Origin of the sequence: Shewanella sp. ENK2, from assembly GCF_043568515.1 — a bacterium.
Lineage (GTDB): Bacteria > Pseudomonadota > Gammaproteobacteria > Enterobacterales > Shewanellaceae > Shewanella > Shewanella japonica.
The window spans coordinates 3,106,514-3,164,184 of sequence record NZ_CP171406.1; the positions used below are offsets into that span (position 1 = coordinate 3,106,514).

General features: G+C 41.8%; 47 protein-coding genes, 7 tRNA genes and 5 pseudogenes (2 of these 59 running past the window's edge). 27 read left to right on the forward strand and 32 right to left on the reverse strand.

Features of this window, described 5'->3' with window-relative positions; translation table 11 throughout:
- From holA to leuS, 3 genes are all read right to left on the reverse strand, one after another.
- Positions 1 to 681: the 5' portion of a DNA polymerase III subunit delta gene (gene holA, locus ACGEDC_RS13560; protein ID WP_394493873.1), read on the reverse strand. The gene continues 351 nt to the left of window position 1, outside the view; 681 of the gene's 1,032 nt are visible here — the first part of the coding sequence; its start codon is at positions 679 to 681; its stop codon lies off the left edge, out of view.
- The gene (lptE, locus tag ACGEDC_RS13565) at positions 681 to 1,175 is read right to left on the reverse strand and encodes an LPS assembly lipoprotein LptE (RefSeq protein ID WP_394498352.1); all 495 of its coding nucleotides are present in this window, start codon (positions 1,173 to 1,175) and stop codon (positions 681 to 683) included. Before lptE ends, holA begins: the two co-directional genes overlap by 1 nt.
- A gap of 163 nt (positions 1,176 to 1,338) precedes the next feature.
- Positions 1,339 to 3,918: a leucine--tRNA ligase gene (gene leuS / locus ACGEDC_RS13570; RefSeq protein ID WP_055025762.1), complete on the reverse strand. Its 2,580-nt coding sequence runs from the start codon at positions 3,916 to 3,918 to the stop codon at positions 1,339 to 1,341.
- Between the two features lie 120 nt (positions 3,919 to 4,038).
- On the opposite strand from leuS, the gene ACGEDC_RS13575 reads away from it, so the two are divergent.
- Positions 4,039 to 4,539 carry a zinc ribbon-containing protein gene (locus tag ACGEDC_RS13575; protein WP_055025761.1) on the forward strand — a complete coding sequence of 167 codons (501 nt, stop codon included), beginning with the start codon at positions 4,039 to 4,041 and terminating at the stop codon, positions 4,537 to 4,539.
- A 44-nt stretch (positions 4,540 to 4,583) separates the two neighbouring features.
- Here the strand turns inward: ACGEDC_RS13575 and ACGEDC_RS13580 are convergent, their stop codons facing one another.
- The 8 genes and pseudogenes from ACGEDC_RS13580 to ACGEDC_RS13615 form a co-directional block, all read right to left on the reverse strand.
- Entirely contained in the window at positions 4,584 to 5,078 is a 495-nt protein-coding gene (locus ACGEDC_RS13580; RefSeq protein WP_192022246.1) for a prepilin-type N-terminal cleavage/methylation domain-containing protein, read from the reverse strand.
- A pseudogene (gene lnt / locus ACGEDC_RS13585) lies at positions 5,075 to 6,602 on the reverse strand (apolipoprotein N-acyltransferase). Before lnt ends, ACGEDC_RS13580 begins: the two are co-directional and overlap by 4 nt.
- Positions 6,603 to 6,647: 45 nt before the next feature.
- On the reverse strand, positions 6,648 to 7,526 hold the full coding sequence (gene corC / locus ACGEDC_RS13590; protein ID WP_055025759.1) for a CNNM family magnesium/cobalt transport protein CorC: 879 nt from the start codon (positions 7,524 to 7,526) through the stop codon (positions 6,648 to 6,650).
- Between the two features lie 51 nt (positions 7,527 to 7,577).
- Positions 7,578 to 8,060 (reverse strand): rRNA maturation RNase YbeY, encoded by a 483-nt coding sequence (gene ybeY, locus ACGEDC_RS13595; protein WP_394493877.1) that lies wholly within the window; start codon positions 8,058 to 8,060, stop codon positions 7,578 to 7,580.
- Complete coding sequence (locus ACGEDC_RS13600) at positions 8,050 to 9,138, reverse strand: PhoH family protein (RefSeq protein ID WP_394493879.1); 1,089 nt, start codon at positions 9,136 to 9,138, stop codon at positions 8,050 to 8,052. The genes ybeY and ACGEDC_RS13600 overlap by 11 nt, the downstream gene beginning before the upstream one ends.
- Before the next feature lie 137 nt (positions 9,139 to 9,275).
- A pseudogene (gene miaB / locus ACGEDC_RS13605) lies at positions 9,276 to 10,702 on the reverse strand (tRNA (N6-isopentenyl adenosine(37)-C2)-methylthiotransferase MiaB).
- A gap of 92 nt (positions 10,703 to 10,794) precedes the next feature.
- The gene (locus ACGEDC_RS13610) at positions 10,795 to 10,923 is read right to left on the reverse strand and encodes a hypothetical protein (protein ID WP_394493881.1); all 129 of its coding nucleotides are present in this window, start codon (positions 10,921 to 10,923) and stop codon (positions 10,795 to 10,797) included.
- A gap of 53 nt (positions 10,924 to 10,976) precedes the next feature.
- Entirely contained in the window at positions 10,977 to 11,228 is a 252-nt protein-coding gene (locus ACGEDC_RS13615) for a hypothetical protein (protein WP_394493883.1), read from the reverse strand.
- Between the two features lie 315 nt (positions 11,229 to 11,543).
- On the opposite strand from ACGEDC_RS13615, the gene ACGEDC_RS13620 reads away from it, so the two are divergent.
- From ACGEDC_RS13620 to ACGEDC_RS13670, 11 genes are all read left to right on the forward strand, one after another.
- Positions 11,544 to 12,779 (forward strand): FAD-dependent monooxygenase, encoded by a 1,236-nt coding sequence (locus ACGEDC_RS13620; protein ID WP_394493885.1) that lies wholly within the window; start codon positions 11,544 to 11,546, stop codon positions 12,777 to 12,779.
- 382 nt (positions 12,780 to 13,161) lie between these two features.
- Entirely contained in the window at positions 13,162 to 13,749 is a 588-nt protein-coding gene (gene pth, locus ACGEDC_RS13625; RefSeq protein ID WP_119969061.1) for an aminoacyl-tRNA hydrolase, read from the forward strand.
- Between the two features lie 104 nt (positions 13,750 to 13,853).
- Entirely contained in the window at positions 13,854 to 14,945 is a 1,092-nt protein-coding gene (gene ychF / locus ACGEDC_RS13630) for a redox-regulated ATPase YchF (RefSeq protein ID WP_394493888.1), read from the forward strand.
- A 214-nt stretch (positions 14,946 to 15,159) separates the two neighbouring features.
- Positions 15,160 to 15,236 (forward strand) — tRNA-Met (locus tag ACGEDC_RS13635).
- Between the two features lie 119 nt (positions 15,237 to 15,355).
- A tRNA-Leu gene (locus ACGEDC_RS13640) sits at positions 15,356 to 15,440 on the forward strand.
- A gap of 46 nt (positions 15,441 to 15,486) precedes the next feature.
- Positions 15,487 to 15,561: transfer RNA gene (locus tag ACGEDC_RS13645), tRNA-Gln, on the forward strand.
- A 25-nt stretch (positions 15,562 to 15,586) separates the two neighbouring features.
- Positions 15,587 to 15,661, forward strand: a tRNA-Gln gene (locus ACGEDC_RS13650).
- 5 nt (positions 15,662 to 15,666) lie between these two features.
- A tRNA-Met gene (locus ACGEDC_RS13655) sits at positions 15,667 to 15,743 on the forward strand.
- A gap of 107 nt (positions 15,744 to 15,850) precedes the next feature.
- Positions 15,851 to 15,935 (forward strand) — tRNA-Leu (locus tag ACGEDC_RS13660).
- A gap of 57 nt (positions 15,936 to 15,992) precedes the next feature.
- Positions 15,993 to 16,067, forward strand: a tRNA-Gln gene (locus ACGEDC_RS13665).
- Positions 16,068 to 16,235: 168 nt separating this feature from the next.
- Entirely contained in the window at positions 16,236 to 16,718 is a 483-nt protein-coding gene (locus ACGEDC_RS13670) for a GNAT family N-acetyltransferase (RefSeq protein ID WP_394493890.1), read from the forward strand.
- Between the two features lie 48 nt (positions 16,719 to 16,766).
- Here ACGEDC_RS13670 and ACGEDC_RS13675 read toward each other — a convergent pair whose 3' ends face one another.
- The 16 genes from ACGEDC_RS13675 to ACGEDC_RS13750 all read right to left on the reverse strand — a co-directional run bounded on the left by ACGEDC_RS13675 (position 16,767) and on the right by ACGEDC_RS13750 (position 33,189).
- A complete protein-coding gene (locus tag ACGEDC_RS13675; RefSeq protein WP_394493892.1) occupies positions 16,767 to 17,729 on the reverse strand; it encodes an AgmX/PglI C-terminal domain-containing protein in 963 nt (320 codons plus the stop codon).
- 1 nt (position 17,730) lies between these two features.
- Positions 17,731 to 18,261 (reverse strand): ExbD/TolR family protein, encoded by a 531-nt coding sequence (locus tag ACGEDC_RS13680; RefSeq protein ID WP_394493894.1) that lies wholly within the window; start codon positions 18,259 to 18,261, stop codon positions 17,731 to 17,733.
- A complete protein-coding gene (locus ACGEDC_RS13685; RefSeq protein WP_394493896.1) occupies positions 18,258 to 18,806 on the reverse strand; it encodes a biopolymer transporter ExbD in 549 nt (182 codons plus the stop codon). Before ACGEDC_RS13685 ends, ACGEDC_RS13680 begins: the two co-directional genes overlap by 4 nt.
- Positions 18,807 to 18,810: 4 nt before the next feature.
- A complete protein-coding gene (locus tag ACGEDC_RS13690) occupies positions 18,811 to 19,464 on the reverse strand; it encodes a MotA/TolQ/ExbB proton channel family protein (protein ID WP_055025747.1) in 654 nt (217 codons plus the stop codon).
- Between the two features lie 102 nt (positions 19,465 to 19,566).
- A complete protein-coding gene (locus ACGEDC_RS13695) occupies positions 19,567 to 19,755 on the reverse strand; it encodes a hypothetical protein (protein ID WP_394493899.1) in 189 nt (62 codons plus the stop codon).
- A gap of 156 nt (positions 19,756 to 19,911) precedes the next feature.
- Positions 19,912 to 20,697, reverse strand: coding sequence for a tetratricopeptide repeat protein (locus ACGEDC_RS13700; protein WP_282167945.1), 786 nt, complete (start codon positions 20,695 to 20,697; stop codon positions 19,912 to 19,914).
- A complete protein-coding gene (locus tag ACGEDC_RS13705; protein ID WP_394493902.1) occupies positions 20,672 to 24,001 on the reverse strand; it encodes a tetratricopeptide repeat protein in 3,330 nt (1,109 codons plus the stop codon). Before ACGEDC_RS13705 ends, ACGEDC_RS13700 begins: the two co-directional genes overlap by 26 nt.
- Entirely contained in the window at positions 23,988 to 24,602 is a 615-nt protein-coding gene (locus ACGEDC_RS13710; RefSeq protein ID WP_394493904.1) for a hypothetical protein, read from the reverse strand. Before ACGEDC_RS13710 ends, ACGEDC_RS13705 begins: the two co-directional genes overlap by 14 nt.
- A 119-nt stretch (positions 24,603 to 24,721) precedes the next feature.
- A complete protein-coding gene (locus ACGEDC_RS13715) occupies positions 24,722 to 26,308 on the reverse strand; it encodes a tol-pal system YbgF family protein (RefSeq protein ID WP_394493906.1) in 1,587 nt (528 codons plus the stop codon).
- 3 nt (positions 26,309 to 26,311) lie between these two features.
- On the reverse strand, positions 26,312 to 26,872 hold the full coding sequence (locus tag ACGEDC_RS13720; RefSeq protein WP_394493908.1) for an AraC family transcriptional regulator: 561 nt from the start codon (positions 26,870 to 26,872) through the stop codon (positions 26,312 to 26,314).
- Positions 26,873 to 26,908: 36 nt separating this feature from the next.
- Positions 26,909 to 28,066, reverse strand: a complete 1,158-nt coding sequence (locus ACGEDC_RS13725) for a DUF3570 domain-containing protein (RefSeq protein WP_231919061.1) — start codon at positions 28,064 to 28,066, stop codon at positions 26,909 to 26,911.
- Positions 28,053 to 28,289: a DUF4266 domain-containing protein gene (locus tag ACGEDC_RS13730; protein ID WP_197495523.1), complete on the reverse strand. Its 237-nt coding sequence runs from the start codon at positions 28,287 to 28,289 to the stop codon at positions 28,053 to 28,055. The genes ACGEDC_RS13725 and ACGEDC_RS13730 overlap by 14 nt, the downstream gene beginning before the upstream one ends.
- A 16-nt stretch (positions 28,290 to 28,305) precedes the next feature.
- Entirely contained in the window at positions 28,306 to 28,809 is a 504-nt protein-coding gene (locus tag ACGEDC_RS13735) for a TlpA family protein disulfide reductase (RefSeq protein ID WP_055025740.1), read from the reverse strand.
- Between the two features lie 93 nt (positions 28,810 to 28,902).
- Entirely contained in the window at positions 28,903 to 29,574 is a 672-nt protein-coding gene (locus ACGEDC_RS13740; protein WP_192022254.1) for an outer membrane beta-barrel domain-containing protein, read from the reverse strand.
- A 38-nt stretch (positions 29,575 to 29,612) separates the two neighbouring features.
- A complete protein-coding gene (locus ACGEDC_RS13745) occupies positions 29,613 to 30,425 on the reverse strand; it encodes an SH3 domain-containing protein (RefSeq protein ID WP_394493912.1) in 813 nt (270 codons plus the stop codon).
- Positions 30,426 to 30,477: 52 nt separating this feature from the next.
- The gene (locus ACGEDC_RS13750; RefSeq protein WP_394493914.1) at positions 30,478 to 33,189 is read right to left on the reverse strand and encodes a hypothetical protein; all 2,712 of its coding nucleotides are present in this window, start codon (positions 33,187 to 33,189) and stop codon (positions 30,478 to 30,480) included.
- Between the two features lie 253 nt (positions 33,190 to 33,442).
- Between ACGEDC_RS13750 and ACGEDC_RS13755 the strand changes: the two genes are divergently transcribed.
- From ACGEDC_RS13755 to ACGEDC_RS13770, 4 genes are all read left to right on the forward strand, one after another.
- Positions 33,443 to 34,714: a hypothetical protein gene (locus ACGEDC_RS13755; RefSeq protein ID WP_394493916.1), complete on the forward strand. Its 1,272-nt coding sequence runs from the start codon at positions 33,443 to 33,445 to the stop codon at positions 34,712 to 34,714.
- A gap of 2 nt (positions 34,715 to 34,716) precedes the next feature.
- On the forward strand, positions 34,717 to 37,161 hold the full coding sequence (locus tag ACGEDC_RS13760) for a LamG domain-containing protein (RefSeq protein ID WP_394493918.1): 2,445 nt from the start codon (positions 34,717 to 34,719) through the stop codon (positions 37,159 to 37,161).
- 101 nt (positions 37,162 to 37,262) lie between these two features.
- The gene (locus ACGEDC_RS13765) at positions 37,263 to 38,840 is read left to right on the forward strand and encodes a general secretion pathway protein GspF (protein WP_282167938.1); all 1,578 of its coding nucleotides are present in this window, start codon (positions 37,263 to 37,265) and stop codon (positions 38,838 to 38,840) included.
- 976 nt (positions 38,841 to 39,816) lie between these two features.
- Positions 39,817 to 40,173 (forward strand): hypothetical protein, encoded by a 357-nt coding sequence (locus ACGEDC_RS13770; RefSeq protein ID WP_394493921.1) that lies wholly within the window; start codon positions 39,817 to 39,819, stop codon positions 40,171 to 40,173.
- A 169-nt stretch (positions 40,174 to 40,342) separates the two neighbouring features.
- Here the strand turns inward: ACGEDC_RS13770 and ACGEDC_RS13775 are convergent, their stop codons facing one another.
- From ACGEDC_RS13775 to lolB, 4 genes are all read right to left on the reverse strand, one after another.
- Positions 40,343 to 41,341 (reverse strand): FAD:protein FMN transferase, encoded by a 999-nt coding sequence (locus ACGEDC_RS13775; RefSeq protein WP_394493923.1) that lies wholly within the window; start codon positions 41,339 to 41,341, stop codon positions 40,343 to 40,345.
- Positions 41,342 to 41,519: 178 nt separating this feature from the next.
- Complete coding sequence (locus ACGEDC_RS13780) at positions 41,520 to 42,467, reverse strand: ribose-phosphate pyrophosphokinase (RefSeq protein ID WP_055026471.1); 948 nt, start codon at positions 42,465 to 42,467, stop codon at positions 41,520 to 41,522.
- Positions 42,468 to 42,572: 105 nt separating this feature from the next.
- Positions 42,573 to 43,442 carry a 4-(cytidine 5'-diphospho)-2-C-methyl-D-erythritol kinase gene (gene ispE / locus ACGEDC_RS13785; protein ID WP_055026470.1) on the reverse strand — a complete coding sequence of 290 codons (870 nt, stop codon included), beginning with the start codon at positions 43,440 to 43,442 and terminating at the stop codon, positions 42,573 to 42,575.
- 22 nt (positions 43,443 to 43,464) lie between these two features.
- Positions 43,465 to 44,094 carry a lipoprotein insertase outer membrane protein LolB gene (gene lolB, locus ACGEDC_RS13790; RefSeq protein ID WP_394493926.1) on the reverse strand — a complete coding sequence of 210 codons (630 nt, stop codon included), beginning with the start codon at positions 44,092 to 44,094 and terminating at the stop codon, positions 43,465 to 43,467.
- A gap of 318 nt (positions 44,095 to 44,412) precedes the next feature.
- Between lolB and hemA the strand changes: the two are divergent.
- From hemA to ACGEDC_RS13830, 8 genes and pseudogenes are all read left to right on the forward strand, one after another.
- Positions 44,413 to 45,662: pseudogene (gene hemA, locus ACGEDC_RS13795) on the forward strand (glutamyl-tRNA reductase).
- Positions 45,663 to 45,677: 15 nt separating this feature from the next.
- A complete protein-coding gene (gene prfA, locus ACGEDC_RS13800; RefSeq protein ID WP_055026467.1) occupies positions 45,678 to 46,763 on the forward strand; it encodes a peptide chain release factor 1 in 1,086 nt (361 codons plus the stop codon).
- Positions 46,764 to 46,798: 35 nt separating this feature from the next.
- Positions 46,799 to 47,656, forward strand: a complete 858-nt coding sequence (gene prmC / locus ACGEDC_RS13805; protein WP_394493929.1) for a peptide chain release factor N(5)-glutamine methyltransferase — start codon at positions 46,799 to 46,801, stop codon at positions 47,654 to 47,656.
- 155 nt (positions 47,657 to 47,811) lie between these two features.
- Positions 47,812 to 48,207, forward strand: a complete 396-nt coding sequence (locus ACGEDC_RS13810; RefSeq protein WP_055026465.1) for a SirB2 family protein — start codon at positions 47,812 to 47,814, stop codon at positions 48,205 to 48,207.
- A gap of 9 nt (positions 48,208 to 48,216) precedes the next feature.
- Positions 48,217 to 49,004 (forward strand): annotated as a pseudogene (locus ACGEDC_RS13815) (SirB1 family protein).
- Between the two features lie 292 nt (positions 49,005 to 49,296).
- The gene (locus tag ACGEDC_RS13820) at positions 49,297 to 50,550 is read left to right on the forward strand and encodes a DUF819 domain-containing protein (protein WP_055026463.1); all 1,254 of its coding nucleotides are present in this window, start codon (positions 49,297 to 49,299) and stop codon (positions 50,548 to 50,550) included.
- 57 nt (positions 50,551 to 50,607) lie between these two features.
- Positions 50,608 to 51,456: a 3-deoxy-8-phosphooctulonate synthase gene (gene kdsA / locus ACGEDC_RS13825; RefSeq protein ID WP_055026462.1), complete on the forward strand. Its 849-nt coding sequence runs from the start codon at positions 50,608 to 50,610 to the stop codon at positions 51,454 to 51,456.
- Positions 51,457 to 52,743: 1,287 nt separating this feature from the next.
- The gene (locus ACGEDC_RS13830) at positions 52,744 to 53,070 is read left to right on the forward strand and encodes a hypothetical protein (RefSeq protein WP_394493932.1); all 327 of its coding nucleotides are present in this window, start codon (positions 52,744 to 52,746) and stop codon (positions 53,068 to 53,070) included.
- A gap of 381 nt (positions 53,071 to 53,451) precedes the next feature.
- Here the strand turns inward: ACGEDC_RS13830 and ACGEDC_RS13835 are convergent.
- Positions 53,452 to 54,503, reverse strand: a pseudogene (locus ACGEDC_RS13835) (IS110 family transposase).
- A gap of 101 nt (positions 54,504 to 54,604) precedes the next feature.
- Between ACGEDC_RS13835 and ACGEDC_RS13840 the strand changes: the two are divergent.
- The 3 genes from ACGEDC_RS13840 to ACGEDC_RS13850 form a co-directional block, all read left to right on the forward strand.
- The gene (locus ACGEDC_RS13840; protein ID WP_394493934.1) at positions 54,605 to 55,303 is read left to right on the forward strand and encodes a hypothetical protein; all 699 of its coding nucleotides are present in this window, start codon (positions 54,605 to 54,607) and stop codon (positions 55,301 to 55,303) included.
- Positions 55,304 to 55,756: 453 nt separating this feature from the next.
- On the forward strand, positions 55,757 to 56,653 hold the full coding sequence (locus tag ACGEDC_RS13845; RefSeq protein ID WP_394493936.1) for a multidrug transporter: 897 nt from the start codon (positions 55,757 to 55,759) through the stop codon (positions 56,651 to 56,653).
- 126 nt (positions 56,654 to 56,779) lie between these two features.
- Positions 56,780 to 57,671, forward strand: the 5' portion of a protein-coding gene (locus ACGEDC_RS13850; RefSeq protein ID WP_055024357.1) for a DUF481 domain-containing protein. Its footprint extends 251 nt past the window's final position; 892 of the gene's 1,143 nt are visible here — the first part of the coding sequence; it begins with the start codon at positions 56,780 to 56,782; its stop codon lies off the right edge, out of view.

Consider the following 57,671-nt stretch of genomic DNA (forward strand, 5'->3'; position numbering starts at 1 on the left):
CTGTGCGTGCTTTTGATGGTTACCTAATAGGGCATCCGTAAGCTGAAATACGGTAAAGCGAGATTGATCTTCAAAATAATCAGTTAAATGATCACTATGAATCGGTTGTTCCGGACTGAGTAATTGCAGTAGCTGTAGTGCTTGCTCTGCTGCTAATAAGTTGCCTTCAAACAAGTTAAACAGCATGGCTTTGGCATCCATTTGCACTTGCAAATGATAATGATGGATTCGGTTATCTAGCCAGCGCTGAAATTGCTTCCCTTCTGGGGTTGTACAAGGTAAATAAATGCCAGATGCATCGAGGGTCTTAAACCATTTACTTTTAGTTTCAGCGGACAGCTTTGGTCCGTGAATAAGTAAAATAATATCTGGATTAGGGCTTTGCATCATTGAAATTAATGCAGCAGAGCCTTCTGTGCCGGGTTTAGCTTGTGGCAGGGTTAATTCAATGATCCGTCGACTGGCAAATAAACTCATAGATTGCCATTCCTGAATCAAATCATTCCAGCTGAAACCTGTTTCTTGAGTTAAGTGAACACGTTCATCAAAGCCATGCTTTTTCGCTGCTGCTAAAATCTGTCCTTTGCAATTTTCGATGAGCCATGGGTCATCGCCAAATAACAGGTAGCAACCGTGAGGATTTTTTAAATGCTGGCTTATTTGATCTGGGTAAACCCGCATCAATTCACCTCGATTGAGGCCAACGTTTGAATAATGTTGTCAGCTGCTTGAATACGCATTTCTTTGACCAACATATCCATCTCGCGACTTTTAGCGAGAGCTGTACGAGGATCGTCTTGGTAATCGCGACGTACTTCAGCATGGAAAATTTGTGGTTCAGATTGTGGCAAAGTGACGGAATAATTCACTAAATAAATCAATTCGTATTCGGCAACGTTACCTGTTGGGTATAACGATAATGTCGCTCGCTCTAATGAGTCGTTAATTAACCTTAGTGTTGGCGTTGTATCTGATGCAGGCACTGTTGAGACTGCATGAATACGTAATCTGTCGCTTACCAGTCTTGATAGCTCACTGTATTTATCGCTGGTACTTAAATGTAATTCTTCAAGCTCAGCTGGAATAGAATAACTGCGTTGTAATTTAAAGCCGCAACCTGCAGTGGTTAAGATAACCAGTGCGATTATTGCCAAGCTAATGCGTTGTATTAGCATCACTGTTATTGGCATCCTTTTAAACGTTGGAGTGGATATTTTGCTAAAGCAAAGTTGAATAATAGATTACAGGGAAATAAGTAAGGTTGCTAATCAATAGCAACCTTACTGTCAGAAAATGCATTATTTCACTGTAGTGAACAGCGTTAATTGTTGAAAATGATTATTTTGCAACAATGTTCAGCAGTTTACCTGGTACGTAAATCACTTTACGCACGGTGACACCGTCAGTGAACTTTTGTACGTTTTCATCCGCTAAGCCTAACGCTTCAACTTCTTCTTTTGATGCATCTGCAGCAACGGTGATTTTAGCGCGCAGTTTACCATTCACTTGAACGATAATAAGTTTGCTGTCTTCAACCAGTGCTGACTCATCAACTGTTGGCCATAAGCTATCTTCAATATCAGTTTGGTTACCTAAAGCAGTCCATAAGCTAAAGCTTGTATGTGGAATGATAGGGTAAAGCAAACGCGTTACTGCAGTTAATGCTTCTTGCATAAGTGCACGGTCTTGCTCGTTAGCAGACGGTGCTTTTTGCAATTTGTTCATTAGCTCCATGATAGCGGCAATAGCAGTGTTGAACATTTGACGACGCTCGATGTCATCACTGACTTTGGCGATGGTCTTATGCAGTTCACGACGAAGTGCTTTTTGATTGTTATCAAGCGCTTTAGGGTCAAGAGCAACAACGTCACCTTGAGCAACATGATCGTGTGCCGTTTTCCATAAACGCTTAATAAAGCGATGTGCACCTTCAACGCTTGATTCTTGCCACTCAAGCGTTAGCTCAGGTGGTGCAGCAAACATCATGAATAAACGTACGGTGTCAGCACCGTATTTATCAACCATTTCTTGTGGGTCAATACCGTTATTCTTAGACTTCGACATTTTGCTCATACCGGTGTAAACCAGCTCATGGCCTTCTTTGTCGACAGCCTTAACTACACGGCCTTTGTCGTCAGTTTCTTGAACTGTTACATCAGCTGGTGAAACCCAAACTCGAGCGCCTTTCTCATTGGTGTAGTAGTACGCATCAGCAAGTACCATACCTTGAGTCAATAGACGTTTTGCTGGCTCGTTCGAATCTACTAATCCGATATCGCGAAGTAACTTGTGGAAGAAACGGAAGTAAAGTAAGTGCATACACGCATGTTCGATACCACCAATGTATTGATCCACTGGTAACCAGTAGTTCGCTTTAGCAGGGTCAAGCATTTGATCGGCATGCGGGCTACAGTAACGTGCGTAGTACCAAGATGACTCCATAAAAGTGTCGAAGGTATCTGTTTCACGCAGTGCTGGCTGGCCGTTAACTTCAGTCTTAGCCCACTCTTTGTCTGCTTTAATTGGGCTTTGAATACCATCCATTACCACATCTTCAGGTAAGACAACGGGTAGTTGCTCTTCTGGCGTTGGCATGACAGTACCGTCTTCAAGGGTCACCATTGGAATTGGTGCGCCCCAGTAGCGTTGACGAGAAACACCCCAGTCACGTAGACGGAAGTTGACTTGACGCTTACCTTTACCTTCTGCGGCAAGTTTTGCATCAATCGCATCAAAAGCGGCTTGGAATTCAAGACCGTCGAACTCAGCTGAATTAAATAGTACGCCTTTTTCAGTGAAGGCTTCTTCACTAATATCTAGCTCACCATCAACTGGCTTAATTACAGCTTCAATGGCTAAACCATACTTTTTAGCAAATTCGTAATCACGTTGATCATGAGCTGGAACAGACATTACAGCGCCTGTACCATAGTTCATTAATACAAAGTTTCCGACCCAAATTGGGACTTCTTTACCCGTTAATGGGTGAATGGCATTAAGACCCGTTGCAACGCCTTTTTTCTCCATTGCAGCCATAGCAGCTTCAGTGGTATCAACGTTTTTACATTCTTCAATGAATGCAGCTAACTCTGGGTTATTCAGCGCGGCTTTTTCTGCTAGCGGGTGACCGCTTGCAATCGCAACATACGTCACACCCATAACGGTGTCTGGACGTGTTGTGTAGATATCGAACGTCTCGTCACTGTTAGCAACATTAAAGGTCATTTCGATACCTTCACTGCGGCCAATCCAGTTACGCTGCATTGACTTAACCTGTTCAGGCCATTCGTCTAGCTGATCAATATCATTTAATAGCTCTTCAGCGTAATCGGTAATTTTGATGAACCACTGAGGGATTTCTTTTTGAACCACTTCAGTGTCACAGCGCCAGCAGCAGCCGTCTTGTACTTGTTCATTGGCGAGTACGGTTTCATCGTTTGGACACCAGTTTACTGACGCAGTCTTTTTATAGACTAAGCCTTTTTCGTATAACTTGGTGAAGAACCATTGCTCCCACTGGTAGTACTCAGGAGTACAAGTCGCAATTTCACGACTCCAATCATAACCAAAACCTAATAATTTAAGCTGGTTTTTCATGTAGTCGATATTTTCGTATGTCCACGGTGCTGGGGCTGTCTTGTTGTTGATTGCCGCATTTTCAGCAGGTAGGCCGAATGAGTCCCAACCGATAGGTTGTAATACATTTTTACCTTGCAAACGTTGGTAACGAGCAACAACATCACCTATGGTGTAGTTACGGACGTGTCCCATGTGAAGTCGACCAGATGGATAAGGGAACATTGAGAGACAGTAAAATTTCTCTTTGTTTTCATCTTCTGTAACTTCGAAGGTTTTTTTGTCTTCCCAGTGCTTTTGCACTAGGGCTTCAATTTCTGAGGGATTATATTGCTCTTGCATCAATCTATTCCGGCCTATGCCGCCCATTGTTTGATCTAACGCTAAAAAGCGCGAGTGAGATCTGCATAGAATAAACTAGAAGTGATGCATTAAAAAGGTTCAGATGAAGGAGTATTTTTTATGAGTGGAAGAAGTTCAGCATTATTAGGGCTTTATCAGACGCTTTTTGAGCAAGTGAAACAGCGCTATGAAGAAGATAACTCATTGACTGCAAAGAGCCTTTTTGCATCAGTAACCCAGTGTAAAGATTATTTGCAATTGAAGTCAGAAGCTCAAGCAGAGGAGCTCGCTTTAGTAGAAGAATTTTTAAAGCGTGACATCGCAAGCTATGTAAAAGAGGAAAATGCTGAAAATCTCAGTTTTAGTCCTACAGTTATCACTTTAGAAAACACCCTTTGGCATTGGCTAGGTGAAATTACGGATAGAAGCCAAGTTGAATGGCATGAAATTGCCCAAGACTTCAAACACAAGGGCTTTTATATGTCGGGTGAGGTGATAAACCAAGGAAAGGTCATTTGTACTGAATGTAACCATGAAATGAGCATTGAGTTTCCAAGCTTAATTCCTGACTGCCCTCAGTGTGATAATGAAATGTTCACCCGAGAATCATTAGCACCTTAATGTTTTAGCTAAGGTTAATTGGCTCAGCTGAGCCAATTAACGGTTTAACACCCAGACACCTCGTTAACATAGCCTGGTGGGGTGGTTGCATTAGCAGCTTGGGTATAGAGAAAATAGCATTGGTCATCTTGGACTTTGCCGTCTTGGTTTAAATCGTAACCGATAAAGGTATTTGCAATACCTTGGTACTCAATCACAAAACCATCATCAATAATGAGCCACTTTTCGATATCAGTATTATCTAGGTAACCCCATTTTAGGCGGGTATTAAAACTGCCATCACCTTCTAAATCAATATCTAACAAATCATCACGGCTTCCTACAGCTTGAGTAGAAAAGCTACTCATCTGCGAGCGGGCATAAACAAGATTATTTGCTGTTTTAGCACTGGCATTGAGCTGTGCAAGGCCGCTGACTCTCGCTTCAGTAGAGACAGTGATAAATTTAGGTGCTGCCACGATGGCTAAAATAGCCAAAATGATAATGACAACAACGAGCTCAATTAAGGTAAACCCTGTTTGCTTTTGTTTTTGGTTCAATCAGTTTTGCTCTGTTTCCAGATCGACACTTGAATAGCGATGCCAACGAGTAATAGTAACCAGCACAATATCAATAATGGGGTCTGACCTAGATGTTTAAACCAAGTTTCACCGTCATATAAAGCGACATCGGCCACTAATACGCCTTCTTTAAATTGTGGTATTTGGTGGGTAATACGACCGTGGACATCAACCACAGCTGTCACGCCATTATTGGTTGCTCGAACCAGTGGTCTACCAAGCTCAATTGAGCGCATTTGGGCAATTTCCATGTGCTGTAGGGGGCCAATTGAGTCACCAAACCATGCATCATTTGACACAGTAAGCAGTAAATCAGTATCAGCATGAGTATTGGCGCGAAGCTGTTCTGGAAATACGATTTCATAGCAAAGTGCTGGAGCAATTTGATACCCCATAGCGTTAAGGTTTTGCTGTTGAAAATTTCCCCTAGCAAATGATGACATTGGCAGATTAAAAAACGGTGCCAATGGTCTTAGCAGACTCTCAAACGGGACGAATTCACCGATAGGCAGTAAGTGGTGTTTTTTATAATCATTAGTACCATTGCCTTGATAATCGCCCATAGGTTGAACGGCTTTATTAGCGTTACCTAGGACAATAAGAGAATTATAAAAATCATTCTTTTGCAGACTGATGATGCCAGTAATAATGGCACTGTCATTCATATTGGCGACTTTATCTGTGTTTCTTAAAAATCACCCACCATTGATTCTGGTGCCGGAACAGCAGCCTCTGGCCATATGACAATATCAGCATCAAAATTTGGCCGACTTAAGTCCATGTATTTTAGCAGTGTAGGCCATAGTGCATCAGGCTCCCATTTCATGCTTTGTGCAATATTACCTTGCACCAAGGCCACTTTTACAGTCTCATTGCGAGGGTAATGTCCGATATCATTGGTGCTGCGATTGTGGACGCCAATAGCACTGCAGAAATAATGATGGCACTCATAAAGCGCTTTTTCATGACTAATGCAATAGAGCCACAGAATAGGGCAATGATGTAACTTAATCCAAGTGCGCCAACAATGCTGGCTAACTCAGAAAGCGGCCCTTGGGTTTGGCTGTAGCCAGCCCATAACCACGGGAATCCAGTTAATACCCAGCCTCGCATCCACTCTGTAATAACCCAAAGAGCAGGAAACAAACCTAGATATTGGAAATAACAATGCCAATGCTTAAAGCGAGGGCGCCGGCTAAGCTTGGCGGTGAGGTAGCCTGCCAGTGCGGGATAAAGTGCTAGGTAAAGTGCTAATAATCCCATTAATGTCATCGATACAAATAAGGGTAATCCCCCAAAGGTGTCGATGCTGACATGTACCCAGCTTATACCAAAGGCAAAACAGCCAAAGCCGAAACTTAACCAGTGAAAGAAGTTTTCTTTTGGGGTTAATTTACGGCTTTGCCAGAGGACAAATAACATCGCCGCTGGATAGAAGGCCCAAATGGAGTAGGGCGCAAAAGCGAGTGTGGTTGAAGCACCCGCAATAAAAGCGGTCATCATCTTAACTAAAGATGATGCAGAGATATTATTTTTTTAAACACAGTGTTAGTCGTCGTTGTCTTCTTGAAGTTTAGGATCAGGTAACTTCACACTAAGCTGAATGAGTCGTCGAGTATCAGCGTTAGTGACTTTGAATTCAATGCCTTCGATTAACACGCTTTCATTACGCTCTGGCAAATGACCAAAGGCATGAGACACTAAACCACCGACAGTATCGAACTCTTCGTCGCTGAATTGGGTACCACAAGCTTCATTGAATTCATCAATGGGCGTGCGAGCTTTAATCATAAACGCTGTGTTACTGATCTTCTTGATTTCCGTATCTTCCACTGAGCTATGGTCAAATTCGTCTTCAATTTCGCCGACGATTTCTTCCAAGATATCTTCAATGGTGACTAGACCGGATACACCACCGTACTCATCAACCACAATGGCCATATGATAACGTTGGGAGCGGAATTCTTTTAGCAGCACATCGACTCGTTTACTTTCTGGGACAACTACAGCAGGTCGAATGACTTGGTGTAATGAGAAAGGTTGGTCAGATTGCTTAAAACCATATTTGAGTAGATCTTTTGCTAACAAAATACCTTCAATATGATCTTTGTCTTCGTTTACTACGGGAAAACGAGAGTGCGCTGATTCGATGACTGTTTCAAGTAACTCTTCAACAGTACTATCGATTTGTAATGTGACTATTTGGCTTCGAGGGATCATGATATCGCGAACGCGAAGACCCGATACTTCTAAAACACCATTCATCATTTCGCGAGTATCTTCGGTAATGAGATCACGCTCTTCAGCGCCTGCAATCACATCAACAAGATCTTCACGATTTTGAGGTTCGCCCTGAAACAACTGACCTATTTTGTCAATCCAGTTTTTTTTACGGGCGCTGGTACTCGGTGGGATGTCGTCACTCATAATATTTTACTAAATCGCTGGAGGGCACTTTCATGCAATCCTTTGACTTATTTATGCTTCCTTATACGGATTTGAAAAACCTAAACCTTCAATGAGTTGAGTCTCTAATGACTCCATTTCTTCGGCTTCACTGTCGATAATATGGTCATAACCTAGCAAATGCAAGCAGCCATGAATAACCATATGAGCCCAATGTGCAACAAGAGGCTTATTTTGTTGTTTTGCTTCGAGTTCTACGACCTCAGCAGCAATGATTAAATCACCTAAAAGTGGCAATTCTACCCCCGGTGGGGCATCGAAGGGAAACGATAAAACATTTGTTGGTTTATCCTTGCCTCGATAAGTATGGTTGAGCTGCTGACTTTCAGTATTTTCGACAATACGAATCGTCAATTCAGCTTGTGCCATTGTGTTACCAATTGCGGTGCGAACCCATAATTCAAACTCTTCTTGTGCCGGAATAGCTTGTGGGTCATTTACCGCAATCTGTAAGTCTACATCTAGCTCCAGTTTCGTGCTTTTCTCAGAGCTCATTTTTAACGACCTCAGTAGCATGATTTTCTTGCGTGATTTGTTCGTTAAATGCTTCTTGTCGCTTTTTGTACTGGCGCTCTTTTTCTGCTTTTATTGCTAGCTCTTTACTGTCGAAGGCATCATAGGCTTCAACAATTCTAGCAACAATTGGGTGACGCACAACATCGTGTGACATGAAAAAGTTAAAGCTGATGTCATTCACTTCGCTGAGCACTTCGATAGCTTGGCGTAGACCAGACTTTTGGCTACGAGGCAAATCTATTTGAGTAATATCACCTGTGATAACAGCGCGAGAATTAAAGCCGATACGGGTTAGGAACATTTTCATTTGTTCAACCGTTGTATTTTGGCTTTCATCCAAAATAACAAACGCATCATTTAAGGTACGGCCTCGCATATAAGCAAGTGGCGCAATTTCAATAATGTTGCGCTCAATCAGTTTTTCAACTTTTTCAAATCCGAGCATTTCAAATAATGCATCATAAAGCGGGCGTAAGTAAGGGTCGACTTTCTGGCTTAAATCACCAGGCAAGAAACCTAATTTTTCACCTGCTTCAACCGCTGGTCGAGTTAGCAAAATACGGCGGACTTCTTGGCGCTCAAGGGCATCAACGGCTGCAGCCACGGCTAAGAAGGTTTTACCCGTACCAGCAGGACCAATACCAAAAGTAATATCATGCTTGGCAATATTGGCCACATAATTGGCTTGGTTTGGATTTCTTGGCTTGATAACACCGCGTTTAGTTTTGATGTGCAGGGCACTGTCTTCACCTGAGCTTTCAGCTTCAAGGTTGATGACTTCTTGTATGGCTAAGTGCACGCGCTCAGGTTCAAGATCAGGGGTGCTGCCTTTAACCGTTTGCGTTTCAATATATAACTGCTTGAGCAAATTATTCGCATTAAATGCGTTGCGTGGTAGGCCTACAATCTTGAAATGATTGTTTTTGTGGGCAATTTCAACCCCTAAACGGCGCTCAAGTTGTTTAATGTTGTCATCATAAGGACCACATAATGAGGCCAACCTTCGAGTCTCTGAGGGCTCAAGGTACAAATTCATGGTTGTTACTTTAGTGGACAAAAATATTGCTCCAAAACGAGAGTTTATTAACAATCAATCTACGAGTGTAAACGCTAAAATACCACGCTATGATGGTAAAAGCATAATAAAGGCGGCTCAAGGCCGCCTTTATTAACAAAACATAATCTGATTAATGATTAGTTTGGAGTGAACTGAGTCACACCTAAATCATCATCGGTTTTATGTTTAGCCAAAATATCTGACGGGCGTAAACTACGACGTAAATCCATTTCGTCTTCACCACGGACAAATACGCCACGTAATGAATTCGTGTAAACGTCAACGATTTCAACATCAACAAAGCCACCAATGCACTTTGGATCGCCTTCAAAGTTAACGACACGATTATTTTCAGTACGACCACGAAGCTCCATTGGATTCTTTACAGATGGACCTTCTACCATAATACGTTGCACTGTACCTAGCATTTGACGGCTGTAACGCATCGCTTGTTGAGTAATACGGTCTTGTAAAATCGCTAGTCGCTGTTTTTCTCTTCCATGGATACATCATCAGGCAAGTCCGCTGCTGGAGTACCAGGACGTGCACTGTAGATAAAGCTGAAGCTGTGATCAAAGCTCACATCTTCAATTAACTTCATGGTGTCTTCAAAGTCTGCTTGAGTTTCACCTGGGAAACCAATAATAAAGTCAGAACTGATGTGGATATCAGGACGGGCTTTACGTAAGCGACGGATGATTGACTTGTATTCAATCGCCATATGGCCACGTTTCATGTTAGTTAAGATGCGATCTGAACCTGACTGAACAGGTAAGTGCAAGAAGCTCACTAATTCAGGTGTATCTTCATAGACATCAATAATGTCTTGTGAAAACTCGATAGGGTGACTCGTGGTAAAGCGAATACGATCGATGCCATCAATAGATGCTACTAAGCGAATGAGCTCTGCAAAGGTGCAGATTTCATCATCGTGAGTTGGGCCACGGAAAGCATTAACGTTTTGGCCAAGTAGGTTTACTTCACGTACACCTTGCTCCGCGAGTTGTGCAACTTCTAAAATCACATCATCGACAGGGCGGCTGACTTCTTCACCACGTGTGTATGGCACAACACAGAAAGAACAATATTTACTGCAACCTTCCATAATGGACACGAACGCCGTTGGACCATCAGCTTTAGGCTCAGGTAAACGGTCAAACTTTTCGATTTCAGGGAAGCTCACATCAATAACGGCTTTATCACCGTTATTGATTTGGGTAATCATTTCAGGAAGACGGTGCAAGGTTTGTGGGCCAAAAATAATATCAACACACTGAGCACGTTCTTTAATTGCTTTACCTTCTTGCGAAGCAACACAGCCGCCAACACCGATAATTAAATCAGGTTTTTTATCTTTTAAGGTTTTCCAGCGACCAAGCTGATGAAACACTTTTTCCTGTGCTTTTTCACGAATTGAACATGTGTTTAGTAGCAGTACGTCTGCTTCTTCAGCATCCTCAGTCAAGGTATAACCTTGATAATCGTCCAGCAAATCAGCCATTTTAGATGAATCGTACTCGTTCATCTGACAGCCCCAGGTTTTTATGTGCAGTTTTTTACTCATCAGTTACGCCGTTCTATTACCACAGAAAAATAGCCGAGTATTTTAACTGCACAAAGGCTCGCTGGCTAGCCTTTGTGCACATCTTGTTGGCATTATTCTGAAATGGCGAATACCCCTATTTTTTCAGGGTATTTATCTTGCTGTGCTAACTCATTTGATTGATTAGCAAAAAAGCCAAAATCTTCGACCATCGCTAAATTATCTAAACGTGCTTGAAGCATGACCTTTTGATTTAAATCAGCATGCAATCTTGATGAATGGGTAAACTCTGCGGCTAAATTGACGAATTCTTGTTCGTCATCAGCAAAAAACCGTATCTTTTTGCCAAGGTGACATTGTCTTGGCGAGCTTGGGCAATAATTTTCTGGCCTAGCTCTCGATTAAAGCCAGTGAGCATTTCCGTGGTTTGCTGATATAAGGCATAATCAAATGGCGTGCGATAGATGACAGTGACGGTTTCCATTGGTTGTATTTGCGCATGAGATGCAGCAGAAAATAACCCAGTGACGGCCAATATAGCGCTCACTAAAACGCGGGTTATTTTTTTACATTAAACGCCAATGACGTTATCGAAAGTTTGGTGCTAATTTTTGTAGAATGTACGTACGTGCTGTTAGTAGACATAGTATCCTCTCTTACCTTGGCATGACAGAAGTGGTGCAAGGTGTTTTCATTAGACAGTTTGAGTATATGAAGAGGTTTACTGGTTAATATGTCACCATTGTAAGCAGGTGTTGCTCAAAGATTGTCTAGCAACATATCGACACGATTAAGCGATTTTAGACACGTTTGCACATATTTAACTAAAACAAGTGTGACGTGCGATGAGAAGGGTTTAGTAATGCAAGATGCAGTTCAAGATACGGTTGAAGGCAGTGACCAAAGTCAAGAGATTCAACATGATGTAGTGATTGTTGGTGGCGGGATGGTTGGGGCTGCAGTTGCTGTTGGCTTGGGGCAGTTAGGCTTAAATGTTGCAATGATTGAAGCTTATCAACCCAAGGCCTATGAACCAGAACAAGCGCTGGACCTTCGAGTGTCAGCAATTAGTGTCGCCTCTGAGCAATTGCTCGACCGTCTTGGTGTGATGGACACCTTATTATCATTACGTCATGTGGCATACAAAGGCTTAGAAACTTGGGAGATGGATGATTGCATCACTCGGTTTCATGCGGACCAAATAGATGAGCCGCATTTAGGTTACTTTTTTGAAAATCGCTTAATTCAACTGTGTCTATGGCAACAAATCGAGACGATGGACAATATCACCTTATATTGCCCCAACAGTGTAAGTCGATTTGAACGAGTTAGCTCAAGTGAAGCTACACAAGTCAAAGTCAGTCTTGATTCTGGTGCTGAGCTGATGGCGACACTGGTTGTGGGGGCCGATGGGGCTAACTCACAAGTCCGTCAGTGGGCTGGTATTGGTATTACAGGTTGGGATTATGCACAATCAGCCATGTTGATTAATGTTGCCACAGCGACTGAGCAACAAGATGTTACATGGCAACAATTTACACCTCATGGCCCACGTTCGCTTTTACCTTTACCAGGTAAAAATGCGTCATTAGTTTGGTATGACAGTCGCAGCCGAATTAAGCAATTAATGCAACTTAACCCTGTGCAACTTGCCGAACAAATCAGACAGCATTTCCCTGAGCGGTTAGATAGTGACTTTACCGTTATCGACAGAGGCAGTTTTCCATTAACACGTCGACATGCGCAATCATATTATCAAGACAATGTGGTCATATTAGGTGATGCAGCACATACCATTAACCCACTTGCGGGGCAGGGGGTGAATATTGGTTTTAAAGATGTTGATGTATTGATTGCGACGATTGCTGATGCAATTGGCAATGATAAACCTTGGTGGACTGGAAGCGTGTTACAGCAATATCAGTGCAAACGTTATAACGATAATTTACTGATGATGTCTGCGATGGATGCATTTTATGCTGGTTTTAGTAATAATTTATTGCCGCTCAAATTATTAAGAAATGGCATGTTAAAGCTAGCAAACCATGAAAACCCAATCAAAAAGAAAGTCCTTAAATATGCATTAGGCTTAGCATGACCGATATTGTGACTAGCCATACCCACAGATCTGAATCATTAATTAAATAATGTTGTCGAATGAAGTGCCTGAAAAGTTCAGGCACTTCTAATTTTAAACATCTATCTTCTCGTTTTCTCCTGCTGTTTTTCTTCTTACTAGGCACAGCCTTTGCGCCAATAGCCAGTTTGTGGCAATAAAATTAAACGCGCTCGTCAGTAAAAGCAGCCGCTTAAAGCCAAGTTATTATCTTGAGTTTAGGTTAATTAGCACAGGGTATTTGTTGAGTTCTGTTTTGAGTGTTAAAATGCCGCGCTTTAGCGCAATCAGATCATTGTCAGTGTGTTTTTGTACTTTGATTTGTTGTTCGCGCGGTATTATTTTCGCTAAAAAATGAGTACTAATGAGTCAAATTAAACTAATTGTCGGCCTTGCAAATCCGGGCGCTGAATACGCGCAAACTCGTCATAATGCAGGTGCATGGTATGTGCAGGAACTCGCACGTTTATGTGGCGCTACTTTAGTACCTGATAGCAAATATTTTGGTTTAACCGCAAGAGTGACCATTGACGGTAAAGATGTCAGGTTATTAATACCGACAACGTTTATGAATTTAAGCGGTAAGTCAGTGAGTGCATTAGCTAACTTTTTTAGAATTACCCCAGAGCAAATTTTAGTTGCACATGATGAGCTGGATATGGAGCCGGGAGTCGCTAAGTTTAAACTTGGTGGCGGTCACGGAGGCCATAACGGTCTAAAAGACATCATTGCGAAAATGGGCAACGATAAAGGCTTCCATCGTCTTCGTATCGGTATCGGCCATCCTGGTGATAAAAATCGTGTCAGTGGCTATGTGCTGGGTAAAGCGCCCGCAGTAGAACAAGAAAAAATGAATGCAGTAATAGATGAAGCAGTGCGTTCAACAGAGATTTTATTTAAGCAAGATATGGCGAAAGCCATGAACAGATTACATACTTTTAAAGCTGAGTAAGGATTAATCCGTATCAACGGGCTAATCGTCATCGGTTTTAAGATGATTATTGATATTCACTGCATCAGTGTTGGTGCAGTTCAACATAGATAAAGGTAACAAATATGGGTTTTAAATGCGGCATTGTTGGTTTGCCAAACGTTGGTAAGTCAACACTATTTAATGCGTTAACTAAAGCAGGAATTGAAGCAGCTAACTTCCCGTTTTGTACCATTGAGCCTAACACTGGTGTTGTACCAGTACCGGATTCTCGTTTAGATAAGCTTGCTGCTATTGTTAGCCCTGAGCGTATTTTACCAACGACAATGGAATTTGTTGATATTGCAGGTTTGGTTGCTGGTGCATCTAAAGGTGAAGGCTTAGGAAATAAATTCCTAGCTAACATTCGTGAAACTGATGCTATCGGTCATGTGGTTCGTTGTTTTGAAGACCCAAACATTGTTCACGTTGCTAATAAAGTTGATCCAGCTGGCGATATCGAAGTGATTAACACTGAATTAGCATTAGCTGACTTAGACAGTTTAGAGCGTGCGATTACACGTCAACAAAAGCGTGCTAAAGGTGGCGATAAAGAGGCTAAGTTTGAAGTTGAAGTGCTTGAGAAAATGCGCCCAACGCTAGATGACGGCCAAATGCTGCGTTCACTTGAGCTAAGTAAAGAAGAGCTAGCATCTATTGCTTACCTTAACTTCTTAACACTTAAGCCTACTATGTATATTGCTAACGTGTCTGAAGATGGTTTTGAAAACAACCCACATTTAGATGCAGTAAAAGCGATTGCAGAAACAGAGAATGCTGTCGTTGTTGCTGTTTGTGCGGCGATTGAATCTGAGCTTGCAGAAATGGACGCTGAAGAGCGTGATGAGTTTATGGCAGATCTCGGTTTAGACGAGCCAGGCCTTGATCGCGTTATTCGTGCAGGTTACCAATTACTGGATTTGCAAACTTACTTTACCGCTGGTGTAAAAGAAGTGCGTGCTTGGACTGTGCCAGTTGGCGCAAGTGCTCCACAGGCTGCTGGTGTTATTCATACTGACTTTGAGCGTGGTTTCATTCGTGCACAAGTGATGAGCTATGATGACTTCATTGAGTATAAAGGTGAAGCTGGTGCCAAAGATGCGGGTAAATTACGTGTCGAAGGTAAAGGTTATATCGTTAAAGATGGCGATGTAATGCATTTCTTATTCAACGTATAAAAGCGATTTTCAAACTATAATAGTGTGAAGATTGTTTAAAAAAGGGATTGAGGTTAACTTTACTAAGATATTTTGTCGATTTGACGCTCAGTTTGGTGAACTTATAGCCGAACAACAACAATTGATGAAAATAGCTAAAAAAGCAGTTGACCTCGATACCCTGAATAAGCATAATACGCCCCGTCCTCACGACGAGGGCAAGTAAGAATAAAGTGGCAATGTAGCTCAGCTGGTTAGAGCACAGCACTCATAATGCTGGGGTCGCAGGTTCAAGTCCCGCCATTGCTACCATCTTCTCTAGATGTAAATTAAGAGATTGCTGGTTAGTTAAAGTATGACTTTAGAAATATGACCGGCTACCTTCTCAAGGTTAAATGAGCATCGTGTTCTGGATGTTAAACAGAGTCTGTGCGGGAGTGGTGGAATTGGTAGACACGCCAGATTTAGGTTCTGGTGCCGCAAGGTGTGAGAGTTCAAGTCTCTCCTCCCGTACCATTATTAAGAAAATTGGCTTATAGCGAGTTTTCAAAAAGCTTTAGATTGGGATATCGCCAAGTGGTAAGGCACCGGGTTTTGATCTCGGCATTCCCAGGTTCGAATCCTGGTATCCCAGCCATTTTAAAGTAAGTAGTAAAGATTATTGGGATATCGCCAAGTGGTAAGGCACCGGGTTTTGATCTCGGCATTCCCAGGTTCGAATCCTGGTATCCCAGCCATCTTTGGCAATGTAGCTCAGCTGGTTAGAGCACAGCACTCATAATGCTGGGGTCGCAGGTTCAAGTCCCGCCATTGCTACCATATTTAAAAGGTAGAGTAGAGGGAAACCCTAAACTACTTAGTTAGAAAAGAGCAAGAAACAGCGTTTACTCATGATTTAAATGAGTTTACTCTGGTAAAAATTTGATGCGGGAGTGGTGGAATTGGTAGACACGCCAGATTTAGGTTCTGGTGCCGCAAGGTGTGAGAGTTCAAGTCTCTCCTCCCGTACCATCAAATTTTCTTCAATATGTACATCTTCCTAGTTTAAGAGTGACATATCCAAGTTTTTGGGATATCGCCAAGTGGTAAGGCACCGGGTTTTGATCTCGGCATCCCCAGGTTCGAATCCTGGTATCCCAGCCATATTTAACCTTACGGTTAGAGCAAAAGCCCGTCTTATGACGGGCTTTTTGTTGCCTGAAATTTAGTATCAGCGTTATGCTTGAAGCACTCTAGCGCTTAACAATGGCGCTTTGATTATTCAGAACCCTAACGGCGATTGTTATTAGCGAGCTATCTTTAGAGAGTGTGATGCAGATAAACAAGATTGAACCATCAATGTGGCAAGCGATTTTTGAGTTACAGTGTCAGGTCTATACTGAGATTGAGCCAGAAAGTTTGCAGGTGTTAAGAGGTAAGTGGCTACATTCGCCTCACTGTTGCTTTGTATTGCAGGATAAAGCGGATAACATCCTTGCTTACTTGCTCGCTCACGAATGGCACGATGAAACGTCTCCTAAGCTTTATCAGCCTCTTTTAAATGAAAATAAAGGGGATAGACTGTTCTTACATGATTTAGCAGTTTCTAAAGCACTTAAAGGCAAAGGCGCTGGTAAAAAAATGGTAACCCAGTTAATTGATATTGCTAAAGCTGGCCATTACCAACACATTCAATTAGTCGCGATTCAACATTCAGTGTCATTTTGGCAGAAAATGGGCTTTAGCATTGATGTAAATAATATCGCCAGTGAGACTTATGGCGACAATGCGCAAGTGATGGTGCTAACCCTATAAAAAATACGGCCTATTGGCCGTATTTTTGTTTGTCGTTAATGCGATTAACTAGCTGGGTAAGAAGTCGATGGCCCAAATTGTCGTCATGGTCGCTACATCCTCAGCAGGAAAGCTGATTGAACGTAAAACAACCTTTAATTGGCGTTCTAATTTCGGGTTATTTAATTGGCTCGATTGAATATCGACACGACTAATGCTGCCGTTTGGTTGAATTTCAATTTCGAACATGACTTTACCTTTAAGAAAAGGATCTTTTCTCAAAGCGCGGTTATACAGTGCATACAATCGTGCTTTGTTGGCCTCAAGGGTACGCCTTAACGCCGCTTCAGAACGCTGACCTGCAGAACTTGCTTCACGATCAATTTCTGCATTCGCCCCTGCAACTGCTAATACCTCTTCTTCAGCTAACCGTATTTGCTGGGTATTTTTAGTGCTAATCGCATCAGATACCACGGTTTGCTGCACGGTCGAAGTCGATAAGCTTTCACTTTGTGTATTAGCCGCTGCGGCAAGTAATTTGCGTTTTACTTTCACTTCTTGGGCTTGGTTTTGCTCAAGGTTACTTTGCGCTGCAGGTTTAACATCAAAAGCTTCACGCATCGAAAAAAGCTCATCTTTCATGGCTGCAAGGCCTGACTTTTGTGCTTTCTCTTTTGCTGCCTCTCGAGTTGTTGGTTGCACCTTTGGTGGTTCTTCCACTTTCTCGACAGGTTTTTCTTCGAGTTTTTCAGGTTCGGGTTCTGGGATAGGTTCCTCTTTTGGCTTTTCAGGTACTGGAAGTTGTTTTTCTTTCAGCATGATTTTGGCCAGTTGAGGTGGCAATTGCTCTTTGACTTCCCTTGGCTCTTCCACTTGTTCTAAAAAAGGGACACCAATACCAAAGATGACATAAACCACCAGTAACAAAATTAAGATTTGTTTAAATAATCTATCTTGTCTACTTGGTTTAAACATATCACCGATATCAGAAAAGCTATTATCACTGCTATGAGTAAGGCTTGCTGTGGTCATATTAGCCCTCACTCTGTGTTTTACTGGCTTGTCGCTCAACAGCGAGTGACATATTGCGATAGCCTGTTTCAGCACATGCAGCCATAATTTGTTTCAACACTAGGTAAGGCGTGTCAGAGCCTCCTATGATGGTGACCGCTCGTCCTTTTTCCTTTTCGGACTCTGTCAATTCAACACGCTTGCTGGCTTGATAGGTCAGCTCTGTGGTGATAGCGGCAATAAATTGCGTATTTTCTTGTTCGCTAAAATTGGGTTTATCGTCAGAGTTTTGCCACACTGCACGCTCCTGAATGAGCACAGTGTCTGGCAATACAGTGATAACCAGGTTCTCAACAGGCAGTTCTTCGGCAATCGATACTGGCAATTTTATCTTTTCGATATTTTGCAATACCCGCACTTCTGATTGGTTCACAATCAAAAAGAAAACCAAGATTGTGAAAATATCCATTAATGCGACAAGATTAAGTTTACCGCCAGCTTTAAAGCGCTTGTGGTGCTTTGCAAGACGCTTAGCTCTTGAAGATTGCTTCATGGCTGGCCTCCTGCGGTTGTACTGCTTGCACTTTGCTCAAGGCTATTTTCTGGGGCGTCGCCTAATGAAATAAGCGGAAATAACTCAGCATCCACTAAATTGGCGGCAACCACAGCTTTATAAGATCTAACGGTATCCATTGTCGTGACGATGGTTTGGTAATCGACATTGGGCTCAAGCAACAACACGATATCTCTTTTCTCAATGGCTTGTTGTTGAAATGTCAGCTTCAAATCTTGTAAATATACAGATAATGCCTTGAAGTCATAGCCTTCGTCAGTTATTTCAAAACGTTTAAGTAAAATACCCGCAGGGTAGTTAAGGGTTAAGTGATTCGAGGTGATCACCAGCTCAAGTATCTTAGGTTCTTGATCTTCATCAGCTTGCTGAGATTCTGCAGACACAGGTAGTTGCAGATTTAAAATCCGCACTTGTGAAAACACTAAACTAAGCAGCAATACTGGCACTAACACGATCATCAAGTTCATAAACGAAGTGATATCGAGTTCAGCGTCTTCGGTATTGGGGCGACGACGGCGTCTCATAGTATTAGCCTCGATCAGAATCCGTATGCTTATTAAATGACAAAGAGTTAAGTAACTTAATGCCTGCCATTTCAATTGAATCTACAATCGTTGCTGTTTTCGTTTGCAGGGTTGAGTGGAATAAAATCAATGGGATAGCTGTGATCAAGCCAAATGCTGTGGTGTTCATTGCAACTGAGATACTTGATGATAGTAGATTGGCTTTTTCTGCTGGATCGGCACTTGCCACAGCAGAGAATGCAGCGATTAGGCCCATAATGGTACCGAGAAGACCGAGTAAGGTGGCGATATTGGCTAACGTCGCAATGAATGGTGTGCGCTTTTCTAGCCTCAGCATGTATTCCATGATGGTTTCTTCCATCGCATATTCCACATCTTCACGACGATCAGCTTGAGATATACGAACAATCCCTGATTGGAGGACGTCAAATACTGGCGCTTTATTGTTTTGTGCATGCTGGCTGATGGTTGCAACGTCGCCTTTTTTTAATGCTTCTTTAATCAGTGCAAAGGCTTTTTGATTTGTGCGATGTGCTGAACTTAAATATAACCAGCGTTCAATCGTGATCGCTAAACCTACCACGAGCACTAATGCGATAGGGTAAATGAATGGGCCGCCATTTTGTAAAAATGCAATGATATGGTCGGTAAAACTCATGATATTTTCCTTTTTATTGAGTTGAACGAATAGTTCTTATTAACTCGTCCTAATTGTTTTGAATCGTTAGTTACGTGTTTTCGGGTAAATTTTTATTATTGATTAATCGTTATTGGCCTTACTCTTGTTAAGGCTGAACTCTCTTACTTGTTGTTGAAACTGCTTCGGATGTATCGGGTTAAATTCAGGTAAGGTGATTTGCATGTCAGTATCCTGAATCGCAACAGGATTTGTAATCCCTTGCCAAGGCATGATGTAGAGAACTTTGGGTTGCTCTTGCGTGCCGGTCACCTTGGTTTCAATCAGTACGTTTTTTTGGACGAGCTAGCAGGTTCGGCCGCATGTGTTTGAATTGCTGATAGGCAAAAAATACAAAACAATCCACCATTACGCAGCATTGAGCTGACAAAGCGCTTGAGTGTTGCTGAAGGAATAAATGCCGACATATTAACTTTCTCCTTCAGGCAAGGTTAAACCTGCACGCTGAATTTTAATTTCTAAGCCTGCCAACCAACGCTGAGCAAGTTGATCATCTGGTTTTAAGCGTAAATAAGATTGGTAATAGTGGCGAGCATCTAGCAATTTGCCTCTATAAAGCTCCAGTAAAACCGCAAGATTAACTTGCGCTTCTGGGTAATTAGGCCAAATTTCAAGTGCCGTTAAGTAACCTTGTTCAGCTTGTTCAAACTTGCCTTGGGTTTTGGCAATGTTGGCTTTGATTTGATGGGCATAAGGGTTAGTTGGGTTGGCACTAATGGCATTGGCTAAATGTCCGTTAGCTTTATCTAACTGGTTTTGTTTGAGGGCAATAATAGCTTGGTTAACATAGGCACCTGACAGTTGTGGTTCTGCGTTAATGATTACAGAAAACATCGCATCCGCTTGTTGCCACTCTTGTTGCTTCATTAACGCTATCGCCTGCTGATATTGCTCTAATACAGAGGCTGGAACGTTTGCCAGCTTTTGCTTAGCCTCTGCTTCATAAGCATTCACTTGGCTTGTTGCTGAGCTAGTTTGTAATGATGACTCTATCGATGCTTGGGCACCATTTGTGGTGTCTACCAGCTCAACTAATGCTGCCGAATCACTTTCTAACTCAGTGATGTTGTCGTTTTGGCTTTCTGCAACTTGGGTGTTGCTACATCCTTGTATTAAAGCAAAAAAGCTTAACCATAGACTTTTTCTAGTCATACAAATAAGCGGCGCTTTAATGAATCGCTTCAATAACATCATGAGTTACCTCCGGTTTGTTATATAAGGCGGGGGATAATTCAGTGAGTGTGGCAAAGCTTTTACCTACCCATTGGTCGTATATATTTTGCCAAGCACGTTGCGAGTTACTGATGTGGATCTCAATCGCTTTTTCTTCAAATGGGTAGGCCAATTCTTCTAACAAGATTTCATATTCTTCTAGTGCCAGTTCATCTAAATCTGATGGGCGCTCAGAGTCCATAACATCGGCCCCCAGTTGACGATACATCTCTGCAAGTTCATAAGTGGCTTGGGGCACATATTGTGCTTGCTGGAAATCTAATACTTGCTGGTAATAGTTAATTGCAAGTTTCATTTCATCTTGTTTACGTTTTAACGTCTTGTTGAGCGGCGCTGTTAGCTTAATGGTTTTAAATGTTTGCTGATGAGCTTTGGCAAGCGAAATTGCAGCAATGGAAGCGATAACGACCTCACGATTGCCAATAGCTATAGCTTGTTGGCGCTGTGTTTTGTCGGCGCTGAGAATTTGGCGATACCAATAGTATTCTTTGTTCGGTTCATTGGATACTTGGTAAAACCCACTCATTTTTAGGCGAACTTCTTGGGCTAAATCAAACGGCTTAGGGTAAGTTCTAGCGTAGGTTCTGAAGGTTAAACGGGCTTTTTCGGTATTGCCTGCCTTTAGGTAATACTCTGCAGCTGTGTACTGGGCTTCACGTTTTAATTCAGTTGAGGGCTGATTAGCAACGATAATCAGCAACTGCTCTGCGGCAAGCTCCCATTCTTCTATTGCTTCGTAAGATTGCGCCAATTTAGCGGGGATCGTGGCGCTAAATTCATGGTTTGGATATCGCTGCTGAAAGGGCACTAAGACCTCAATAGCTTGTTGCCATTTTTGTTGGGAAAGCAAAATATTGGCAGCCTCAAACTGGCCGTTTATCGCATATGGTGACTCTGGCACTCTGGTACTGATCCGTTTCAAATCCTTAACGGCTAAAGCTGGGTTTTCCGCCTTATTGGCTTGGGCTTGAAAGTAGATACTGGATGCCAATAAATTGCGCATTTCTGTTTTGGCTTTATGCTGCAGTGGCTTTAGATTTGTGCTGGCATTGAGGTAATTCAGGGCGATGTCGTAAGCCGATTCAGCCTGAATATAGTGTGATTGTTGGTACAAACTATGGGCGTACAGTTGGCTGACAACTTGTACTTGTGTTAATGCAACACTAGATAAGGCTTGCCCGTGACGCAAGTGATTACTGACTTGCGAGTTATCGTAACGAATAAGCATGCTCTCTGGCTCGTTTCCAGCTTGTTGATTTACCACTAGCGCAGCATGCTCATTTTCTTCGCTGTCATTTTTGTTGCCGATATTACTATTGCTATTTGCCTGATTAATCACTTTGTGGCGCAGTAATACAAATTGACTGAACTGGATTAAATCATCAAATTGCTTGGCGTTAAATGCATACTGTGCGCCATCGGTAGCAAGCTCTAACGCGCGTTTATCAAGTGGGTGGTTGGCAATAAATAGCTTATCTAAGCGGGTTCGCTCCGAGATGATGGATTGTCTTTTTGACTGACTTATTGGTGTTATTTCAGCGCCTTTTACCACTGACTCATCATGTTGTGACAATATGGCTCGGATGGTCAACGTGGTCGCGAATGCCGCTTTTTGCTGTAAGGCAAGTTGCTCTGCAGGTAGGGCGAGCGCATCTTTTTGTGCATAAGCGATAGCCTCATAACTGATTAATGCTTGTTTAAATTGCTGCGCTTCATAGTTTGCATCAGCAAATAGATACTCGTCACCGTGAATAGGTTTGGTCAGTAAAGATTTAGCTTGTGGCAACTTAGCAAGTTGTAAGTAAACACTTAAAGCACTTGCAGCGGTTTTAAATCCATCTATGCGAGCTTGCCCAGGTGGAAGTTGTTGTGCACTGGCATACAGGCGACGACTGTGCTCGTCACTGAAGGCTAATAAATTCGGTAACACTTCTTGCTGCTGTGCTGTATTAGCATGAGTCCAAAATTGGCTAGATAAGCCATATTGTTCAACGTACTGATTTTTAAGACGGTGCATCGAGGCGAACTTGCCTTGCTGTTGATATAAGTCCAGCAAAGCTAATGAGTAACGCGCAGCCCAAATGTTATTTTTGTCAAATTCAATATAAGTTTGATAAGTCAGCTCTGCGTCATGCTGTAGCTCTTTTTTAAGTAAAAATTTGGCCAAATTATCAAACAGTACATGTTGATATATCGTCAGGTAAGGGGATGACTTTTGTTGGTTTACCAAGTTAAGCAGTGAGCGAGATTGCTCTTGTTGAGACAATGAAATACTCAGTACGCGTTGCGCATCGATAGCCAGATTTTGGTAGCGGCTTGCTAACTTGTTAAATTCAAAACTGGTTTGGGTTAACTGTTCATTATCAGTACTAATTAATTCTTCATTTGCCGCAATGATGTTATCAAACACCTGCAAAAATCTTGCATCCGCTTCGGGTAATCGATTGAGCTTAAATAGCGCCCAACCCGACATGTAAATACTATTGATGAGATATTTATCATTGTCGTTTGCCGACTCTACTTGCTGATAAGCTTGAATCGCAGCAGGGTAATCTTGCAAGTTGTAATAAATCTCACCACGGCGGAAGTTGAGTTCTGCCCGATATTGAGTATTAGGGTAGCGAGTCAGTAATGACTCCATTTCGATCAAGCTTGCATCTATCTCACCCTGCACATCGAGTGCTTTCGCAAGTTGGTACTGCAAGTGTTCATTCTCGGCTCTATCTGGGTAACGGTTCAGTAATACTTGGTATTCTGCAATAAGCTTATCGAGCTGTTGATCATTGTGTTTTAGCTGAGTTAACGCCAGCTGCTCAGCTTCTTGCGGTGATATGTCAGTCTGTTGACTGGCAACTTCATCAAAGGCTTCGCCAAACATTTGTTCTTCTAAATGTTCTGATTTGATTTGAACTAAGCGATATTCAACATGAGTTCGCACTTCTGGATCTGGCTCTAACGTCAGTAGTTGCTGGTAAATTAATGCTAACTTCGCTTTTCGCTGAGCTTGGCTTAATTGCTGTTTTTCATAGTTTACTTGAGGCTGGCTATTGGCTAAATCTGTCAATGTTGGTCGCTGTTGTTTGCTTGACGTTGGCGACTCATCGGTTAGCTGGCAACCCGCTAGACTGATTAACACTAAGCAACTTACCAATCGAGATACACCAAAGCGTTTAGGAAGCGTTAAGGCCATATTGCTACCAAGGCTTGAAACATTGCTAGTGTCAGAGTTGCTGGCTTGTAAAGCGAGTGGGTTAGTGCGCTGCATAATGCTTCTCCACTTGCTCGAAATGAGCAGTCAATGAACTCAATGGAGAATGCTCCTGTTGGGGCATGAGCTTAGTTGTGTTCAAGTTATCAGAGGTAATCGCATTGCTCGGTGTTATATCTTGCTGGCTCATTCTTTCCAGTACCGCTGCCATTTCATGGCGTGAAGTCAGCAATAACTGCGTTAGCTGTTGACGTTGATTTTGGGTAAATAGGCGCAGTTTTTGTTGAATCGTTAGCTGTGTTTTGTGACTTGCTTGCTTGATGTTACGCGTAATATCTTCGATTTGTTTGGCTAAATTCTGCTGACGGATAGCATACTCACTGGCGCCTTGTTGAGATTGCGTGACTGATTTAAAGCGAACATATTGAGCGTTTAATGCTTGTAATTGGGTGTCGATGTCTTTTAATAGCTTTTTGTGTTGCCATAAACGTGGAATAAAAGATTGTTGCAGCTGCCAATTCAGCGCACCTTCTACTCGTGTTAGTCGCAGAAAATCATCTTCTGTGTCACGTGTTGAGGCAATGTTAGCAAGTGCTTGTTTGCTTGATTCAATCCGCTGTAACCATGCTTGTTCGGTACTATTGGCAAACAGTTGCATTTGCTGGAAGGTAATTTCATCGACAGGAACATCGACAGCTTGGATCTGTTTGCTAAGTTGCTGCTTGCGTTCGGTTAGTTGGCTAATAAGGTTTTCATAATCGCTTAATTGCTGTTGAGCTAACCTTTTTCTCTACGCTGCTTATTTAAATCGATAGTCTCAGCGAGCCAGTCACTTTTACGTTGTTGCTGAGTAAGGTTCTGTTCCAATAGGGATAAACTGGCTAATGTCGTAAAGTCATTTTTCAATGCATTGTCTGTTAGCGCTTTTTCAAGCCAAGGCTGCTTTTCGAGTGTTTCAGGACTTAATCCTTGCGGGGTTAATGCGGTTTGCATTATTTGGCTTGTGTTAAAGCGAGTTTCTAGTGCTGCTTCAAAAGCGTCTAATTGTGCTAATTGTTCAAGATAAAGTGTTTCTGCTTCTTGGTAGCTTGTTAGACTTTGTTCAAGGCTTTGTTGCTCACGAACCTGAGCGGCCAGTAATATTGCCGATTGCCAACCCATTAAAGAATAAGGATATTGGCGTTTTAGTAGATCCAATAGCGCTAATGAAATGGGATATTGCTGCAATTGCTGTGCTGAAAATGCATATAAAAATAACGCTGATTCGGTATAAGGACTCTGTTGGGGAAAGTCTTTTAATTGTGTAAATGCTGCTTGATATTGGCCTTGTTTGACATACGTTTGCGCTAATAACAGTTGCGCATAATCATTGATCGCTTGTTGCTGTACTTGCTGATCAGATTCTTGGTCTGTAACGCTTTTATGGTTGTTTTCGTTATTTTCAGCTGTCATTGGAGCGGTAAGTTCTGAAGGCGTTTTTTCAGTGAACAAGCTTTGCCAAAAGCCCGTTTCAGTTTCAGCCAAAGGCATATTTTTTATTGTAATGAGCAGGGTTTCAGCTTGTTGGTACTGCTTTTGTTCAATGAAATGCAGTGCTTGGTTTAGCATAACGTAAGCCGATAACGATGAAGAAGCTGACTGGTTATCAGTTGGGTTATCGTGATTGATAGAAGCTGATGCATTAACACCACCCGCAATCTTTGCCATTATGGCAGGCTCGTTAGGCCAATAAGCCAGTTGGTTAAGAATATGGTATTGCTCAATATAGCTGTTAGGGACTTGGGTAATACGCTGCAACGTTTGCTGCGCTTGGTATGGCTGACCTTGCTCTATTTGCTGCTCTGATAATTGCAATAATGCAACTAACTTGAGTTCAGCGGATGAAGTATTTTTTTGAGACTGAGAAGACGTTTGATTGGCTTGGTTTTTGTTGCCAGTTAACGCTTGCTCAATTGCCAATGTTTGCTCAAATGAAGATAAGGTACGAGTCGCTTTTTGATGAAGACCAACTGATACTTGCAGCCCAGCTTCAAACAATTGACTTTTAGCAGTATCGGCATCAAATCGTTGTCGGTTAATGCTGACTTGCCTTAACGCTGCTTGATAATCGCCTTCAAAGTAGTAATACAAGGCTTGGCGATAAAGTTTATTGCGCAGTACTTGGTTTGCTTGAGTCGTGACTTCAGTATTAGCAGTGGTCACCGTGCTTACTTCAGTTGCTGAAACACTGTTGCTGCAGCCAATAGCGAATGTCATCAGACACAGTAGCGACAAAAACTTCGTTTTAGCTGGTTTATCTCGCTCTGGATGACGATATTGTTTACTAATATCGGCGGCTTGGGTTCGTTGAAGCACTGGTATCATCTGTTATAAAACCCATTCTTCAACGCTAACATCAGCTCGGTAACTTGATTCGCTGTCTTCAAGCTTTAATTCAACCATGATGGTTTCATCTGTCTTTTCAAAAGGGTGGTTGACTGCTCTTTGTATCGTGCGTCCTTCTGCATCAATGCCGGTGAATATTGCTGTTAATTGATGCTGGCCAGTTTTTAAATTGCCCATATATAATCTTTGAATGCCGCCTTTTTCAAGTGCGCGGCGCTGACGCTGGGTATATAAAAATCCAGCCACATCTTGGTTATTTATTTTTAGCTCTACGCTATCTAAGGTAAAAAAACGTCCAACATCCACGGAGACAAAGACTGCTATTTGCGTGCTGGCAGGGAAAAGTAAATCTTCTTCTAAAATAAACAAATCACGATTGAGTTGAATGACCTGGCTTTTAATATCTTCAAGTTCGCTACCAATAGTGCTTTGCGCTTGCGAGGCATCTGCCGCGACGACTGGCGATACTGAGATACATAAGCTCAAAAAGAGCGCGTACAGTGCTCGTTGAGATAAGCTGAAAAATTGTTGTGTTCGTTTCATATTATTGCCTTGGACGCAGCGTTGAGTTGCGTACTACTAAAAATAAATACTGTAAAAAGCACGAATGACATTGGCTGAAAAGCTATAGAATGGCTCATTACCGACACCACCTTCAGCGGTAGGATCTCTGAAGTTGCTATAGTCAAAGGTAATGTAATCCCATTGCAGGCTGGCCTCTGAGCGGTTATCTCCAAAGGACAGGCTTTCAGGCATTAAATAAGTCACGCCTAAACCTAAGGTTAAGTCATTAAAATCACTAAGCTCTTTATCTCGAGCGAGATAATTTTGTGCATCTTGATAAGGGAACAGATCACTATAAAACTCAGCTTGAGTTTGTTGGTAATAGCGCACTTTAAACTCCAGCTCTAAGTAGTCACCAATCGGGTGACGATAGCCAAGCTCCACATCATTGGCATTGATTTCCCAGCTATCATTAAAGTATCGGTAGTGAAAAAATAGCGCTGCACGATAGGGAAGAAAGTAACTGGCTGACAATTTACTCGAAAAGGAGTTACGGGTTTCAGGGTACACTTCCGATTGATAGCCTACCCCTGATGGGCTGGTAGTATCGATAAAACGTACTGTTCTATATGGGTTATTAAGGTAGCCTTCATCGGCAATTGCTTCAAAATTAAGTTGTGCTGTTAAGTTGCGGGTTAAAATCTGACTGATGCCCGCACGAATTCGATATTGTTGGCTTTGCTCTTCAAATAGGTCATCACCGTTTCGGCGAATTTCATTGTCACCGTATGACACACCGAGACTAAGATTGGTTAAGTCGCCAAAGGTATCTTGCGAAACGTTAATACTAAAAGACTGGGCAAGGTAATCGTCTTCGTCACTTTGTCTAGCATTAAACGTCATTAGGGTTTTGTCATTAAGGTATTCAACACCAATTTGACCTTCATGACGTTTTTCAGTGTAAGGGCTGGCAGTGCTGAGAACGTCCACTGACGCAGAAGAAATACTGTCTAGATAATAATAACCTGTGAAAGCTAATGACTCGGACGCCTTCTTTCGCAGCAGCACAGAAGGACCGTCAATTTTCATCCCGCCGCCTTCGTAACTATGATAAAGCGCATCGGCTCTATCTGGCTCTAAAACAGCCGCCCATGATAAAGGGACATTTATGCTAACGAGCAGCAATGTGATTAGCTTACATACTGTAAGGTTCATTATTCTAGTTACAGCCACAACCACCGCCTCCCGTACCTTCAGCGCCTCTTGCTGATTCACGCGCTTCAAGCACATGAGCTACATGCATATTGGCAATTGGGTGGCGACCAAAACGCATAATAGGGTCGGCTAAGTTTTGGCGCTCGTAAGGTTTTACCCAAGGCTCTATATCAAGACTAGAGCAAGCTGAGAGCGTTAATAATGAGCTTAATCCTGCACTTAACATGATGAGCTTTGTCATAGAAGACTTCATAGCGTTACTCTCTGATTAGTTTCTTGATAGCTGCGGCGTACTTTTTCTCATAGCCGTCTTGATAACCTAAGAAGACGTATCGTACGACACCATCACGATCGACCATCACAGTGGTTGGCATAGCTTTCACGTCATAGGTTTCTGAAAGGGAGTTAGTTTCATCAAAAAAGATAGCAAAGCTTAAATCTAAGTCTGCTAGGAAGTCTTTACCGGCTTGGTTTTCTTGCTCGACATTAATCCCCCAAACTGCGACACCTAAGTCTTGGTACTTATCTTGTAATTTTTGCAGTACGGGCATTTCTTTACGGCAAGGTCCACACCAAGAAGCCCAGAAATTAATTAAGATAATATTGCCACGCTGCTCAGACAGCTTTTGGTTCTCGCCTTGCATATTTTTAAGGGTGAAATCTGGTGCAACTTGCCCCGTTGTCACCGCATTTGCTTGCGCGGTAAGTCCTAGCGTCGCAGCCAATACTAAGCTTTTAAGGCTTTGATTTAATTTAAACATTAATAATCCTTTATTGTTTTTATTCTGTCTTTCACTGCTTGTTATTGTTCGTTACTCAGTTGCTTATTGCGCTATGTAAACAATAACCTCAGGTTAAAAGTAAACGGCTATGCCGGTTGCAAAGGTCAAGTTATGAGTCGTTTTACTTGAGCCAGTGATTTGGGTGTCAAAAATGTAGTCACTCATGGCCAGATCCCAAGCAACCCAATCAGTTAAAAATACTCGATAGTTAGCAGTTAAGTTGACAGTAAACTGTTCATCACCAGCAAACTCAGTGCTGCCGCCACCTAATTCAAATGAAAAGACACTGTTGAACACTAAGTCTTCACTGAAAAAGATTTCGCCAGGTAGAAAGTTATACCCAATATTCAGCCCGTAATAACGCATTTCACGTTCTTCATCTGTCAACAGTGGGGCTGTATTAGCTAGCTTTTCAAAACTGGTATCACCGCCTTCAGCTATGGCGTAACGGGCTTTGACATAAAAGTGTTCACTGATGTGGTAGCCTAAATGTGCACTAATCCAAGGGCTATTTTCGAAGTCTTCAATCGACATTAAGCCGCCTTGTAAACCGATCTCGAAATTTTCGGTATCTAATACATCGTCCAACACTTCACGACGCTCAACATCGGCTTTAACACCAACACTGTTTGGGTTTTCTTGAGCTAAGGCTCCAGCGCTGAAACTGAGCCCTAGTGCCAGCAAGCAATAAGTGAATCGGCTTTTCAAAGCGGTTTTAGCACGGCTTGTTATTGTTGTTTTCATTGCTACCTTCATGACGACTTTGATGTTAATTAATATGTTTAGAAAAATACGCTAAAACCGAGTTGCCAAGATTGCAGTTGCTCATTTTCATCTCGGTCGGTTAATGCCAGAGAAAACTTATATTCAGCCCGTAAAATAAAGTTACGGCCTAAGTGATATTTAAGACCTGCTGCCGCACTCATTAAGGTGTTTTCACGTGATTGTGAATCTGCAATAACACTGTGAGGGCTAGTTTTAATAATGCCACCGCCAACACCAATATATGGACTAACTACCCATTCAGGAAAAGGATGGCTAATTAACATGGCTTCGAATAAATCACTGTCAGATATACTGCCAAGTGCTTTACCAGCTGATATTTCAGCGCTAAATACAGGGGTAAATACATAGCCGATTTGGATGGTGTAAAGGTTTGCACCTTCAAAATCGCCGTACATTACCCCGGCTTCCCAATCTCGATTAAGGTATGCATCAGTCCCGAGCTGTGTTTGTTCAACGGCTTGTCCATGTTGACTAAAACCGAACAAATCATCTTCGTGAAACCAACCTTCAACCCCACGTTTGTCACGCACTTTTATCCAAGCCGTTCGCTTGACTAACACGGTCACTTCTTCACTTTGTTCTACCACATGCACTACAGGGTAGCCTGCGCTTGGGCCTGAATGTAGCTCGATAAAAGGCACGTCTATGGTCAATGTTGCTGCTGTATTTGTGTCTTGGTATGAATCGACTGTGGTGTCACGTTCAGGAATGGAAGTAGGCTCAGCCGCAAGGGCATAGCAAGGAAGCATCATTGCCATAGACAATAATATTGGGCTTAACCACTTCATGGTAAATGGATAATTAAACATGGTTTCCTTGTTGTAACATCATCATTCCTTTATGTACTGTTGTCAGTGTTTACTACTCTTGTGTATAAAAAGGGGTGTTGTAATATTGCGCCCCAATATCTATCCACTCAGCGATTAATTTGAGTTCGTCGGCAGACAGCATGTTTTGATGAGTGACATCATTCATGGTGTCAAAAAAGTTGCTGCTAGCGCTTGCGCCGTTAGTTGACATGATGGCTGGCACATTTACTGTCGTCATAACCGGAATTGGGTTACCTTCAGCATCAAGAATAAGCTCACCTTCGCTATCAACTTGATAGACAATATTGCCATCAGCGTCGAGAACCACGACTAAGCGATCGACGATAATGCCATCAATGTCTTCTTGTTCGACATCATTGAAAAACAATTCTCGATAGCTAGTAAAGTGTGCAGGTTGGTCAGTGGACGGCGTTGCTACTAATTCAAGTTGCCCAGCTGGTACTTGGGCAAGGTTATTGTCATCAACAATGCTATGGCAGCCAGTGCAGGTGTTATCAGCAAGAACAGCTAAGGTCGTTTCATCTATTGCAAGGCGCTGCAAATCCCACAATGGCTGTATATGTTCTTCATAGTTAATCTGAATTCGGCAATAAGCATTCCAATTGTTAAAGCACTCACTACCATTTGGCGCTGGTGTAGCAAGGTTTTGGTAGGAATAATCTGTACTGGGATTAACCGTAGATAATGCGGGGTTGGTCCAGCGATCTTCGTAGGTTAAGTTAGCCGATAACTCGGCGATACCATTAACCATCGCATCAGCTTGAGCCATGGTTTGCCCTTGAGTGGGAATGATGTTTTGTGTGGCGTTTGTAAAAGCTGCTCCGCCCGTTGCTCCGGGGTTAATTGATTCAGCTTGCGCATTATAACGGCCGTGGGGTAATTGACTGTTTGCAGTATGACAGCCTTTACATTGCAGTGTTTCACCCGGCTTTAAACTAATCCATTGGCTATGACGGCCACCAATACGTTGACCAGATGCATCCAATACGCTGATAGCCAAAGGAACATTAGCTGGGACTTTAATTTTTACAGAGCCATCAGGTTGTATTGGCGTGTAACCAATAATTTCACGCATTAGCTGATTGCGACTACGACCAAAATCTGTATTAGGAATATCTCTGACTTCATCTGATGGCATAGGCACGCCACGAACTACTTTCAAAAAACGTGCAGGTAGCTCAGTTGCACGTGTTTGGGTTGGATCGCTGAGTTGGCTAATCCCGCCTAAATTGGCACTACTGTCTTGACCGTCAAAGTCATACACACTGCGAATATCAATGGCTGCTGCCAGTTCTTCGTGTAGTTGCGCATCAAGTTCATTGCCGATCACTTTATTGGCTATAAATGTTTTTGGCTGTGAACTCGGTTGCATGACTAAGGCTTCAGTAATCACTTTTCCTTCTTCACTATCAGCGACTAATTGCTGAGTTCCATCGGCATCATTTAATAGCCAAAGCTCGTACAAGGGATCGGCAAGTTCTAGTGTGGGATCCAATAACTGTTCATCAGTTAGCTGCCCGCAAGCACGAATTTGCTCTTCAATCACGACACGACATAAATCCCAACTTAATAAATAGCGCTGACTATTATCAGGTAGTGGCGTTAAATGGGTTAATCGTCCAGAAGGAGAAAGGTTATCTGAGAAGTTAAAATTAAACTCGAAACTGAATGCTAAATCGTTAATGGCACTATCGTTAGCACCAGACGCAAAGGTTGGCTGTTGGTTATCAGTAAACTCTTCGATATTAATCACCACAGGGCGCTTTTGGTAGCTGGTTTCGTCTTGTGAAGAGAGTAAAAGTAAGATCTCACCATTCGGCAGTTGTTGTGGTTTAACAAATTCGATGAGTTCATCTTGCTGATCGAAGGCTATTTGATGTGAATGCCAGCCAAACATCAACTGATTATCGGTGCCATCAGGGTTCATTTCATACAGGTTTATGCCCTTATTGCCGCCCATATTATCCCAGCGACTGTACAAAATTTTACCGCTTTGCAGCACTAATGGGTGTGTGTCGTGGCTTAAATTAAAACTCAATTGCTCTATACCGCTACCATCGGCATTCATCACATGAATATTGAAGGTTTCATTATCTCGGCTTTCATCTAGGGCGGTGTATTGGGGCTTACCTTCATCTAATAAAATCGCTCTAGATAAACGCTGGCGAGTCGAAGCAAAAATGATGCGGCCGTCAGGTAAAAACGATGCCATGAGATCGTCACCTTGCTCAGCAGTGGTATCGCTGACAATCACTCGTTCAAGAGTTTGTGTTGCAAGTTGATAACGCCAAATATTCCAACTCGGTTGGTCCATTTCATCCGCATCTTCAATTTCAGGCGCTCGAATTGACACTAAAAATTGTTGGCCATCATCTGAAACTGACAAATCTCGAATATCAATAGCCTGAATGGTGTCAGCAGGTGCATCTTCTGGCAGTAAATCAGCAAATAACTGGGCTGATATGTTAGTAACAGGGGAGTCGCTAAAGGCATTTCGTTTGACGAAAAGCTGCGCGCCGGGATTAAACTGAGCGGGGTGGCGAGAATCAAAACTGGCAGGTTGAGCACCTTCATCGCCATCTAAAGCGATAAGATCACGCTGAATATAAATAACAGGGTATTCAACTAAAACAGGATCAGCTTGCTCATCCTTAATGGCTGTATCGGTATTACATCCTGTAAGATAAAAGAAGGCCAGAATGATATAGACGCACTTCCCTGCATAGCCCCAAATTGGCCTCATTTATTACCCTTAATACGCAATTGTTATTATTGTTATTGTTACATAGTAAAAATGTAATAATTCTTGACATTATTGCCGCCTAGTCTCAGTGTTTCAATACTTTTTAGCAAAAATTATTTTGCCAAGTAAAAAATAAAGTTAACAAAATAAAAACAACAAGCTTTATGATTTTAGAATACTCGATCATTGTCTGCGTTTTTATCTTATTGCTACTAAAGCAATTGTTAGCTAAGAACAATGACAAGGAGACAGTATGAAGTTGCAACTTTATACGCTTAAAAGTCGGCATTTTTTGAATGGAATTGATGTATCCCAGCTTAAAGTTCAACAAGGTATTACTCTGCTTTTGTTGTCATGCTTGACTATTTTTTCAGCAAACACCTCTGCTGGTACATTAGAGCAAGCCAAACAGTTACATGACAGAATCGCTGGTGTCCCAGCATCAGAGCAAACACTCAATGAGATGTCTGTATTGCTCAGTAACAGTAAGCCAATTGAAGCGGCTTATTTAGCAATGGAAAACCCTGCTTTTTATTCGACTACGCTTAAATTATTTGCCACTCCATGGACCAATATTGATCAAGATAGCTTTGCACCATTAAATGATTACAGCGCTACTGTGATTGGTGCAGTTCGAGATGATGTGGATTTTAGGCAGTTACTTCAAGCTGATATGGTTTATGTGGGCGATAACAGTTTAAACCTTCCCGCTTATAGCACCCGTGATAATGCTCATTATCAGGCACTTGAAGATCAATTTATTGATTTAAAGTCAGGCCTAGAGCGAACCACTCAATCCAGTGTTAACGGCTTACCTAGCGATGCAACAGCTGGAGTGCTTACAAGTCGCGCCGCGGCAAAAGCATTTTTCTATTTAGGCACTAACAGAGCGATGGTGCGGTTTACCTTGATGAATCACCTTTGTACTGATTTAGAGCCTTTAAAAGATAATACTCGCTCACCTGACAGAATTCGCCAAGATGTGAGCCGCAGCCCTGGTGGTGATAGCCGGTTATTTATCAATAACTGTTTGGCTTGCCATAGTGGAATGGACCCCCTTGCTCAAGGGTTCGCATATTATCAATATGACTTTGATGTTGAGAGCGACCCTGATGGTGATAGTGGGGCAATTACCTATAACCAAAGTGGTCAAATAGATCCTGACACGGGCACCAGAGTACAGGGGAAATACCATATTAACTCCACCAGTTTCCCCTATGGTTACGTGACAGAAGACGATGAATGGCAAAATTATTGGCGTGAAGGTGTTAACCAAAAGCTTGGGTGGGACGAATCACTCAACGGTAAAGGTTTTGGGGCTAAATCATTAGGTCAAGAGTTTGCTAACAGCCAAGCATTTGCCCAATGCCAAGTTAAAAAAGTATTTAAAACCGTATGTTTAAGAGATGCAGAGTCAACTGAAGACATTAATCAGATTGCTGCTACAACTGCATCTTTTCAACAAAACTCATATCAACTCAAGCGTGTGTTTGCTGAAGTTGGCAATTATTGTATGGGAGAATAACGGTGATATTACCTCATAAAAACCTAACCTTACTCTCTGCTATTTGTTTGCTATTAACTTTATCCGCTTGTGGTGGGGGAGATGTCGAAAGCAATCCACCTCAACAGCAAGATCCTGGCTCTGATGTCTACACAGGTCCTGCGCCCGCAACAGAAGACATTCAAAAATATAAAGTGTCGCTGTGGGATAATATTTCAGGGCAAAATCGATGCGGAGCATGTCATACCGAAGGTAATCAAGCGCCGTATTTCGCTAGTCGAGAAAACGTCAATGACGCGTACGCTGCGACTAACCCATTAGTAGACTTAACAGATCCTGCAGCATCTCGTTTAGTTGAAAAAGTCGCTGGTGGCCATAATTGCTGGTTAGACAGTGATAGTGCCTGCGGTGAAACCATGACTTCATGGATCAAGCTGTGGGCTGATGAGCGAGTCAGCAGCGCCAATACCATTGAGCTGACATCACCAGTCATACGAGAACCAGGAGCCAGTAAAAGCTTTCCCGATGATAGCGGCTTATTTAGTCAGCATGTCTACCCTATCGTAAGCCAGTATTGCAGTGACTGTCATAATGAATCAGCAACGTTTGCCCAGTCGCCATTTTTTGCCAGCAATGACATTAATCAAGCTTATGAATCAGCCAAAAATGTCATTAATATTGATGAGCCAACCCAATCACGTTTAGTGGTTCGTTTGGGTAGCGAGTTTCATAATTGCTGGACTAACTGTCAGGAAAACAGCAATGAAATGCTTGCTGGGATTACAGCAATGAGTGATGCCATTGAAGTCGATGAAATTTCACCAGACATGGTGGTATCAAAGTCATTACGTTTAACCGACGGTATTACCGCATCCAGTGGTGGCCGTTTTGAAACTGATGTGATTGCGCTTTATCAATTTAAGACGGGTGAAGGTGCCATTGCTTATGACACGTCGGGCATAGCACCAGAAGCCAATTTATCACTAACAGGTGATGTTGAGTGGCTAGGTAGCTGGGGATTATCTTTTACTAATGGCAAAGCGCAAGCCAGTACCGCTAATAGTAAGAAACTGCATGACCTTATTACCTCAACGGGTGAGTTTTCTATCGAGGCTTGGGTGACTCCAAACAATGTTACCCAAGAAGGCCCAGCAAGAATCGTCACCTATTCTGCAGGTGATGATGCGCGTAACTTCACGTTAGGTCAGACACAATATAACTATGACTTTATGTTGCGCACAGAGAGCTCAACAGTAAACGGTGAGCCTGCGTTAAGTACGCCTGATGCTGATGAAGTGCTACAAGCAACATTGCAGCATGTGGTACTGACCTACAATGCAACTCAAGGGCGACGTATTTATGTTAATGGCAACCTTATTGACGCCGTTGACGAAGATATTGCGCCGCTTGCATCATGGGATGACAGCTTTGCATTAATACTAGGTCGTGAAGCCTCAAACCAACATGTATGGCAAGGGGATATTCGTTTATTGGCGATTTATAACCGTGTACTCGAGCAAGAACAAATTAGCCAAAACTACGATGTTGGAGTTGGTGAGAAATTTTTCTTACTGTTTTCAGTCAGTCATTTAATTGATTTACCCGAAACCTACGTCATGTTCGAAGTCAGTCAATTTGATAATTATAGTTACTTATTTACTGGCGCATCACTGGTGAATATTAATGGCACGCCTGTGGCGGACAACTTTGATATGCGCGGGATCCGCCTTGGCATTAACGGCAAAGAAAGCGCTCAGGGCCAGGCATACTCCAATGTCGATTTAACCATAGACAGTGGTCAAGAAATTGCTGAACCAATGCCAATTTCGGCACTCGGCACGATTATTGGCCTTGAAAAAGGTGCCAGCCAAGATGAGTTTTTCTTAACTTTCGAGCAAATAGGTGAGCACGAAAATGTTCGCGTACCGGGTGTTGTCATTACACCAGAAGAACTCCCAGCCAGCACAGAAACATCGCATATTGGTCTACGTAATTTTGCCGAAATTAACCATACCATGAGCGAATTAACCGGTGTGGCACAACAAAATACAAAAGTCTTTGATACCTATGAGTTAGTGAAGCGGCAACTGCCCAGTGTTGAAAATATTGATACCTTTATTTCAGCGCAGCAAATGGGGGTAACGCAACTGGCCATTGCCTATTGTGATGTTGCTATTGACGACAACACGATTCGCAGGGCTTGGTTTCCTGATGTCGACTTTAGCCTTGCACCTGCTGACGCATTAAATGCAGCGCAACGCCCAGCATTGCTTAATCCGCTCATTAATCAATTAATGCCGTTGAGTCTTGCAACCCAGCCAGATGCAACTGCTGTGTATGATGAACTGGACTCTTTGGTAAGCCACTTATCAGTTTGTGGTACAAACTGTAATGCACAACGCACCCAAACGATTGCTAAAGCCTCTTGTGCTGCAGTGCTCGCTAGTGCTGTTATGTTGATTCAATAGGAGAGTAATAATGATAAAACAGCAACTGAATATTACTTCTCATTCAAGATTGAAACTGGTCAATGTGGCAAGTGTATTAGCCTGTTCAAAAGGATTTCAACATGACTAAACCAAAGCATCTTCATCCGGACACGCCATTATTGTTTTCTGATCATCGCAAGCCGATGACTCGACGTGAGTTTATCTCAACAGGCTTAGCAAAAGGTGGCCAAGCGATAGCAGGCTTATCGTTAATGAGTATGTTTGCTAACCCAAACCAAGCTAATGCAGCATTGTCTTCTGACTTAGAAGCACTGCGGGACTCTTGCGGTATTAGTGTTCAAGGCGCAGGCAAAATTCCTTTTATTAGTTTTGACTTGGCTGGCGGCGCAAATATCGCAGGTTCAAATGTATTGGTAGGCGGTGCAGGCGGCCAGCAAGATTTCTTATCAACCGCTGGCTATAACAAACTGGGATTACCTGGTGATATGGCGCCATCAATTGCTAACCCTGATGTGGGCATGTCTGATTTTATTAATACAGACTTAGGCTTAGCATTTCATTCTGATTCTGCTTTTTTACGTGGCATTCTAGAAAAAGTCTCAGCAGATACGGCATCACGTATAAATGGTGCCGTTATCCCATGTCGCTCTGACAATGACACCGGTAATAACCCGCATAACCCAATGTATGCCATTGCTGCAGCTGGCGCGAATGGTTCACTGATGCCGTTGGTTGGCTCTCGCAGCACAGATTCTGGTGGCAACTCTATGGCGCCGAATAACTTTATTGATTTAAGTATGCGCCCGACTAAGATTGATCGTCCATCAGATGTGACGGGCTTAGTCGATGTGGGGGACTTATTTAGCTTATTGTCGCAGCGCGATGCCGTCACTGTGATGGAAAGTATTCAGCGTATCAGTGCTCAGAAAATGGCTTCAGTGAATACTCAAGTCACCCGTGACGATGTGATTAAAGATTTAGTCAATTGTGGTTATGTAAAAAGTGCCGATTTAGCAGATAGATTTGGCGATCCTTCAACCTTAAACCCGGTACTTGATCCGGATATTGTTGGCCCTGCGGGCATATTCACGATTAACGAATTTGATTCTGAATCAGAGTTTCAAAAAACCGCATCGATTATGAAATTAGTCGTAAATGGTTTCTCTGGAGCGGGTACCGTCACCATGGGCGGCTTTGACTATCACACAGGTGAGCGTGGCACGGGAGAGCTTCGAGATTTACGAGCAGGTCGTTGTATGGGGGCATGTTTAGAGTACGCAGCAAGGCGTAATCAACCATTGATGATGTATGTGTTCAGTGATGGCTCAGTTGCCAGTAACGGTCGCATTGATGAATCAATGGAAGGTCGAGGTAAAGGTGAATGGACTGGTGATAACTCATCAACTGGTGCATCGTTTTTCTTAGTCTATAACCCTTCAGGTAAACCACAATTGATGGGGGCTAATGCGGATCAAATGGCACAAAACCAACAGATTGGTTTTATGCGCTCAGACGCCTCAGTGGACACCGCATCAGCACCATCAGCGAATAACGTGAATTTGTTGGTGGATACGGTATTGCTGAACTACATGGCGCTTCATGGCGAACAAGGCCAGTTTAATACGGTAGCCCCAAGACAAGGTTTGGGGAACAGCACAATGCTGGATTCACTGACAGCGTTTCAACCGATTGTTTGATTGAATTTAAGCTTCGCTTGGATTCGCTACGATTAGTTAACCATATGAAAGTTAAAGCTCAGAGGTTTTCCTCTGAGCTTTTTTTGTTTTGGGGTTTGATTTTAAGTTTAAGTTTAAGTTAAAGGCAAAATCAGAATCAAAGTCGTGGCGCTTCGCCCACACCCGACGAAAGGGAAACAACAGCATTTCCCTTTTCGATATCCCTTGCCGCTCCGACGAAGTGTTTTTCCTCATGCTATAGAGCCAATTTACTATCGCCTCAGACTCGCCATCCATGGCTCAACTGAGGCTATGTCGGCGTCCTGCCTCCATCACGTAAATTAGCTCAACGCATTCGGACACTTCCAACGGAGATTATTGAGTCTGCAAGTTCAAAGGTTTAAAACTGCTTTTGATTTTCTATGAATGATCCATTTGAATTGAGGTAAGCAAGAAAATTGCGTGAGTCCAGACAGGGATGTCTGGCTAGCTTTCGGGGGAAGGGACGTCCCATCGTAAGCGTTAGTGATTTTTACAGCTTGCTGAAGAAGTTAACAAAAGAAGTTTAAAGCTATAAGAGTTCCCATTGAAATCTTTCGCTTCTCAGAAAATTTCGTAGGGACGGCGGGGTGTTCCAAGAGGGTATTGCTGTTGATACCCTTTTGGTCGGGTGTGGGTGGAAAACCCACGATGTTAATCCAAACGAAGTTTGGAAATGAAGCAATGAAATTGACCATTACCTGAAATGCTTATTACCCAATATGGATACTCGTATATCTAACTGAAATCTAGTAAAGTAATTATTAATCAATAACTTTTATATGCTAGGGTTGGTCAGAAAGAACTCAAATTTTAATTTTGCCAGTTTCAATGAACCTTACAGAAGCCTACGCATTAAGATTCAACAAGGTGCTAAAAACATTTGCTATGAATATTGTCTTCAAGCATATGCTTTAATTATGAGGAAGGTTTTATACAACAAGGAAGTATGGACGGAATGTTCAAACAAAATAGTATTAATTTACTTTGCTCTACTCTGGCAATTTTATGCGCTTACTATAGCGATCTTGTAAGTGTTTTATTTTGGTTTGGCGGGCTTCTAGTCATTCCAGCAATTGCAATTTGGTATCAGTTTAAGTTCGCTCTTGGTAATTTTATATTACGCCTCAGTATTGCTATTTTACCTTGGTTGATTCTTTGTGTTATTGGTCTATTTAGGGCATCAAATACAGAGCATGAGGGCCAGAGAGCCATGAATATGTTCTTTTTCGAAATGCCATTATATTCCGTCGCAGTCGGAACTATTGTAGTAACAATTTGTTTTCTCTTTAAAAAATCTACAACACCTAGCTAGTTCCTGTATAACAATTCAGAAGAATGGACGTCAAACATATGGCTTGTGCTTCTTCGTAGCTATTTAAAATCAACTAATATTTGCCTCTATATGAATCATTAGGTGCATCTTTCAAATCTTACAAATGTGTGGGAGACACACTTTAGACTCGGCCAATCAATCCTTCAAACTAATTCTCTTGTAACCCCTTAGATACATGCAATGTTTGCTGATTATCAATAATAATCGTTTCGTATTCTGGTAGCTGGTTAATCAGCGCCATGCCTTCTTGTAAGCCTTTAACAAACACTGCGGTAGAAAGGGCATCTACGTAAGTTGAGTCTTTACCAATTATCGATACGCTAACCACTTTTCTGGCTGAGTCACCGGTTTTGGGGTTAATGATGTGATGGTAGCGTATGCCATCTTCAATAAAGTAACGCTCATAATCCCCTGATGTTGAGATGGACTCATCGCTTAGCGGCAATTGCACTGCTGTTTTTTCAGCGGCGCGAGGATGTTTTATGCCAACAAACCAAGGGCGGCCTCGTCTGTCGCCTAATAAACCTGTGTCACCGCCTGCGCTAACGAGTCCATGTTTTATACCTGCTGCTTTAAGTATGGCTAGGCACTGCTTTACTGCATGGCCTTTGGCAATGCCACCTAAATCAATACGTACATCTTGATTTTTAAATCGCACACTCGATTGTTGCTTATCTAACATTACTGCTCGGTAATCAATGGCATCAAGCGCTTGGTTGATGTCGGACTTAGCTGGTTTTTGACCTTGACGATAATCATATTGGTAACCGATAGAAGCGTAGGTGATATCAAATGTACCTTGGGTTAACTCGGCGATTTGGCGTGAATCAAGCAGTAAATTAAACAGTTCTTGGTCTACCGTAACTGGGGCTATTCCAGCTTGCTGATTAATGTGACTCAGTTGACTATTTGGCTTGTAAGGACTCATTAACCTGTCGATGCGGTGCATCTCTTGTTCGACCTTTTCAATAAGCTGGGCTGGCGAGTCTGAGATGCTCGAGTGTTCATTTTGTTCAAGCCAAAACTCGACATGCGCTTGAGTTCCCATGACTTGAAAACTTTTTTGATGCCATTGCGCAGTAGCATGGCCTGATAAGCTGGCTGCAAAAAAACAAAGAACAAGAATAAGATAGTTAGGTTTAAACATGACGTGCAGCTCATTTATTTTTATTAGTCACTGTGAGTGCAAGTAGGGTACTGAGTTATACAAGATTTGGCTAGCTGAGATGAAAAATGGTGCAGCTGTAAAGTGTAAAGCAATAAAAAAACGCACTCAATTGAGTGCGTTTAATCTATTCTGTTTCGCTATGTAGCGTGTCAGAATATTAGTGGCGGAACATCGCAGAGATAGACTCTTCGTTGCTTACACGGCGAATTGCTTCAGCCAGTACCGCTGACATAGTCAGTTGGGTTACTTTTTCCACTTTTAACATTTCTGGGCTTAATGGCACAGTATCAGTCACAATCACTTCATCGATAACTGAGTTAGCAATGTTGCTTGCTGCGTTACCTGAAAATACTGGGTGAGTTGCGTAAGCAAATACACGGTTTGCGCCATGTTCTTTTAATGCTTCAGCAGCTTTACATAAAGTACCGCCAGTATCGATCATGTCATCAACGATGATACAGTCACGGCCTTGTACGTCACCAATGATGTGCATGACTTGTGCAACGTTCGCTTGTGGGCGACGCTTATCAATAATGGCTAAGTCAGAGTCATCAAGCAGTTTAGCAACTGCACGAGCACGAACAACACCACCAATGTCAGGTGAAACCACTACAGGGTTATCAAGTTCTTTACCTAACATATCTTCTAGTAACACTGGGCTACCAAATACGTTATCAACAGGCACATCAAAGAAACCTTGAATTTGCTCTGCGTGTAAATCACAAGTTAATACGCGGTCAACACCAACACTTGATAAGAAGTCTGCAACAACTTTCGCGGTAATTGGTACACGTGCGCTACGTACGCGACGATCTTGGCGAGCATAACCAAAGTATGGAATAACGGCAGTAATACGACCTGCAGATGCTCGACGTAATGCGTCAACCATAACGATAAGTTCCATCAGGTTGTCGTTAGTCGGTGCACAAGTAGACTGAATGATAAATACATCAGCACCACGTACGTTTTCATTGATTTGAACACTGATTTCACCGTCGCTGAAACGGCCTACTACTGCATCGCCAAGTTTGCAAAATAAACGGTCGGCTATTTTTTTGGCTAGTTTAGGGGTAGCGTTACCAGCAAAGAGCTTGATATCGGGCACTTTATGAACCTCAGGTGTTGGCTTTAATGTTAGTGGCTAAAGATGAACTAAATCGACCGAAATCGTCGGTTAAGTTTAGTCAATATCATCTTTAGAAGATAAATTTTAGCTTTGGCTTAAACGGCTCACTAAAGGTGATTGATTTAAGCCTTTTGCAACAAAACCTTGCATAGAATCAGGCAGTTGTGCCAATGCATCTAGTGCTGTTTGTTGCTGTTTGAACTCTCCGAAGACGCATGCGCCAGTTCCGGTCATTCTTGACGGCGCATATTCTACCAGCCAGCTTAATGCATTGGCAACTTGAGGGTGCTTTTCTGCGACCAACTTCTGACAATCATTTGTCCAACTTTTCTGCATTAAAGTAGTTAGCTCTAATTTAGGGGTGTTACGTGGTAAGTGCGGATCTTGAAAGATAGCTTGCGTCGATACATGCACATCAGGGACGATAACTAAATAATAGTATTCAGTGGGTTCAACTGGTAATAGTTGCTCGCCAACACCTTCTGCGAAAGCTGAAAAACCATTAATAAAAACAGGGACATCCGCTCCAAGTTTTAAGCCGATTTCAGCTAGCTTTTCCAGTGGCAAGTCGAGTTTCCAGAGCTTATTTAACGCGATTAACGTGGTCGCAGCATCAGAAGAGCCGCCGCCTAAACCGCCTCCCATTGGTAAGTTTTTCTGCAACCAAATTTCAGCGCCGCCATCATAATTGGCATATTCTTGTAATGATTTTGCGGCCTTTAGAATTAAGTTATCTTTTTCAGCGACAACTTTTGATAATTCAGAGTGTATCTTGATGCTGCTATTTTCTGTTGGTAAAAAGTCCAGATAGTCACAGCGATCGATAAATTGAAATAAAGTCTGGAGTTCGTGATATCCATCGGCACGTTGGCCGGTGATATGCAAAAATAAATTCAGTTTTGCCGGAGCTGGCCAATGGGTTGAAATGGCTGAGTTTTGGCTATTGGTTGTCATAAAGCGCTTCTTTATTCTTCTGTTATAAAGGGATATCAATAGGCGCTAGCGCTTGCCATTGATTAATTTGAATCTTAATACGCACATCTGCACGAGTTATTTGCAACAACTTTGGTACCATTGCACCGCTTTGTTGTTGGTAGCTTATATATTCTACTTGCCAACTTTCACCCAACTCAGGACTGGTAAAAGCGCTAATACTACCGTCATCATAATAACTGTCGACGATGTCATCGTTTGTGACTTGACCTGTTATCCAAAGCGGCAGTTTATTCAATGGAATTTGCATACCACTGACTTGGCCAATTAGGCGCTGTGGATCTGTATCTGTATAGGTTTTACCTTGAACAGTAATGGTGGCAAGTCCTTGTTTAGAGGTTAATGACAAGGCAGTTGTGCCAATCATCGTCGTTAAAGACAGCTCATCGTGCGGTTGAGATAAAAGATTGTCATGAAACCAAAAAAGGTTTGTGCTGAATTTATCGGTTGATGAACGAAAGGCCAGTTTACCTTGTATTTCCCATGCCTTGGCTTCATTGGCTTGGGTAACATCAATATTTGACAGCGTATGAGGCGGCTTTACCGAACAGGCACTGAGGAATAAACAGCACAGTAATAGTATGCGCTGGGGAGTAAATGTTAAATATTGCAAGTGACTATGCGCCCTAAATAGAGTGTTGCTTTATAATACTGACCATAGTCTGCATTGTAAAAACTGCTTTGCGGTTTTTGCATTTTTATTAGCCAATAGAGGTAAATATCGAAAGATTACTATGCATGTTAGGGATTTACCTGCATCATAAACATTAATGAAATTGGTCTAATTTCCTATGGTTTTGTTAACAAGATAGAATAAATAGAAAAAATATAGACAATTATTCGGTTTTGTTAAGCCAATTGTGTTTTTCATTTTTGCAATTCAGTAGAATAGCCTAATTAATGATCCCGCGAAGAACTTAAAACGAGTCACATGAGCCTAGTAGCAATCGGAATAAATCATAAAACCGCCACGGTAGACCTTCGTGAGAAAGTCGCATTTTCACCAGATAAAATTCATGATGCCATGAAGAGTCTGGCGAGTCGCACAAGCTCAGGCGAAGCCGTGATTGTGTCGACATGTAATCGCACCGAGCTTTATTGTAATAATGGCTCGAAAGAAGACATTATTGAGTGGCTTGAAGATTATCATAACCTCACGCACGAAGAGCTCATGCCGTGTGTATATAGTTATGAAAACCATGAATGTGTTAAACATTTGATGCGTGTATCTTCTGGTCTTGATTCATTAGTCTTGGGTGAACCGCAAATTTTAGGTCAAGTGAAACAAGCTTTTGTGAAAGCAAAAGAGGCAGGTACCACTGCGGTAACGATTGACCGTTTGTTTCAAAACACCTTCTCAGTGGCGAAAAAGTCCGCACCGAAACTGAAATCGGCGCTGCAGCTGTATCAGTGGCCTTTGCCGCTGTTAGTATGGCAAAACACATTTTCTCTTCGCTTAGTACTACCAATGTCCTGTTAATTGGTGCCGGTGAAACCATTGAGCTTGTCGCAAAACATTTAAAAGATAATGAAGTTGCCGGTATTGTTGTAGCAAACCGGACCGTAGAACGTGCACAGGCCATGTGTGAAGAGTTCAATGCAACAGCAATTACACTACAAGAAATTCCAGACTATCTACCTAAAGCCGATATCGTGATATCCTCTACCGCCAGTCCGTTACCTATATTAGGTAAAGGCATGGTAGAAAAGGCGCTAAAACAACGTCGACATCAGCCAATGCTGCTAGTTGATATTGCAGTTCCTAGAGATATAGAAGCAGAAGTTGGCGAATTAGACGATGCTTTCCTTTATACTGTGGACGATTTACACAGTATCATTGAACAGAACATGGCTTCACGTAAAGAAGCCGCCGAGCAAGCAGAGATAATTGCTGATGAGCAAGCCCATGTATTTATGGAGTGGGTACGTTCATTAGAGTCTGTAGATAGTATTCGAGAATACCGAAGCCAGAGTTTGGCAATAAAAGATGAATTAGTAGAGCGCGCCTTGAACAAATTGACTCAAGGTGGTGACAATGAACAGGTGATTTTAGAGCTGGCAAACCGGCTAACCAATCGCTTAATCCATGCACCAACACAAGCGTTAACTTCTGCTAGTCGTCAAGGAGACTTGAATACCTTAGGCCAATTACGCGTCACGCTTGGTTTAGATAAAAATTAAGGTAACAAAGCTAAAATGAAAGAGTCGGTTATTCGCAAGCTGGAAGGCTTGCTTGAACGTAATGAAGAAGTGTTGGCATTACTCAGTGATGCAGAAGTTATTGCGGATCAAGACCGCTTTCGTGCTTTATCAAAAGAATTTTCTCAATTAGAAGATATCGTTAAAAGCTTCACTGCATTCCAAGAGGCGCAAGAGAATCTTGAGTCAGCTAATGAAATGTTAGCTGAGGACGATGCAGAAATGCGCGAAATGGCGCAAGAAGAAATCAAAGAAGCAAAATCAGAAATTGCACGTCTTGAAGACGAATTGCAAATTTTACTGCTGCCTAAAGATCCTAACGATGATCGTAACGCCTTTATTGAAATCCGTGCAGGTGCCGGTGGCGATGAGGCCGCGATTTTTGCTGGCGATTTATTCCGTATGTACTCTCGTTACTGCGAATCTAATAAATGGCAAATGGAAATCATGAACGCTAACGAAGGCGAACATGGTGGATTTAAAGAATTAATCGTACAAGTTACTGGTGAAGGCGTTTACGGTAAGCTTAAATTTGAATCAGGCGGACACCGTGTTCAACGTGTACCTGAAACTGAATCACAAGGCCGTGTTCATACCTCTGCTGTTACTGTTGTGGTACTGCCAGAAATTCCAGAAGCTGAACAAATTTCGATTAACCCTGCTGATTTAAAAGTGGACACGTTCCGTGCATCAGGCGCGGGTGGTCAGCACGTTAACAAAACCGATTCTGCAATTCGTATTACTCACGTTCCTTCAGGGATTGTGGTTGAATGTCAGGATCAGCGCTCGCAACATAAAAACCGTGCACAAGCGATGAGCGTACTTTCTGCTCGCTTACAAGCGGTTGAGGATGAAAAGCGTCGCAGCGAAGAAGAGTCTACTCGTCGTAACTTAGTGGCCAGTGGTGATCGTTCTGAACGTATTCGTACTTATAACTTCCCACAGGGTCGTATGAGTGAGCATCGCATTAATTTAACCTTATATCGTTTAAATGAAATTATGGAAGGTGATTTGAATTCAATCATCGAGCCATTGATGCAAGAAGAACAAGCTGATTTGCTTGCTGCGTTAGCAGACGACTAATTCCAATGATTGATTCCATTGAATAAGGAGTGACGTTGTCACATTCTTCTTTTTCTACCATTGCGGAATCTTTGCAATGGGCCTATAGCCAATTAGTCGACTCGTCAGAGTCGGCTCATATCGATGCAGAAGCTTTGCTTCTGCATTGTCTTAATAAACAACGTAGTTATCTTTACACTTGGCCAGAAAAAGTGCTGACTGCGGATCAATTTAAAGCTTACCAAACGATAATTGAAAAGCGCAAGCAAGGCATGCCTGTTGCGCATATTATCGGTGAACGTGAGTTTTGGTCATTGCCGTTTATTGTAAATGCCACAACGTTAATCCCAAGACCGGATACCGAGATCTTAGTTGAAACGGCATTAAACTTGCCTTTAGCTGACAATGCTAAAGTGCTTGATTTAGGGACAGGCACTGGGGCAATTGCTTTATCGTTAGCATCAGAGCGCCCACAGTGGCACATGACTGCAATCGATAAAATTGAGGATGCGGTAGCGCTTGCAAAAGCCAATCGTGACAACCTTAATTTACCGCATGTTGAGATATTACAATCGGATTGGTTTAGTGCTGTTGAGCATCAAGACTTTAATTTGATTGTATCTAATCCTCCTTATGTTGATGAAACCGATGTGCATCTTGATTTAGGCGATGTGCGTTTTGAACCCTCGAGTGCGCTAACTGCGGCAGAACAGGGCTTTGCTGATTTATTTCATATCGCCCAGCACGCGACGAAACACTTATCTAACGGTGGATATCTATTGTTAGAACATGGTTTTGAACAAGCACTCACGGTTAGACAAAAGCTGATTGATTTAGGTTATGTCAACGTTGCTACAGTACGTGACTTTGGTAGCAATGACCGTTGCACCCTTGGTCAGTGGCGCGGGGAATAAACCTCAGTAAGCTCTGCGCTTCGAATATATAAGCTATTAGTACGCTAATACGATTAGCGTACTGTCATAGGCTGTTTTTCCTAACATTGCTATCAGGCTGCTTGATGAAGTAAACTAGCGACCATTTTATCTGTAGAGCAAAGAGAAAAACAATAATGGAAACCTTTTACAGTTTATATCCTGCTGTTAAGCATACGCACTTAACGTTCATCTTTTTAAGTGTGGTATTCTTTATTACTCGCTTTGTACTGCACATGCGTCAATCGCCTGTTATGGACAAGAAGTTTGTCAAAGTTGCACCACACGTAATTGATACCTTCTTATTATTGTCAGGACTGACATTATGCTTCATGATCAAGCAGTATCCATTTGTAGATGAATGGATGACAGAGAAGTTAATTGCCGTACTTGCCTACATTGGTTTAGGTGTAATGGCATTAAAAGGTAACCGCAATAAATTCTTTAAAATCTTTGCCTTTTTAGGCGCTATTGGATGGCTCGTATTGGCTGCCAGGCTGGCTCATTTTAAACAAGTTGTATTAATGGGTTAATAGAGTTTCATGGCTAAACATCAAATGAATGATGCAGTTAAGATCCCCGAAACTGCATTCGAAATAACGCAACATCTCGGTTTTTCACAAGAAAAAAAGCACTCTGGGCTTGGTATGAAATTGCAGGTTCAGTGATGAGTTTGCATGTGGAAGATCCGCAGCAACGTTTTGACGGTTTATTACGCTGGTTTTATAACGATCTTGGCTTTTGTGCCCGTGAAGATTATTTCAGTGTCGAAGCGGCAGATTTAGGCAGCTGTATTATGAGCCGTCAAGGTAATAGTACGACTCTGGCAACTGTTTTAGTGTTACTAGCAAAGCAGTTGGACATCACCTTAGATGCTGTTTTGTTGCCGGGGCAAACTGTTGTTCGTTCTCGTATCAATGACGAAATGAAGTACTTTGACCCGCTAACGGGTGAGACATTAACTCGTAACCAACTGCATTTATTAGTGCGTGGTGAGTTAGGTAATGCTGCCCAGATGAAGCCTAAGTACCTTAAAACGGCAACACTTAAGCGTCTGATTTCTCGCATGATACATGAGCTTAAAGCAGGCTGTATTGTGACGCATCAATTTGAGCAAGCGATGGAGTGCTGTAATTTATTATTACAATGGCACCCAGATGATGTGAACTTGAATCGTGAAAGAGCCTTCATTGCACAGCAACTCGGTTGTATTAAAGTGGCAATGTCAGATCTACAGCACTTTGTAGACAGTAGCCCGCACGATCCTGTGACTGAAATTGTTAAAATGCAATTAAAAGAGCTCAGTCAACAGCCGCAAACTTACCATTAACCGACTGACTGCACATCGATATTCAGGCTCATTTTATGAGCCTGAATTTTTTTGTTTCAAATGAGAACCTTGTTAACTAGGACGTGATCAATGTTATCGAGTGAGGTAGTTCAAGCAAACACCATGTAACTGCTGCTCAAAACAAGATTATCGATTACAGTACCAAGCTCATTAGCAATAAAGGCTAATGTAGCAGATATAACAATAATACGATTGACAAAATAAGTACGATTAAACGTATATAACAATAAAAATATTTCACTATGACATGCATTCGCAAGGGAGATTGTTCATGACAACCAGTCCTATGGTTACTAATGACGCAACAGCATTAGGCCTGTTAGCCGTTATTCTTGGCTTTGTTTTTTATACCAGCTCTTCATCAAGTCCATTCTGGCAAAAGTTTTATAAATTCATTCCAGCCTTATTACTGTGTTACTTCTTGCCTTCATTATTAAATACGTTTGGTATTGTCGATGGTGATACCTCAAAGCTTTACTATGTCGCATCCCGTTATTTATTGCCTGCTTGTTTAGTGTTACTGATTTTAAGTGTCGATTTAAAAGCAATTCTCAGTTTAGGCCCTAAAGCCATTGTGATGTTTTTAACAGGCACAGTAGGCATTGTTATCGGTGGCCCCATTGCACTATTAATCATTTCAGCGATAAACCCTGACGTATTAGGTGGTAACGGTCCAGATGCGGTGTGGCGTGGTATGACGACGCTTGCGGGCAGCTGGATTGGTGGTGGTGCAAACCAAGCATCGATGAAAGAGATATATGAAGCGGGTGGTAATATCTTTTCGGTGATGGTCACGGTCGATGTGATTGTGGCTAATATTTGGATGGCTGTTTTATTACTCATGGCCTCAAGAGCTAAACAGATTGATGCTAGAACGGGGGCTGACACCACAGCACTTGAAGCATTAAAAGAAAAAGTAGAAAAGTATCATGCTGAAAATGCCCGTATACCGTCATTACGTGATTTAATGCTGATAGTGGCAATAGGCTTTGGGGTAACAGGGTTAGCTCATTTTGCCGCAGACTTTTTAGGGCCATTTTTTGAAACCAACTATCCTTGGACTCGAGATTACAGCTTAACCTCGAAGTTCTTCTGGTTAGTGGTATTAGTGACATCAATTGGTTTGGCTTTATCATTTAGCCCAGTTAAGCATTTAGAAGCCGCTGGCGCATCTAAAGTCGCGTCGGCGTTTTTATATATTTTGGTGGCGACCATTGGTTTGCACATGGATGTATCAAAACTCGCAGACGAGCAAAACTTGTGGTATTTCGCCATCGGAATTATATGGATGATTGTGCATGCTAGTTTTATGTTACTGGTGGCCAAATTAATCAAAGCACCATTGTTTTATATGGCAGTGGGAAGTCAGGCAAACGTTGGCGGCGCAGCATCAGCGCCAGTGGTTGCCGCCGCCTTCCATCCAGCTTTAGCGCCTGTGGGCGTATTATTAGCGGTATTGGGCTATGCTGTAGGAACGTATATGGCATGGTTATGCGGACAGCTATTACAAATTATTGCTGTTTAGCCTTATTATATGGCGCTGGATAACCAGCGCATTGAATGTTGAAAAAGAGAAGTGACTATGGAACAAAAAATCATTGGTTTGAATGAACTTGAAATCGCAAATGACAAACCGTTTGTATTATTTGGCGGCATGAACGTGCTTGAGTCTCGTGATCTTGCTATGTCGATTGCTGAGCATTATGTAGAAGTAACACAAAAGCTAGGCATTCCGTATGTATTTAAAGCCTCTTTTGATAAAGCAAACCGTTCATCGGTCAATTCATACCGTGGTCCTGGTATGGAAGAAGGATTAAAGATTTTCGAAGAAATTAAATCAACCTTTAACGTACCTATCATCACAGATGTGCATGAAATTCATCAGTGTCAGCCTGTTGCAGATGTGGTTGATATTATTCAATTGCCAGCGTTTTTAGCCCGTCAAACAGACTTAGTGGTTGCAATGGCTAACACTGGTTCAATCATTAATGTGAAAAAGCCACAGTTTTTAGCGCCACATGAAATGCGTCATATTATTAAGAAGTTTAACGAAGCGGGTAATGACAACATTATCTTATGTGAGCGTGGCTCAAGCTTTGGTTACAACAACTTAGTTGTGGATATGCTAGGCATGGATGAAATGAAGCAATCAGGTTACCCAGTGATTTTTGATGCGACTCATGCATTGCAGCGTCCTGGTGGACGAGAAGATAGCGCTGGCGGACGTCGTGCTCAAGCAACAGAGCTTGCTCGTAGTGGTATGGCGTTAGGTTTAGCGGGTCTGTTTATTGAAGCGCATCCAGATCCCGATAATGCCAAATGTGATGGCCCATGTGCATTACCATTGCATCAGCTTGAAAACTACTTGACCCAAATGAAAGCGGTTGATGATTTGGTTAAGTCGTTTGAGCCGATTGATACCAGTAAATAGATAAGAGATGTTTAAAAAGCCCTGAACTTATTGCTAAGTTCAGGGCTTTTTTGTGGCTTAATATTTAAATTTTATTACTTTAAGTTAATGGCTTTTATTCTGATTAATTGATGATTTATTAGTGTTTTAGTTTGAAATAAGATCATGGTGGTGACGACCCGCCGACACCAGAGTCAAGAAGGGTGAAACAGCTCACCTCTGTTGCTTTTCGCTAAGAGCTACGTCCAGCAGCTCAGGCGAAATTTAAACAGCAAAATTTCCGACTGAGAATCATCTAGCTTTAAACTTCGTTTGTAGTTCTCACGCGTTTTTGCTTCAAACCTTGTTTACTATTTTGAAAACTTTACGTTATGGCACTTAGTTAATATCAGTTTTAGTCATATGGATTTCACACAGGATTTCCAAATTAAGGTTGGAAATAAAAGATGAGCTAGCAAGAGAAACTCATGTGGCAAAGAGCGCAAATATCACCTTATATTTCTAAAATATTGCGCACTATATCTGACCTTAAAGTGCTAGATAGATATACAGTTATAATTTTACACGAATGATTCTTGAGTAAAGTGAGCAAAAGTCGGATTATTTTCGCTCGATAAACTGCTAGTTATTTGATAAGTTGTTGAATCTAAAGTTATTGGTAAAAGGTTGTAGAGACCTCTACATCAAAGCGCTCACTTTTGCGGGCTTGATATTTCAAAAACGGATCTTAAATTTTCAATTTATCAATACTAAACAGTCGGTTGGCTTAGCATGGTTGCTACTAAGCTGAATTTTAGCCGGAAGATTATCGAGCAGCTATATAATAAGCTGTTAGTTGCCATCATATGAATCTAGCTCAGAGATATATCAAGTTTTTAGATGATGCTCATGTTGTTTGGACTGAATTAATAATCATCCTGCCCGCATGTATTGTTGCAGTATTACTGTTTCCTGATACCGACTACAGCTTAAAGCAAATAGTAAGCGGCACAATATGCAGTGTTATTACTGGTATTCATCTTTTTCTCGGGTTGTACTCTCTGACTAAAGGGAAATATTGGAGCTTTCTTAATTTAATGTGTTTACCTGTTGCTTCAATAATTTTAATGTTTGTTTTGGTAAACAAGTAAACGGCAACTAACAAGTGCTTTAAGGGCGGACGCAAAAAAGCTTGGCTTGTGCTCGTCCCTCGCCAATTTTAGCCAAGCGTTTTGCGCCGCTTAAGCGGGCGTTAGCAAGCTAGAGAATATGTGTATCAATTTAGACTCTTTTGAAATATTAAATCTTGAGCTAGGAAGTAACTCGAACTTGCCTGATGGAAATCATCAAAATGGAAGTGTTAGTTTTTATACCGAAGATTCAATTATCAAAAATATAAATGTACGTCTTAGTGAGTTCTATTCCGACGGAGAAATTTACGACGGTAGTCTAATCGTTAATGGCAAAATGATTGCGGTTAACAAACAGTTTCAACCGGATGATATCGTTAATTATTTCTCAGTGCAGACTGACCACTGGGATGACGGAGTTGAAGTTAATTATCAATTTCAAATTAAGAAAGTTAATATCGAATTTAGTTGGCATTGGCAGGCTGATACTTTAATACCGAACTATATAGGTATTGAAATTGATTAGTGTAAAGCATGCTAACAAGCTAATTAATAAGGACAAAAAACAGTTGGCTGTTTTCGTTCCTTAACATTTTAGCCAACAATTTTTTGCCCATTATTAGGGCTACATGGACTCCCCTTTGTCAAGCAATAGTAATCCGACAACAGTGGATCTGACAGCAGCTCTACATTCGGCGTTTGTTTAGCTTGCTGCCTAAACAGCTTTTGGCTATCGCCCTGATGATTTGCGCTTGAGCAAAAATCTCATTCGTTAAACAGTATTACTGACTTTTTCAAGCAAGATGTACTTCCCAACTAACCAGATTCAATTACTCTCGGTCTGACCGTGTTATCGTCAATTGCTAATGCGTCGACTCGGTGGGGTTAACCGTTTTGGTTAAACCTTTTACGTTTTTACATAGTTAACTTGGTATTCTTGACCTGACTGGAGCGAGACCAAATTAATCGTGCATTTTTAGCCGCTAAAGCGACTACGGCTCGTTTAAAACCTCTTCGTTCAATAATGGCTTTAATCCATAAACTGGTTCTATCCATTTTATTAGTACAGTTTGCGATGACAGCGCGAGCACCATGTATTAAGGAGGTGCGGATATGCTTCTCACCGCGTTTACTTATTCTGCCTAACGTAGGCTTTCCGCCTGTTGAATACTGCTTAGGTACCAAGCCTATCCACGCTGCAAATTGGCGACTAGTTGAAAAGTGTTTTGCATCGCTGACTGTGGCTACAACTGCTGTAGCAGTGACTTCGCCGATGCCTGGAATAGTCATTAATCGCTTGGCATCTTTCATTTGATTAGCAAGGGCATCTTTCATTTGATTAGCAAGGGCATAAAGCTTTCTATCAGATTTCAATATGTCTTGATTTTGTAATTTGATGCTTTGCCATAGGTCATCGAGTAATTGGCGTGCTAAAGCAGGTAAAGCGTTGTTAGTATCTTCAAGAATGCCAACAATGTGTTTTTGAGCGGGATAACGGCCTTTAGGCATAATAATACCGAACTCAGATAATAGACCACGAAGCCGATTAATCATGGCTGTACGGTCTTTGATTTGACCTTGCCTAATGCGGTGTAGACATAGCACGGCTTGTTGTTCTTCGCTTTTAATGCTGACAAAGCGTGTTTTAGGTCTTGTAACTGCTTCACAAATTGCTTCAGCGTCATTGGCATCGTTCTTTTCACTTTGGCGATAAGGGATAACAAATTTAGATGCCATGATACGTACATCGTGACCGTATTTAGTAAATTCTCTTGCCCAATAATGCGCACCAGAACAAGCTTCCATTCCAATGATACAAGGTGGAATGTTAGCGATTTTCTCTAATAACTTGTTTCTTTTAACTGTTTGCTTTAGTTTGGTTTTACCGTATTCGTCTACACCATGAATGCTAAAAACTAATTTGGCTAAATCGATACCAATTGCTTTAATTAAGGACATATGGACTCTCCTTGATTGAATATTTGCACTTTCAATATGGCACATAGCGGCCAATTGGTAAGGGGAGTCCATATCATTCGTTATAAGCAAAGGAAGGTTTGGTGGATATTTATAGTAAGGCTAGTAACAAATTAAAAGAGTTAGGAATTGAAAATCTTAATTCTCGACCTTACGACTGTGCTTTTTCAGTATTAGACCAAAATGTAAATGACAAGAAACTTATTGTTGTTGGCTTTAATGGTTCAGATGCTGATCTTGAATGGACTAATCTTAATTCTCTAGAGCATGGTAGAGAAAACCCTGATGAGTCCAATGTTTTAAATGGTGTTAATGGCGCATGGCTTTCGACAACTTTACCTAAACGCCTAATATCACTCCCAACGGAATTAGGATTTCCAGTTAATTCTACTATATATACAAATGCCATTTTATTATGTTCTGAAAATGCAAATGCGGTTAAGAAAAAAGCCAAAGAAGTCGGCTTCTCTCATGTGGATAAACTAATCGAAAAATCTTTAGATTTCTTTGAGGACATCACAATAGCTGAATCTACCGCAGAATTAATAATATGTTACAGCAACAGCATGAACGATTTATCTGCATCTAGTATCATTTATGAAAGATTTGGTGTTAGTGAAATTGAGGTTGTAAATGAACATGTCTACTATAAAACCTTTTCATTTCTTTCAGATATACGAGGTAAAAAAATTCCAGTAGTTTGTATACGTCATATGTCTCGTTTCAAACCTTGTATCGAATCGATAAAGAAAGCGTGGAAACATCAGTTAAATTGCTTATAACAAGAGACTATGGCGTCAATAGCTAATTTCAAGCTTTTGGGGCTTTCACATTACATCATCTCTTAGCATGCAATTCAGTGTTACAATCATCTTGCTAATAAAGGCAATTATTGCCACTTTCTTTGGTCTTTGAAGCGACTAATATGTGGGTAAGTAATATGTGGGTCAGTGTACATTTTAATTTATTACCTTTCCTAATCCCACGAGCGATTCTATACCCTTTGCGCTAACAAGCTTTTGTCCAGAACCATACTCGCTCTAAATCATTTATCTCCCCCACATGACTATATGCGAACAAATAAGTATGTTCGACACAGGTCAAACGCTACTTCTAAGCTAGAACAAATTACCAGCAATCTATTGCTGGGTTTGTGATACTTTAAAGTAATTGAAGAATGTTCAATTAGGTCATTAAAATAAACCTCAACGCTATGAATTATTGGGTATAAATGTATGTGGATAGCACTGACGATACTTGCGGCTTTTATGCAATCTTGGCGTAATGCATTTCAAAGCGAGCTGAGTCAGCAAGTGAAAGTCAGTGGTGTCACCTTGGCGCGCTTTATTTGGGCAGGTCCAATTGTTGCTTTATACCTTTTCAGCCTTTATCAATTTCAACCCAGTGAGTTTCCCAGTTTTAGTTATCAATTTTATGCTTTTGTCATTGGGGCATCTTTGATGCAAATTTTGGCTACGGGATTGATGGTTAAACTATTTCAGTTAAAGAACTTTGCTGTTGGTGCGGGGCTTGCGAAAAGTGAGGCCTTGGTCGCGGCGATATTAGGTGTGCTGTTTTTTGGTACGAGTTTGAGTTTGTTAGGCTGGATTGGTGTGATCATTGGTGCGGTTGCTGTAATGCTGTTAAGCACTCAACGGGGTATTAAGCGATTATCGCTTAATACCATAGTGCTTGGTATTGGCAGTGGGGTTGCATTTGCGTTCACATCCCTTTGGGTACGAGAGGCAAGCTTGCTGCTCATGACTGACTCAGCGATGTATGACCCTATTCCATTTACCCATAGAGCTGCATGGGTGTTGTTATCTGTTATTGGTCTACAGACATTGATACTGGTCAGTTACCTTGGGATTAAAGACCGAGCGACATTACTGGCGCTTTGGCATAGACCAAGGTTAACGCTTTCAATCAGTGTGTGTAGCTGTATCGCTTCTATAGGTTGGTTTAGTGCAATGTCGTTGCAAGCTGTGCCTTATGTGAAAACCTTAGGTCAAATTGAAGTGTTTTTCACTATGCTCATTAGCGTATTTTGGTTAAAACAAAAAGTGAAGGTTAACGAAATATTGGGTTTAGTCTTAATAGCACTAGCTGCAATTTTGGTGATGTGGACTTAACATTTGGCTGCAGCTGACGGGGTAACCCCATTTGGGGTTTAATGCCTTATATTGATTTTAATTTGTTGTTTTTTCGTACTATACTAGCCTGAGTAAAACCAAGAAGTCTTATTCAGGGAGTGTTTTATGAATCACCTTGCTCGACAACTGAGTGTTGCCATTGGCTGCACTAGCCTCTTATTTACATTAAGTTCTAATGTTCACAGTGCTACTCTTTCGACAGAAAGTTTAGCGCCTGAAGGTAGTCAATTATCAGGTGCCGCAACTTTTACTCCCGAACAAGTTACCCCGCCTCAAGACAGTGAGTTTGATTGGCTACAGTTAACTTCGATGGAGCTGTTAAAAGGGGAAATAAAAAACCTGTATGATGATCAGCTTGAGTTTGAAAGCGATGAACTCGACACTCTTTTTATTGATTGGGATGACGTTAAAGTACTGCAAAGTGCTGGTACGGTCAGTATTGGCTTTTTAGATTTAAGCACCCAAAGCGGACAGTTATTGGTGCGTGACGGTAAAATGTTTATTGATGGTAAAGAGTTTCAGCGAGAGCAAATTCTGACCATTATCGCAGGCGAGCAAACTGAATCTAATTACTGGTCGAGTAAAATTAGTTTAGGTGCCAATTTTAGATCGGGTAACACTGAGCAAATTGATTACAGTGCTATCGCGAAAACTAAACGCAGAACCACTGAGTCTCGATTTAATATTGACTATATCGGTAACTATTCTAAATCAGACAGTGAAGAGAAAATTAATAACAACCGTATTAATACCAACTTCGATTGGTTTTTATCTAAGCAGTTTTATTTGCGCCCAGTGTTTGCTGAGATTTATACCGATAAGTTTTTAAACATTGAATACAAACTAACTTTAGGTTCGGGTTTAGGTTATAACATCATTGATACTTCGAAAACCGAGTGGAGTATTTCAGGTGGTCCAGCATATACCTATACTAAGTTTAATAATGTCGAAGCGGGAGAAAGTACAGACAGTAGCTCCGCAACTGTGGTAGTTGAGA

What these genes read in the sequence shown, in the direction of transcription:
- ACGEDC_RS13685 (WP_394493896.1), bottom strand. Translation starts at nt 18,806, where the DNA reads ATGAGACGCCGTCGTCGCCCCAATACCGAAGACGCTGAACTCGATATC.
- ACGEDC_RS13610 (WP_394493881.1), bottom strand. Translation starts at nt 10,923, where the DNA reads ATGCTTCAAGCACGTTTAGATAATTTAGCGATGGTCGAAGATTTTGGC.
- ACGEDC_RS13620 (WP_394493885.1), top strand. Translation starts at nt 11,544, where the DNA reads ATGCAAGATGCAGTTCAAGATACGGTTGAAGGCAGTGACCAAAGTCAA.
- leuS (WP_055025762.1), bottom strand. Translation starts at nt 3,918, where the DNA reads ATGCAAGAGCAATATAATCCCTCAGAAATTGAAGCCCTAGTGCAAAAG.
- ACGEDC_RS13690 (WP_055025747.1), bottom strand. Translation starts at nt 19,464, where the DNA reads ATGAGTTTTACCGACCATATCATTGCATTTTTACAAAATGGCGGCCCA.
- ACGEDC_RS13675 (WP_394493892.1), bottom strand. Translation starts at nt 17,729, where the DNA reads ATGACCACAGCAAGCCTTACTCATAGCAGTGATAATAGCTTTTCTGAT.
- ACGEDC_RS13680 (WP_394493894.1), bottom strand. Translation starts at nt 18,261, where the DNA reads ATGAAGCAATCTTCAAGAGCTAAGCGTCTTGCAAAGCACCACAAGCGC.
- lptE (WP_394498352.1), bottom strand. Translation starts at nt 1,175, where the DNA reads ATGCTAATACAACGCATTAGCTTGGCAATAATCGCACTGGTTATCTTA.
- ybeY (WP_394493877.1), bottom strand. Translation starts at nt 8,060, where the DNA reads ATGAGCTCTGAGAAAAGCACGAAACTGGAGCTAGATGTAGACTTACAG.
- ACGEDC_RS13705 (WP_394493902.1), bottom strand. Translation starts at nt 24,001, where the DNA reads ATGCAGCGCACTAACCCACTCGCTTTACAAGCCAGCAACTCTGACACT.
- ACGEDC_RS13755 (WP_394493916.1), top strand. Translation starts at nt 33,443, where the DNA reads ATGAAGTTGCAACTTTATACGCTTAAAAGTCGGCATTTTTTGAATGGA.
- ACGEDC_RS13810 (WP_055026465.1), top strand. Translation starts at nt 47,812, where the DNA reads ATGGAAACCTTTTACAGTTTATATCCTGCTGTTAAGCATACGCACTTA.
- ACGEDC_RS13720 (WP_394493908.1), bottom strand. Translation starts at nt 26,872, where the DNA reads ATGAAACGAACACAACAATTTTTCAGCTTATCTCAACGAGCACTGTAC.
- ACGEDC_RS13670 (WP_394493890.1), top strand. Translation starts at nt 16,236, where the DNA reads ATGCAGATAAACAAGATTGAACCATCAATGTGGCAAGCGATTTTTGAG.
- kdsA (WP_055026462.1), top strand. Translation starts at nt 50,608, where the DNA reads ATGGAACAAAAAATCATTGGTTTGAATGAACTTGAAATCGCAAATGAC.
- ACGEDC_RS13745 (WP_394493912.1), bottom strand. Translation starts at nt 30,425, where the DNA reads ATGTTTAATTATCCATTTACCATGAAGTGGTTAAGCCCAATATTATTG.
- ACGEDC_RS13750 (WP_394493914.1), bottom strand. Translation starts at nt 33,189, where the DNA reads ATGAGGCCAATTTGGGGCTATGCAGGGAAGTGCGTCTATATCATTCTG.
- ACGEDC_RS13820 (WP_055026463.1), top strand. Translation starts at nt 49,297, where the DNA reads ATGACAACCAGTCCTATGGTTACTAATGACGCAACAGCATTAGGCCTG.
- ACGEDC_RS13710 (WP_394493904.1), bottom strand. Translation starts at nt 24,602, where the DNA reads ATGCAACTGTTTGCCAATAGTACCGAACAAGCATGGTTACAGCGGATT.
- ACGEDC_RS13845 (WP_394493936.1), top strand. Translation starts at nt 55,757, where the DNA reads ATGTGGATAGCACTGACGATACTTGCGGCTTTTATGCAATCTTGGCGT.
- ACGEDC_RS13775 (WP_394493923.1), bottom strand. Translation starts at nt 41,341, where the DNA reads ATGTTTAAACCTAACTATCTTATTCTTGTTCTTTGTTTTTTTGCAGCC.
- ychF (WP_394493888.1), top strand. Translation starts at nt 13,854, where the DNA reads ATGGGTTTTAAATGCGGCATTGTTGGTTTGCCAAACGTTGGTAAGTCA.
- prfA (WP_055026467.1), top strand. Translation starts at nt 45,678, where the DNA reads ATGAAAGAGTCGGTTATTCGCAAGCTGGAAGGCTTGCTTGAACGTAAT.
- ACGEDC_RS13700 (WP_282167945.1), bottom strand. Translation starts at nt 20,697, where the DNA reads ATGATGTTATTGAAGCGATTCATTAAAGCGCCGCTTATTTGTATGACT.
- ACGEDC_RS13735 (WP_055025740.1), bottom strand. Translation starts at nt 28,809, where the DNA reads ATGTTTAAATTAAATCAAAGCCTTAAAAGCTTAGTATTGGCTGCGACG.
- corC (WP_055025759.1), bottom strand. Translation starts at nt 7,526, where the DNA reads ATGAGTGACGACATCCCACCGAGTACCAGCGCCCGTAAAAAAAACTGG.
- ACGEDC_RS13740 (WP_192022254.1), bottom strand. Translation starts at nt 29,574, where the DNA reads ATGAAAACAACAATAACAAGCCGTGCTAAAACCGCTTTGAAAAGCCGA.
- ACGEDC_RS13765 (WP_282167938.1), top strand. Translation starts at nt 37,263, where the DNA reads ATGACTAAACCAAAGCATCTTCATCCGGACACGCCATTATTGTTTTCT.
- ACGEDC_RS13770 (WP_394493921.1), top strand. Translation starts at nt 39,817, where the DNA reads ATGTTCAAACAAAATAGTATTAATTTACTTTGCTCTACTCTGGCAATT.
- pth (WP_119969061.1), top strand. Translation starts at nt 13,162, where the DNA reads ATGAGTCAAATTAAACTAATTGTCGGCCTTGCAAATCCGGGCGCTGAA.
- ispE (WP_055026470.1), bottom strand. Translation starts at nt 43,442, where the DNA reads ATGACAACCAATAGCCAAAACTCAGCCATTTCAACCCATTGGCCAGCT.
- ACGEDC_RS13730 (WP_197495523.1), bottom strand. Translation starts at nt 28,289, where the DNA reads ATGACAAAGCTCATCATGTTAAGTGCAGGATTAAGCTCATTATTAACG.
- ACGEDC_RS13575 (WP_055025761.1), top strand. Translation starts at nt 4,039, where the DNA reads ATGAGTGGAAGAAGTTCAGCATTATTAGGGCTTTATCAGACGCTTTTT.
- ACGEDC_RS13715 (WP_394493906.1), bottom strand. Translation starts at nt 26,308, where the DNA reads ATGATACCAGTGCTTCAACGAACCCAAGCCGCCGATATTAGTAAACAA.